The 57,671-nt window shown below is 28.1% G+C and carries 67 protein-coding genes and 1 pseudogene (1 of these 68 running past the window's edge); 57 read left to right on the top strand and 11 right to left on the bottom strand.

Annotated features, from left to right (window positions below):
* The 14 genes from KGF36_RS08830 to KGF36_RS08765 form a co-directional block, all read left to right on the top strand.
* Positions 1 to 543: the 3' portion of a MinD/ParA family protein gene (locus tag KGF36_RS08830; RefSeq protein ID WP_227827758.1), read on the top strand. It extends 336 nt beyond the left edge of the window; only the last 543 of its 879 coding nucleotides appear in the window; its start codon lies off the left edge, out of view; its stop codon occupies positions 541 to 543.
* 13 nt (positions 544 to 556) lie between these two features.
* The gene (locus tag KGF36_RS08825) at positions 557 to 1,258 is read left to right on the top strand and encodes a sigma-70 family RNA polymerase sigma factor (RefSeq protein WP_227827757.1); all 702 of its coding nucleotides are present in this window, start codon (positions 557 to 559) and stop codon (positions 1,256 to 1,258) included.
* Between the two features lie 12 nt (positions 1,259 to 1,270).
* On the top strand, positions 1,271 to 1,696 hold the full coding sequence (locus KGF36_RS08820; protein ID WP_227827756.1) for a DUF6115 domain-containing protein: 426 nt from the start codon (positions 1,271 to 1,273) through the stop codon (positions 1,694 to 1,696).
* A complete protein-coding gene (locus tag KGF36_RS08815) occupies positions 1,681 to 1,866 on the top strand; it encodes a flagellar protein (protein WP_227827755.1) in 186 nt (61 codons plus the stop codon). The genes KGF36_RS08820 and KGF36_RS08815 overlap by 16 nt, the downstream gene beginning before the upstream one ends.
* A gap of 40 nt (positions 1,867 to 1,906) precedes the next feature.
* Positions 1,907 to 2,680 carry a flagellar hook-basal body complex protein gene (locus tag KGF36_RS20465; RefSeq protein ID WP_227827754.1) on the top strand — a complete coding sequence of 258 codons (774 nt, stop codon included), beginning with the start codon at positions 1,907 to 1,909 and terminating at the stop codon, positions 2,678 to 2,680.
* 20 nt (positions 2,681 to 2,700) lie between these two features.
* Entirely contained in the window at positions 2,701 to 3,462 is a 762-nt protein-coding gene (locus KGF36_RS08805) for a flagellar hook-basal body complex protein (protein ID WP_227827753.1), read from the top strand.
* Positions 3,463 to 3,484: 22 nt separating this feature from the next.
* Complete coding sequence (locus KGF36_RS08800; RefSeq protein WP_227842629.1) at positions 3,485 to 4,366, top strand: FliM/FliN family flagellar motor switch protein; 882 nt, start codon at positions 3,485 to 3,487, stop codon at positions 4,364 to 4,366.
* Between the two features lie 2 nt (positions 4,367 to 4,368).
* Positions 4,369 to 4,743: a FliM/FliN family flagellar motor switch protein gene (locus KGF36_RS08795; RefSeq protein ID WP_227827751.1), complete on the top strand. Its 375-nt coding sequence runs from the start codon at positions 4,369 to 4,371 to the stop codon at positions 4,741 to 4,743.
* 31 nt (positions 4,744 to 4,774) lie between these two features.
* Positions 4,775 to 6,145, top strand: coding sequence for a tetratricopeptide repeat protein (locus tag KGF36_RS20460; RefSeq protein WP_227827750.1), 1,371 nt, complete (start codon positions 4,775 to 4,777; stop codon positions 6,143 to 6,145).
* A 112-nt stretch (positions 6,146 to 6,257) separates the two neighbouring features.
* Positions 6,258 to 8,198 (top strand): molecular chaperone HtpG, encoded by a 1,941-nt coding sequence (gene htpG / locus KGF36_RS08785; protein WP_227850269.1) that lies wholly within the window; start codon positions 6,258 to 6,260, stop codon positions 8,196 to 8,198.
* Between the two features lie 307 nt (positions 8,199 to 8,505).
* Entirely contained in the window at positions 8,506 to 9,636 is a 1,131-nt protein-coding gene (locus tag KGF36_RS08780; RefSeq protein WP_227827748.1) for an iron-containing alcohol dehydrogenase, read from the top strand.
* A 198-nt stretch (positions 9,637 to 9,834) separates the two neighbouring features.
* Positions 9,835 to 10,857: a spore photoproduct lyase gene (gene splB / locus KGF36_RS08775; RefSeq protein ID WP_227854680.1), complete on the top strand. Its 1,023-nt coding sequence runs from the start codon at positions 9,835 to 9,837 to the stop codon at positions 10,855 to 10,857.
* A gap of 181 nt (positions 10,858 to 11,038) precedes the next feature.
* Positions 11,039 to 11,947, top strand: coding sequence for an AraC family transcriptional regulator (locus KGF36_RS08770; RefSeq protein WP_227827746.1), 909 nt, complete (start codon positions 11,039 to 11,041; stop codon positions 11,945 to 11,947).
* A gap of 17 nt (positions 11,948 to 11,964) precedes the next feature.
* Positions 11,965 to 12,381, top strand: coding sequence for a DUF3788 domain-containing protein (locus KGF36_RS08765; protein ID WP_227827745.1), 417 nt, complete (start codon positions 11,965 to 11,967; stop codon positions 12,379 to 12,381).
* A gap of 128 nt (positions 12,382 to 12,509) precedes the next feature.
* Here the strand turns inward: KGF36_RS08765 and KGF36_RS08760 are convergent, their stop codons facing one another.
* A complete protein-coding gene (locus KGF36_RS08760) occupies positions 12,510 to 13,118 on the bottom strand; it encodes a TetR/AcrR family transcriptional regulator (protein ID WP_227854679.1) in 609 nt (202 codons plus the stop codon).
* A 285-nt stretch (positions 13,119 to 13,403) separates the two neighbouring features.
* Here KGF36_RS08760 and KGF36_RS08755 point away from each other — a divergent pair, with 285 nt between their 5' ends.
* Complete coding sequence (locus tag KGF36_RS08755) at positions 13,404 to 14,372, top strand: aldo/keto reductase (RefSeq protein ID WP_227827743.1); 969 nt, start codon at positions 13,404 to 13,406, stop codon at positions 14,370 to 14,372.
* Between the two features lie 96 nt (positions 14,373 to 14,468).
* On the opposite strand, the gene KGF36_RS08750 is transcribed toward KGF36_RS08755, so the two are convergent.
* On the bottom strand, positions 14,469 to 14,861 hold the full coding sequence (locus KGF36_RS08750) for a winged helix-turn-helix transcriptional regulator (RefSeq protein WP_227827742.1): 393 nt from the start codon (positions 14,859 to 14,861) through the stop codon (positions 14,469 to 14,471).
* 141 nt (positions 14,862 to 15,002) lie between these two features.
* Here KGF36_RS08750 and KGF36_RS08745 point away from each other — a divergent pair, with 141 nt between their 5' ends.
* Together KGF36_RS08745 and KGF36_RS08740 are read left to right on the top strand one after the other, a co-directional pair.
* Positions 15,003 to 15,398 (top strand): pyridoxamine 5'-phosphate oxidase family protein, encoded by a 396-nt coding sequence (locus KGF36_RS08745; RefSeq protein WP_227827741.1) that lies wholly within the window; start codon positions 15,003 to 15,005, stop codon positions 15,396 to 15,398.
* A gap of 413 nt (positions 15,399 to 15,811) precedes the next feature.
* On the top strand, positions 15,812 to 16,018 hold the full coding sequence (locus KGF36_RS08740) for a hypothetical protein (protein WP_227827740.1): 207 nt from the start codon (positions 15,812 to 15,814) through the stop codon (positions 16,016 to 16,018).
* 408 nt (positions 16,019 to 16,426) lie between these two features.
* On the opposite strand, the gene KGF36_RS08735 is transcribed toward KGF36_RS08740, so the two are convergent.
* Together KGF36_RS08735 and KGF36_RS08730 are read right to left on the bottom strand one after the other, a co-directional pair.
* On the bottom strand, positions 16,427 to 16,636 hold the full coding sequence (locus KGF36_RS08735; RefSeq protein WP_227827739.1) for a helix-turn-helix transcriptional regulator: 210 nt from the start codon (positions 16,634 to 16,636) through the stop codon (positions 16,427 to 16,429).
* A 4-nt stretch (positions 16,637 to 16,640) separates the two neighbouring features.
* The gene (locus KGF36_RS08730; RefSeq protein ID WP_227827738.1) at positions 16,641 to 16,952 is read right to left on the bottom strand and encodes a DUF6442 family protein; all 312 of its coding nucleotides are present in this window, start codon (positions 16,950 to 16,952) and stop codon (positions 16,641 to 16,643) included.
* Positions 16,953 to 17,165: 213 nt separating this feature from the next.
* Between KGF36_RS08730 and KGF36_RS08725 the strand changes: the two genes are divergently transcribed.
* Both KGF36_RS08725 and KGF36_RS08720 read left to right on the top strand, forming a co-directional pair.
* Positions 17,166 to 17,285 (top strand): helix-turn-helix transcriptional regulator, encoded by a 120-nt coding sequence (locus KGF36_RS08725; RefSeq protein ID WP_227827737.1) that lies wholly within the window; start codon positions 17,166 to 17,168, stop codon positions 17,283 to 17,285.
* 21 nt (positions 17,286 to 17,306) lie between these two features.
* Positions 17,307 to 17,525: a hypothetical protein gene (locus KGF36_RS08720; RefSeq protein WP_227827736.1), complete on the top strand. Its 219-nt coding sequence runs from the start codon at positions 17,307 to 17,309 to the stop codon at positions 17,523 to 17,525.
* Positions 17,526 to 18,049: 524 nt separating this feature from the next.
* Here the strand turns inward: KGF36_RS08720 and KGF36_RS08715 are convergent.
* Together KGF36_RS08715 and KGF36_RS08710 are read right to left on the bottom strand one after the other, a co-directional pair.
* Positions 18,050 to 18,349: a hypothetical protein gene (locus tag KGF36_RS08715; protein WP_227827735.1), complete on the bottom strand. Its 300-nt coding sequence runs from the start codon at positions 18,347 to 18,349 to the stop codon at positions 18,050 to 18,052.
* Between the two features lie 75 nt (positions 18,350 to 18,424).
* Positions 18,425 to 19,168: a phosphatase gene (locus KGF36_RS08710; RefSeq protein WP_227827734.1), complete on the bottom strand. Its 744-nt coding sequence runs from the start codon at positions 19,166 to 19,168 to the stop codon at positions 18,425 to 18,427.
* A gap of 165 nt (positions 19,169 to 19,333) precedes the next feature.
* Here KGF36_RS08710 and KGF36_RS08705 point away from each other — a divergent pair, with 165 nt between their 5' ends.
* The 27 genes from KGF36_RS08705 (at position 19,334) to KGF36_RS08575 (ending at position 44,338) form a co-directional block, all read left to right on the top strand.
* Positions 19,334 to 21,901: a sigma 54-interacting transcriptional regulator gene (locus KGF36_RS08705; protein ID WP_227827733.1), complete on the top strand. Its 2,568-nt coding sequence runs from the start codon at positions 19,334 to 19,336 to the stop codon at positions 21,899 to 21,901.
* Between the two features lie 230 nt (positions 21,902 to 22,131).
* A complete protein-coding gene (locus tag KGF36_RS08700; protein ID WP_227827732.1) occupies positions 22,132 to 22,536 on the top strand; it encodes a PTS sugar transporter subunit IIA in 405 nt (134 codons plus the stop codon).
* 23 nt (positions 22,537 to 22,559) lie between these two features.
* Positions 22,560 to 23,057, top strand: a complete 498-nt coding sequence (locus tag KGF36_RS08695; protein ID WP_227827731.1) for a PTS sugar transporter subunit IIB — start codon at positions 22,560 to 22,562, stop codon at positions 23,055 to 23,057.
* A gap of 2 nt (positions 23,058 to 23,059) precedes the next feature.
* Positions 23,060 to 23,461, top strand: a complete 402-nt coding sequence (locus KGF36_RS08690; RefSeq protein ID WP_227827730.1) for a PTS sugar transporter subunit IIA — start codon at positions 23,060 to 23,062, stop codon at positions 23,459 to 23,461.
* A 17-nt stretch (positions 23,462 to 23,478) separates the two neighbouring features.
* Positions 23,479 to 23,967: a PTS system mannose/fructose/N-acetylgalactosamine-transporter subunit IIB gene (locus KGF36_RS08685; protein ID WP_227827729.1), complete on the top strand. Its 489-nt coding sequence runs from the start codon at positions 23,479 to 23,481 to the stop codon at positions 23,965 to 23,967.
* Positions 23,968 to 23,993: 26 nt separating this feature from the next.
* Complete coding sequence (locus KGF36_RS08680) at positions 23,994 to 24,749, top strand: PTS mannose/fructose/sorbose/N-acetylgalactosamine transporter subunit IIC (RefSeq protein ID WP_227827728.1); 756 nt, start codon at positions 23,994 to 23,996, stop codon at positions 24,747 to 24,749.
* Positions 24,749 to 25,612: a PTS system mannose/fructose/sorbose family transporter subunit IID gene (locus KGF36_RS08675; protein WP_227827727.1), complete on the top strand. Its 864-nt coding sequence runs from the start codon at positions 24,749 to 24,751 to the stop codon at positions 25,610 to 25,612. The genes KGF36_RS08680 and KGF36_RS08675 overlap by 1 nt, the downstream gene beginning before the upstream one ends.
* 46 nt (positions 25,613 to 25,658) lie before the next feature.
* Positions 25,659 to 26,138, top strand: a complete 480-nt coding sequence (locus KGF36_RS08670) for an L-2-amino-thiazoline-4-carboxylic acid hydrolase (protein WP_227827726.1) — start codon at positions 25,659 to 25,661, stop codon at positions 26,136 to 26,138.
* Positions 26,139 to 26,202: 64 nt separating this feature from the next.
* Entirely contained in the window at positions 26,203 to 27,510 is a 1,308-nt protein-coding gene (locus KGF36_RS08665; RefSeq protein ID WP_227827725.1) for a M20 family metallopeptidase, read from the top strand.
* 16 nt (positions 27,511 to 27,526) lie between these two features.
* Positions 27,527 to 28,120, top strand: coding sequence for an L-serine ammonia-lyase, iron-sulfur-dependent, subunit alpha (locus tag KGF36_RS08660; protein ID WP_227827724.1), 594 nt, complete (start codon positions 27,527 to 27,529; stop codon positions 28,118 to 28,120).
* Positions 28,121 to 28,331: 211 nt separating this feature from the next.
* Complete coding sequence (locus tag KGF36_RS08655) at positions 28,332 to 28,478, top strand: DUF2185 domain-containing protein (protein ID WP_304521394.1); 147 nt, start codon at positions 28,332 to 28,334, stop codon at positions 28,476 to 28,478.
* Positions 28,479 to 28,621: 143 nt separating this feature from the next.
* A complete protein-coding gene (locus KGF36_RS08650) occupies positions 28,622 to 28,825 on the top strand; it encodes a hypothetical protein (RefSeq protein WP_227827722.1) in 204 nt (67 codons plus the stop codon).
* 240 nt (positions 28,826 to 29,065) lie between these two features.
* The gene (locus KGF36_RS08645; RefSeq protein ID WP_227827721.1) at positions 29,066 to 30,160 is read left to right on the top strand and encodes a helix-turn-helix domain-containing protein; all 1,095 of its coding nucleotides are present in this window, start codon (positions 29,066 to 29,068) and stop codon (positions 30,158 to 30,160) included.
* A 4-nt stretch (positions 30,161 to 30,164) separates the two neighbouring features.
* Positions 30,165 to 30,365: a PLD nuclease N-terminal domain-containing protein gene (locus KGF36_RS08640; RefSeq protein WP_227827720.1), complete on the top strand. Its 201-nt coding sequence runs from the start codon at positions 30,165 to 30,167 to the stop codon at positions 30,363 to 30,365.
* Positions 30,362 to 31,282 carry an ATP-binding cassette domain-containing protein gene (locus tag KGF36_RS08635; protein WP_413894764.1) on the top strand — a complete coding sequence of 307 codons (921 nt, stop codon included), beginning with the start codon at positions 30,362 to 30,364 and terminating at the stop codon, positions 31,280 to 31,282. Before KGF36_RS08640 ends, KGF36_RS08635 begins: the two co-directional genes overlap by 4 nt.
* Positions 31,279 to 32,037, top strand: a complete 759-nt coding sequence (locus tag KGF36_RS08630) for an ABC transporter permease subunit (RefSeq protein WP_227827718.1) — start codon at positions 31,279 to 31,281, stop codon at positions 32,035 to 32,037. Before KGF36_RS08635 ends, KGF36_RS08630 begins: the two co-directional genes overlap by 4 nt.
* Positions 32,038 to 32,441: 404 nt before the next feature.
* Positions 32,442 to 33,515: a DUF362 domain-containing protein gene (locus KGF36_RS08625; RefSeq protein WP_227827717.1), complete on the top strand. Its 1,074-nt coding sequence runs from the start codon at positions 32,442 to 32,444 to the stop codon at positions 33,513 to 33,515.
* A gap of 68 nt (positions 33,516 to 33,583) precedes the next feature.
* Positions 33,584 to 33,847, top strand: coding sequence for a hypothetical protein (locus tag KGF36_RS08620; protein WP_227827716.1), 264 nt, complete (start codon positions 33,584 to 33,586; stop codon positions 33,845 to 33,847).
* Positions 33,848 to 34,043: 196 nt separating this feature from the next.
* Positions 34,044 to 35,021, top strand: coding sequence for a biotin synthase BioB (bioB, locus tag KGF36_RS08615; RefSeq protein ID WP_227854678.1), 978 nt, complete (start codon positions 34,044 to 34,046; stop codon positions 35,019 to 35,021).
* Between the two features lie 219 nt (positions 35,022 to 35,240).
* A complete protein-coding gene (locus KGF36_RS08610; RefSeq protein ID WP_227827714.1) occupies positions 35,241 to 36,263 on the top strand; it encodes a LacI family DNA-binding transcriptional regulator in 1,023 nt (340 codons plus the stop codon).
* A 41-nt stretch (positions 36,264 to 36,304) separates the two neighbouring features.
* Positions 36,305 to 37,198, top strand: a complete 894-nt coding sequence (gene rbsK, locus KGF36_RS08605) for a ribokinase (protein ID WP_227827713.1) — start codon at positions 36,305 to 36,307, stop codon at positions 37,196 to 37,198.
* A gap of 47 nt (positions 37,199 to 37,245) precedes the next feature.
* On the top strand, positions 37,246 to 38,202 hold the full coding sequence (locus KGF36_RS08600; RefSeq protein ID WP_227827712.1) for a substrate-binding domain-containing protein: 957 nt from the start codon (positions 37,246 to 37,248) through the stop codon (positions 38,200 to 38,202).
* 50 nt (positions 38,203 to 38,252) lie between these two features.
* On the top strand, positions 38,253 to 39,764 hold the full coding sequence (locus tag KGF36_RS08595) for a sugar ABC transporter ATP-binding protein (RefSeq protein ID WP_227827711.1): 1,512 nt from the start codon (positions 38,253 to 38,255) through the stop codon (positions 39,762 to 39,764).
* On the top strand, positions 39,748 to 40,746 hold the full coding sequence (locus KGF36_RS08590; protein WP_227827710.1) for an ABC transporter permease: 999 nt from the start codon (positions 39,748 to 39,750) through the stop codon (positions 40,744 to 40,746). The genes KGF36_RS08595 and KGF36_RS08590 overlap by 17 nt, the downstream gene beginning before the upstream one ends.
* An 18-nt stretch (positions 40,747 to 40,764) precedes the next feature.
* Positions 40,765 to 42,027, top strand: coding sequence for a M20 family metallopeptidase (locus KGF36_RS08585; protein WP_227827709.1), 1,263 nt, complete (start codon positions 40,765 to 40,767; stop codon positions 42,025 to 42,027).
* A 19-nt stretch (positions 42,028 to 42,046) separates the two neighbouring features.
* Complete coding sequence (locus KGF36_RS08580) at positions 42,047 to 42,790, top strand: glutamine amidotransferase (protein WP_227827708.1); 744 nt, start codon at positions 42,047 to 42,049, stop codon at positions 42,788 to 42,790.
* A gap of 162 nt (positions 42,791 to 42,952) precedes the next feature.
* Complete coding sequence (locus tag KGF36_RS08575) at positions 42,953 to 44,338, top strand: M20 family metallopeptidase (protein ID WP_227842614.1); 1,386 nt, start codon at positions 42,953 to 42,955, stop codon at positions 44,336 to 44,338.
* A 366-nt stretch (positions 44,339 to 44,704) separates the two neighbouring features.
* On the opposite strand, the gene KGF36_RS08570 is transcribed toward KGF36_RS08575, so the two are convergent.
* Entirely contained in the window at positions 44,705 to 45,349 is a 645-nt protein-coding gene (locus KGF36_RS08570) for a nitroreductase family protein (RefSeq protein WP_227827706.1), read from the bottom strand.
* Positions 45,350 to 45,613: 264 nt separating this feature from the next.
* On the opposite strand from KGF36_RS08570, the gene KGF36_RS08565 reads away from it, so the two are divergent.
* From KGF36_RS08565 to KGF36_RS08555, 3 genes are all read left to right on the top strand, one after another.
* Entirely contained in the window at positions 45,614 to 46,228 is a 615-nt protein-coding gene (locus KGF36_RS08565) for a TetR/AcrR family transcriptional regulator (protein ID WP_227827705.1), read from the top strand.
* A 23-nt stretch (positions 46,229 to 46,251) separates the two neighbouring features.
* Positions 46,252 to 46,404 (top strand): helix-turn-helix domain-containing protein, encoded by a 153-nt coding sequence (locus KGF36_RS20455; protein ID WP_413841441.1) that lies wholly within the window; start codon positions 46,252 to 46,254, stop codon positions 46,402 to 46,404.
* Between the two features lie 162 nt (positions 46,405 to 46,566).
* On the top strand, positions 46,567 to 46,707 hold the full coding sequence (locus tag KGF36_RS08555; protein ID WP_227842612.1) for a hypothetical protein: 141 nt from the start codon (positions 46,567 to 46,569) through the stop codon (positions 46,705 to 46,707).
* Between the two features lie 323 nt (positions 46,708 to 47,030).
* Here KGF36_RS08555 and KGF36_RS08550 read toward each other — a convergent pair whose 3' ends face one another.
* On the bottom strand, positions 47,031 to 47,123 hold the full coding sequence (locus KGF36_RS08550; protein WP_227842692.1) for a helix-turn-helix domain-containing protein: 93 nt from the start codon (positions 47,121 to 47,123) through the stop codon (positions 47,031 to 47,033).
* A 127-nt stretch (positions 47,124 to 47,250) separates the two neighbouring features.
* On the opposite strand from KGF36_RS08550, the gene KGF36_RS20450 reads away from it, so the two are divergent.
* The 4 genes from KGF36_RS20450 to KGF36_RS08530 all read left to right on the top strand — a co-directional run bounded on the left by KGF36_RS20450 (position 47,251) and on the right by KGF36_RS08530 (position 49,492).
* Positions 47,251 to 47,322, top strand: coding sequence for a helix-turn-helix domain-containing protein (locus KGF36_RS20450; protein WP_227842691.1), 72 nt, complete (start codon positions 47,251 to 47,253; stop codon positions 47,320 to 47,322).
* Positions 47,323 to 47,714: 392 nt separating this feature from the next.
* Positions 47,715 to 48,554: a DUF5685 family protein gene (locus KGF36_RS08540; protein WP_227842611.1), complete on the top strand. Its 840-nt coding sequence runs from the start codon at positions 47,715 to 47,717 to the stop codon at positions 48,552 to 48,554.
* Positions 48,544 to 48,984 (top strand): hypothetical protein, encoded by a 441-nt coding sequence (locus KGF36_RS08535; protein WP_227827700.1) that lies wholly within the window; start codon positions 48,544 to 48,546, stop codon positions 48,982 to 48,984. Before KGF36_RS08540 ends, KGF36_RS08535 begins: the two co-directional genes overlap by 11 nt.
* A gap of 10 nt (positions 48,985 to 48,994) precedes the next feature.
* On the top strand, positions 48,995 to 49,492 hold the full coding sequence (locus tag KGF36_RS08530) for a hypothetical protein (protein WP_227854677.1): 498 nt from the start codon (positions 48,995 to 48,997) through the stop codon (positions 49,490 to 49,492).
* Positions 49,493 to 49,775: 283 nt separating this feature from the next.
* Here KGF36_RS08530 and KGF36_RS08525 read toward each other — a convergent pair whose 3' ends face one another.
* Positions 49,776 to 50,504, bottom strand: a complete 729-nt coding sequence (locus tag KGF36_RS08525) for an HAD family hydrolase (protein ID WP_227827698.1) — start codon at positions 50,502 to 50,504, stop codon at positions 49,776 to 49,778.
* 125 nt (positions 50,505 to 50,629) lie between these two features.
* Between KGF36_RS08525 and KGF36_RS08520 the strand changes: the two genes are divergently transcribed.
* Positions 50,630 to 51,718, top strand: coding sequence for a hypothetical protein (locus tag KGF36_RS08520; RefSeq protein ID WP_227854676.1), 1,089 nt, complete (start codon positions 50,630 to 50,632; stop codon positions 51,716 to 51,718).
* A gap of 321 nt (positions 51,719 to 52,039) precedes the next feature.
* On the opposite strand, the gene KGF36_RS08515 is transcribed toward KGF36_RS08520, so the two are convergent.
* Positions 52,040 to 52,825 (bottom strand): EFR1 family ferrodoxin, encoded by a 786-nt coding sequence (locus tag KGF36_RS08515; protein ID WP_227850287.1) that lies wholly within the window; start codon positions 52,823 to 52,825, stop codon positions 52,040 to 52,042.
* 95 nt (positions 52,826 to 52,920) lie between these two features.
* Between KGF36_RS08515 and KGF36_RS20445 the strand changes: the two are divergent.
* A pseudogene (locus tag KGF36_RS20445) lies at positions 52,921 to 52,998 on the top strand (DUF6485 family protein); the annotation flags it as partial.
* 328 nt (positions 52,999 to 53,326) lie between these two features.
* Here the strand turns inward: KGF36_RS20445 and KGF36_RS08505 are convergent.
* Positions 53,327 to 54,175, bottom strand: coding sequence for a hypothetical protein (locus KGF36_RS08505; protein WP_227842608.1), 849 nt, complete (start codon positions 54,173 to 54,175; stop codon positions 53,327 to 53,329).
* Between the two features lie 202 nt (positions 54,176 to 54,377).
* On the opposite strand from KGF36_RS08505, the gene KGF36_RS08500 reads away from it, so the two are divergent.
* Both KGF36_RS08500 and KGF36_RS08495 read left to right on the top strand, forming a co-directional pair.
* A complete protein-coding gene (locus KGF36_RS08500) occupies positions 54,378 to 54,743 on the top strand; it encodes an ArsR/SmtB family transcription factor (RefSeq protein ID WP_227827694.1) in 366 nt (121 codons plus the stop codon).
* A gap of 23 nt (positions 54,744 to 54,766) precedes the next feature.
* Entirely contained in the window at positions 54,767 to 57,157 is a 2,391-nt protein-coding gene (locus KGF36_RS08495; protein WP_227827693.1) for a heavy metal translocating P-type ATPase, read from the top strand.
* Positions 57,158 to 57,671: the final 514 nt, after the last annotated feature.

The raw sequence follows: 57,671 nt of genomic DNA, 5'->3' as shown, positions 1-57,671 counted from the left end.
TCTGCACTTAATCATATAGAAGATTTTACAGAAGCTCAAAGAAATAAGTTTATACATAGCATAGAACAGATTCATGATGTCGATTTTATAATAATTGATACAGGAGCTGGTATGAGTAAAAGTCTATTGTCATTTATATATTGTAGTACTGAATTTTTCTTAATAACAACTCCAGAGCCAACATCATTGACTGATGCATATAGCTTACTAAAGGCTATAAGTAATTTCGGTATAAAGAGAAGTGCAAACATAATAATCAACAGGGTAATAAATTTAGAAGAGGCAAAATCTACATACAACAGAATAAAGATGGTTGTAGACAAATTTTTAAATCTTAATTTAGAGCTATATGGATATATAATAGATGATAAAAAAGTAGGAATATCTGTAAAAAAGCAGATACCATTTATTCTGGAATATCCTACAAGTAGCGCTTCAAAGTGTATTATATCTATAGCAAAGAGAATGGTAAGTCAGTCAAGAGAAGATATTGATGAGAGTAAGGGTCTACTAAGAAAAATGTTTAGTATATTTAAAAGCTAAGGAGGCGTAGTTAATGAATAGAGAAGAATTAATAAAAGAGAATATGCCTCTTGTAAAGAGTATAGCAAGAAAATTTTTTATACCTGGGAAAGGCTTTGAATATCAAGATTTAGTAAATAGTGGAGTTATTGGATTGATTGATGCAATAAATAAATTTGATGTTGAAAAAGGAGCAAAATTTTCTAGTTACTCTTATATAAAAATAAAATCAGCTATATTAGATGAAATTAGAAATCAAAGTCCAATCTCTAAGCACAATTTAACTAAAGTAAATAAATATAATAGAGTAGTAGAAAAATTACAGGCTGAGTTATTAAGAGAGCCAACTTCATATGAAATTGCAAATGAATTAAATATTTCAGAAAAGGAACTTTATGATATTGAAAATAATATAGATATGCTAAATATTGTGTCATTAAACCATGTAATCTTTGAAGATACAAATGAAACTGTACAAGATACAATAAGTGACAGAGAGGAAGATATTCCAGCAAATGTAATAGAGGAAGAAGAAAAACTAGAAATTTTATCTCAAGCAATTTGTAATTTAAGGGAAAAGGAAAAATTGATACTTTCACTGTACTATTATGAAGATTTAAATCTAAAGGAAATAGGGAAAGTGCTGGGTGTTTCAGAATCAAGAGTTTCACAACTCCACAGAAAATCAATAAGAAACCTAAGAAACAAAATAAAAGAACTTAAATATTCTATATAGATGGTGATTGATGTGAGGATACAAATTATATTAATAGTAGTGTCTATTTTGATAATAGTAACTATAATTGCAAATTTACATAAGGAATCAAAAAATAAAGATAACAGATATTTTGACAAAATATTTGAACAGGAATATGAGGCAAATGATAGATTGATAGTTGCAGAAAAAAGAAGATTCTTTTTAGATAAAGTACTTGCTGAAATAAGAAGTAATAATCATATAAAAATTTATGAAAATTATAGCTTAATGAAAACCAATGAAGAAAAAAAAGAAGATATATTTATAGAATCAAAACAGGAAATAAAACAAGAAAATGAGCTATCTCTTAAAGTGAAACATCTTATAAATTCTGGTTATGATGATGTGGAAATATGCAAGATGCTAGATATTGGAAAGGGTGAACTGTCATTAATAAGGAGTTGTTACAAAATATAAGAATGTTATTATTTGATAAAAAAGTACTTTTAGGAATAGGGATTGGTATATTAATATCAACTTTATGTATAATGCTTTTTAGTAATAATGATATGAGTAAAGCAGAGATAGAAAAAAAGGCCAGAACACTAGGTATGAAATATGCAAGTGAGATGAAAGTTTTAGAATAAATAGTCTTGTTGAACAATTTACAAAAAAGGAGGTCATAATGTGATAAGAGGATTATATACAGCAGTTTCTGCTATGATAACAAATCAACAAAAGCAAAATGTTGTTGTCAATAACCTAGCCAACATGGATACTAATGGATATAAAAGTAAACAGCTTTTAACCAAAAGTTTTGATGAATTGAAATTAGAAGGTTACAATAACTATGCAAATGGAACTAAACAAAAGCAAGAGATAGGAAAAATAAGTCCAGGTGTTTCTATGGATGAAACTATTACAGATTTTAACCAAGGTCCTATAAAACAGACTGATAATAAAATGGATGTAGCTATTCAAGGTAAGGGGTTCTTTTTGGTTAGTGATGCAGCTGGGAATCAGTTTTATACTAGAAATGGGAATTTTAGGACAGATAATCAAGGAGACCTTATAACTAGTGAAGGATACTATGTTCTTGGAACAAATACTGTTACTGGTGCTGTGGGTCATATAAATGTAGGAAATAAAAAATTTGAAGTAGCAAAGGATAATACAATATCACTGGACGGAAATGCTATGTACAAATTTAATATGGTAGATTTTAATGACTATAATAAGCTAAAAAAAGAAGGCGATAACCTATATTCTGGAGAAGGAGCTATAAAAGCAAATAATGCATATACAATACAAAATGCTATAGAGTCATCTAATGTGGATATGGTATCTGAAATCAACAATATGATGACAATTTCAAGAGAATATGAAGCAAATCAAAAGATAATTCAAGCTATGGATTCTAAATTAGCAAAAATAGCAAGCGAGATTGGTTCAGTAAGATAAATAATAGGAGGTGAATTTTTATGTACACAATGTTTTATACTAGTAAAACAGCTTTATCAGCAAATCAAAGTAAACTAGATATAATATCTAATAACATAGCAAATAATGATTCCACAGGATATAAAAAGCTAAATATAGAATATTCTGATTTAGTAGATGAAGTATTAAATAGACCATCATATCCCACAAATGGTAAAGATATATCAACTGGAACTGGTTCTAAAGTCTCAGCTCCTATGAGAAATTATGAACAAGGAGCATTAGCTCCAACAAATAGTAAAAGCGACTTGGCAATAGATGGAGAAGGGTTTTTTAGAGTAATAAGAAATGATGGTACATATGCATATACAAGAAATGGTGGATTTAATGTAGATGCTTTAGGTAAGATTGTAGATGATAATGGAAATATATTAGACGTTCAATTTGATGCAGGTTATAACTACAATAATACAAATATAAATAATACAAACTTAACAGTTTCAAGAAATGGAGATTTATCTGTAGATAATAAGAAAATAGGAAAGATAAACTTATATGAACCTATAGGAACTCAAAATTTTATATCTGAAGGAGATAGCCTATTTGTTGCAACTGATGCAGGACAAGTCAAACAAGTTGGAAAAGTGGATATAGTTCAGGGCTACAGAGAAAGGTCAAATGTTTCTTTACAAGACGAATTTGTTGACTTGATAGCTACTCAAAGGGCATTTCAAATGAATTCAAAAGGCATAAAGACAGCAGATGAAATGTGGCAAATAGCTAATAATTTAAGAGCTAAATAATTATGTAAGGTGAGGAATATTCATGTATGATATGAAAGATTATGATTTCGGCAAACCTCAGAGTTATTCAAGAGAAAATTTAACTTGTTTAAATTTTTTATTAGCTGAATTCTGTAAAAAATATAAAAACTATATAGTTTATGAACTTAAGTGTAATTCTAGTATGGTGGTTGAGAATATAGACCAAGTAAATTATCAAACCTTTTTAGATAGGGTAACATCTTCATGTTTAGTAGTACAAAATTCGATGGAACCTATTATGAAAAACTTTTCTTTTAGAATAGATAGAAGTGTAGCTGATATGTGGATTGATATAACATCTGGAGGAAATGGAGTTATAATAGATACTAAAAGAGAACTTACAGAACTTGATAAGAAATTACTTTTACATCTTATGGAGGATTTAGTAAGAAATATGCATTTATTTGAAGGCTTTGAAAACATACAAGTATTAGATACACACACACATATTAATTTACCACAATTGTGTTCACCAACTGCACCTGTATGTGTTGTAGATTTAAAAGTGCTAAATGATAATGAGTATATTGGTACGGTTTCACTTTGTTTCCCATACAATGGTTTAGAGGCCATGTTGGAAAATATTTCTGTAGTAGAATTTTTAGATATGGATGCAGGAGATAATTCAGAAGAATTCACTAAGAAAATCTATGATAGTGTATCTAATATAGAATTATCAGTTATTGCAGAGATAGGTAAAGTATCAATTAATGTTGAGGATTTACTTAAACTAGAAGTTGGAGATGTAATAGTAACAAATAAAAAGATAAATGATTATATAGATGTATATGTAGAAAATTCAAAATCATACACAGCAACACCAGGATTTATATCAAGTAAAAAGGGTGTGAAAATAAATGATGCTGTCAAAAAAGAGGTGTAATTATGGATAATAGCAATCTTATTTCAGATGAAGAAGCAAAAATGTTATTGAATGATAAAAGTGAAAAAGAAATTGGTGGAGATGATGAATTAGCTTTAGAAATTTCTGAAACTAATAGAAATAATATAGAGAGAATACTTGACCTTAAGTTAGAGTTATCTGTAGTTATAGGAAGAACTAAGATGAGTTTGAGAGATATTTTAAATTTAAATAAAGGTTCTCTTATTGAACTTGATACTTTAGCAGACCAAGATGTAGAAATACTAATAGACAATAAAGTACTGGCTTATGGAAAAGTGGTAGTGGTAGACTTAAACTTTGGTGTAAAAGTAACAAGTATAGTAAGTGAAGAGGACATGGTAAAATCTCTTGTTTAGAAACAAAATCAATTAATACTTATGGCATGAGGTGGTATTTATTTTAAACTTAAATGATGTAAAGAAAGATATATTAAAACTCAATAAAAAAGACTCATGTGCTCTATATAATGAATCTATTGATAATATAAATAATAATTGTATATCAAGTGGATTAAAATTTTTAAAAGAAGCAAGAGATTTAAGCCCAAATGATGTAGATATTTTAAATCTTATAGGTCTTATAAACCTACTAAAATGTAATTTTGATGAGGCTGTAGAAAGTTTCTATAAGAGTTCCATTTGTGAAAAAACTGCTCTGTGTGAAAAGTATATAAATATGCTTACATCTGAGGAGTTTTTAATTTTCTTTGAAAAATATAATCAGCTTATAAGATTCATAAACAAAGGAATGTACAAAGAAGCTATACAAGGTTTTAAATTTATAACTGAACAATACAGCGATTTAATAGAGCCTTATGAGTTGCTTGCTTTGATTTATGATAAAGAAGAAGAGTACATAAAATTTGATGAATGTTTAGAAGTGTTAAAAAGGATTGATAAAGAAAATCATTTATTAAACCAAGAGAATAATATATTAGATACATATAATAAACAAATCAAAAGTAATGCAGATGTAGATATTGATGAGAGTGAATTTTTACATAGAAATATTAAACACTCTAAATTTGATGAAACTAAAGATGTAGTTAAGAAAGATAATAGAACTGAAAAACAGAAAAATTTAACTTCTAATAAGAAAAAAAGTATTAAAAAAAATAAATATCTACATTTAGCAATAATATTAGGTATATTATTAATAGGACAAAATATATATAGTTCTTATAAGATGAATAATTTAAAAAAGCAGATGTCTGAAAATACTAGTGTTAAAAATGAAGAAAAACTAAATTCTAGCTTAAATGATAAAGAAAATAAGGATAACACTTCTAATTCAAATAATAATGATAGAAGTGATGATAAAGAAGATGTAAACTCTGAAAAAAGTACTGTAGATAATGAAAATGATAAAAATACTGATTTATTTACAGAAGATGAATTGATGTCTAAAGCGAATAATTTAAAGAAGGAAAAGAAAACAAAGTCTTCTATACAGTTATATAAAAAGGTAGTAGATACTGGTGGAAATAAAGGGAACACATCAGAAGCAACTTATCAAGTAGCTACTCTTAGTGAAAAATTAAAAGACTATAATACTGCTGAAGAATATTATAAAATGTATGTAGAAAATTACTCAGAAGAAGATGCCTATTTTGATGAATCATATTATAATTTAGGTATGATGTATTATAATAAAGGTGATTTAAAAAATTCTAAATTGACATTAAAAAAACTAGTTAATAAGGTTCCTAATAGTATGTATAATAACTCAAAGGTAAAGGAAATTTTAAAAGAAGAATAAAAAATAAATAAGAAAAATAAACTATTTCATTTTAAAATAATTTATTTATAATATATTGACATACTATTTTAAAAAATTTAAAATAATAATTATAAAATGAGGAGGGATAAAAATGGAGTTTGAAAAAGGAAGTATTTCAATTCATACAGAAAATATTTTTCCTATAATTAAAAAATGGTTATATTCTGATAAGGACATATTTATAAGAGAGCTTATCAGTAATGCATGTGATGCAGTAAGTAAATACAAAAGACTTGTATCATTAGGAGAAATATCAGAAAATAATCCATCAGAGTATAAAATTACTGTATCTGTAAACAAGGGTGAGGGTACACTTAAATTTATTGATAATGGAATAGGTATGACTGAGGAAGAAATAAAAAAATACATAAACCAAGTTGCCTTTTCAGGTGCAGAAGATTTCTTTAATAAATATAAGGATAAAATGGAAGAGTCAAATGACATAATAGGTCATTTTGGGTTAGGGTTTTATTCTGCATTTATGGTGTCTAAAAAAGTACAAATAGATACACTTTCATATGTGGAAGGAGCAACTCCTGTAAGATGGATATCTGAAGGTGGTACAGAATATGAAATATCTGAATCAGATAGTAGACATGACAGAGGAACTACTATAACACTATTTATTGATGATGATAGTAAGGAATTTTTAGATGAATTTACTGTAAGAGGAGTAATAAACAAATACTGTTCTTTCCTACCAGTAGAGATATATTTAGAAGATGTTGAAAGATTAGAAAGAGAAGCTAAGGAAGCTGAAGAAAAAGCTAAAAAGCAAAAAGAAGATGGAAAAGAAGAAGAAGTTATAGATTCAAAGGTAATTGAACCCTTGAATGATACTAATCCTTTATGGCTTAAATCTCCAAAGGATTGTACTGATGATGAGTATAAAGAGTTTTATAGAAAAGTATTCAATGTATTTGATGAACCTTTATTTTGGATACATCTAAATGTTGATTATCCTTTCAATTTAAAGGGTATACTTTATTTCCCTAAATTAAAAAATGAATTTGAATTGACAGAAGGAAAAGTAAAATTATATAACAATCAGGTCTTTGTAGCTGACAACATAAAAGAAGTTATACCAGAGTTTTTACTTTTATTAAAAGGTGTAATAGACTGCCCAGATTTACCACTAAATGTATCAAGAAGCTTTTTACAAAATGATAGAGATGTAAGTAAAATTTCTAAACATATAATTAAAAAAGTAGCAGATAAGTTAAAATCTCTTTGTAAAAATCAAAGGGAAGAATATAACAAGTTCTGGGATGATATACAAATATTTATTAAATATGGTTGTTTAAAAGATGAGAGCTTCTATGAAAAGGTGAAAGAATGTATATTATTTAAAACTATTGATGACGAGTATATAACACTTCAAGATTACTTAGAAAAATGTAAAGAAAAACATGAAAATAAAGTATTCTATGTAAGTGATAAAGAGCAACAATCACAATATATTAAACTATTTAAGGAATATGACCTAAATGCTGTGGTATTAAATTCATCAATAGACACTCATTTTATTTCATTTATGGAATACAAAGAAAATGGTGTTAAATTTAACAGGATAGATGCAGACCTTTCTGATGTATTAAAAGACAAAAATGAAAATAAAGATAGTGAAGAAAATAAAGAAGAGATAGCCAAGATAGAAGGATTATTTAAAGAAGCTGTTGGAGAAAGAGTAAAAAATTATTCTGTAGAAGGATTAAAAAACGAAGAAACTCCAGCTATGATTTTAGTATCTGAACAATCTATTAGAATGGCAGAAATACAGTCAAGATTTGCTGGAATGGATTTAGGAATGAGTTTTGAGGAAGAAAAGACTCTTGTAATAAATGAAAACAGCCCGATTATCAAAAAATTAGTTTCTCTTAAAGATGATGAAGAAAAGAAAGATAAAGTAGCACTTATATGTAATCAAATAGCTGATTTAGCTTTACTTTCTAATAAAGAATTAAAGCCAGGAGAATTAGATTCATTTGTACAAAGAAGTAATAAACTTATGAATATGTTAATAGAACTATAGACTTAAAATATAGAAAAATAAAGTTTTAAAAATTTGTAAAATAGAACAATGAGAAGAGTTATCTTAAGATGATTGAAATTATCTTTAGGTAACTCTTTTTTGTTTTTATAATTTTTAGTTAAGTTTTAAACAGTTAACTGTACTTTAACAAGAAATATATTTGATTAAATAGAGTTAACTTGATATGAAAGAAGATAATACATATAATTAAGTAAAAGATTATTTTATAAATTATGTTTCAATACATAATTACACTTTTATTAAAAAATAAAGTTATTACTAAAGTAGAAAAATAGGAGGTTTTAGCATGAATTTTAATTATAATTTGCCAGTAAATATTTTATTTGGAAGAGGGAGAATTAATGATGTAGGTATAGAAGTATCCAAATATGGTAAAAAAGTATTAATTGTAACTGGGAAAAACAGTACAAAAAAAACAGGGTTACTTGATAAGACAATAGATTTGCTAAAAGGTGCTAAAGTAGAATATGAAGTTTTTGATAGAGTAGAGCAAAATCCTCTTATAACTACTATATATGCAGGAGTAGAAGCTATAAAAGAAACTGGTTGTGATTGTGTTTTAGGCCTTGGTGGTGGAAGTATAATGGATGCAGCTAAAAGTATAGCTTTTTCTTATAAAAATCCAGGAGATTTGAATGATTACATATTTGGAATTAAACAAGGTGAAGAAGCCCTACCTATAGTTTTAGTCCCAACAACATCAGGCACAGGTAGTGAAGGGAATTGTTTTGCAGTGCTTACAAATTCAGATACTAAAGATAAAAAATCTATAAAAAAGAATAGCATGTATGCAAAAGCCTCAATAATTGACCCAGAGCTTATGGTAACAATGCCAAAACATATAATTGCATCAGTTGGATTTGATGCACTTGCTCACAACATAGAAGCATATCTTTCTAATGGAAGAAACCCTCTTGCAGATGTACAAGCTATCTATGGGATTGAACTTATATCAGAAAGCTTAGTAAATGTATACAATAATTCTGATGATTTAGAAGCTTGGGAGAGAATAACACTTGCAAGTACTATTGGTGGGATGACAATTGGTACAGCTGGAACAACTCTTCAACATGGCATGGAGCACCCTGTAAGTGGTCTTAGAGATGTAATGCATGGAAAAGGACTTGCAGCTTTAACTCCAACTATTATAGAAAGTTCATGGGATAGTGATATTGAAAGGTTTGAAAATATATCAAAAATATTGGGCGGAACTTGTGCAGAAGACTGTTCAGATGCAATCAAAAATTTCCTTAAAAAGATAGATTTAGATATAAAACTAAGTGACCTAGGTATTGTAAAATCAGATATTGATTGGTTAACTGATAATTGTATGAAAATATCTGCTGCAAATATTAAGAGACATCCAAAGACTTTTAATAAGGAACAAATAAGAGAAATATACTATAAATCTTTATAGATTAAATTTTAGATAAAAATTGGTTGTGTTGGTTGTTATAAGTAAATAAACTTATAATTAGTTAATGCAAAAAAATAAATTTATCTCAAATGTTTATTTTACTTTCTGATAAATAAAGGAACTTAAAAAAGGGAAGATTAACTAAGTAATATTTTATAAAAATCTTCATTTTAAAAACTTTAAGTAGAGGTGAAATAAATGTTTAATCCTAAAAGAATAATATTTGAAAAAGGCACCCTAGATACAAATATTGGGAAAAACATATATGATAAATTTAAGGATAAAAAAGATGTAGAAATAATTAATATATCATCAAATAGGATTAAGGAACATATTCCAGGTGAAAATCTATATGAACAATATAGGAGTGGAAAACAAACTATGGTAGTTGGGATTAGAAAAAGTCTAAAGTTTCAAACATGTAAACCTTCTGCTAACTATCAATTGCCACTTGTCAGTGGATGTATGGGAAGATGTGAATATTGTTATCTAAATACACAGTTAGGTGATAAGCCATTTATAAGAGTGTTTGTAAATTTAGATGAAATACTTGAACAAACAAAGAAATATATTGAAGATAGAAAACCACAGGTAACTATATTTGAAGGAGCAGCTACATCAGACCCTGTTCCAGTAGAACCATATACTAATTCACTGAAAAAGACAATAGAGTTTTTTGGAAAAGAAGAAAAGGGAAGATTTAGATTTGTTACTAAATACAGTGATATAGATAGCTTGTTGGATGCTGAGCATAATAATCATACAGAGATAAGATTTAGTATAAATACACCTAGAATTATAGATGGGCATGAACATTATACGGCTTCTGCAAATAAAAGAATAGAATCAGCCATAAAACTTGCAAAAGCTGGATATCAGATTGGATTTATAATAGCTCCTGTGTTTTTATATGAAGGTTGGAAAGAGGAATATAGAAGTCTGATTAGAAGCATAAAAGAAGCTCTTCCAAAAGATTTTGATAGAAAAATTATATTTGAAGTTATATCACATAGATATACAACTAAAGCAAAGAATAGAATATTAGAAATTTATCCAGACACATTATTGCCAATGGAAAATGATAATAGAAAGTTTAAATATGGTCAATTTGGATATGGAAAATATGTATATACTAAAGAGCAATTAGATGATATGAAAGAGTTCTTTCATAAGGAAATCAATGAAGTATTTAAAAATAGCTTAATAAAATATATAATATAGCAAATCTTATCTAAAGATTTGCTATATTTTATTTTTATATATTCTATGTTTATAATAAAGTGATAGGATTTAGTACTGTCATATGAGAAAATAAAAAAGGCACTGTCTATCAAGACTATTTTTTTAAGTTTTGATAATATAAAAATATAGGATTAATAAAAATATCAGGAGGAGTTATGATATGCATGCATGGGAATCTATTCAAATTACATTAGATTTAATAGAAGCAAACTTATCAGAAGAAATATCAATCAATGAATTAGCAAATAAAGCAAATTTATCACCATTTTACTATCAAAGACTATTTAAAAGATTAGTAAATAAGACTGTAATGGAGTATATAAAACTTCGTCGTCTTGCAAAAGCTTCTGAATACTTAGCAGAACATAAGAATCGTATACTTGATGTAGCTTTAAATTTTGGATTTGATAGCCATGAAACATTTACACGTTCCTTTAAAAAAGCATATGGATTAACTCCAGAAAAATATAGAGAAAATCCAGTAAAACTCAATCAATTTGTTAAGCCAGAGTTAATTTTAAATTATGTCATGGTGGATGAAGGTGTACCATTGATTACAGATGGTATAGTAATTGAAGTAAATCGTAAAAAATTAAGTAAACCAAGAACTTTTGTTGGTCTTGAAGGAGAAATACCTATTTGCCAACTAATGGGTGGCGAAACAACAGGTATTGCAATAGCAAAGGAATTATGGATGAAATTTGGTAGCCAAAAACATAATATACCAAATCAAATTCCAGGTGGAAATGATTTTGGTGCTCTTTATATGGGTAATGCAAAAGAAGGAAATTGTATTTATATGGCAGGAGTAGAGGTAGAGCCAGGTACATCAGTAGAAGGATATAGTTCTTTTGAGTTACCTGCTAGAGAGTATTTAGTATGTGGGTTTGAAGCAGAAAATTTTGATGAGTTAGTTGACTCAGCTGTTTTTAAAGCTGACAAGTTTATGGAGAGATGGATGAAGAAACATAATCTAACAACAACTGATTTTGCAATTGAAATGTATTATCCATCTACATCTGAAGTAGCATATCTGGAACATTGGATTGTTCCAGTTCCTATTAAATAGGGGAAAGGGTGGTAAATATGGATTGGCAAGATACATTTTTCCAAGATAATAAACCAACACTTGAACAAATTAAAGAATTTATTAATAGCCCATTATGGGACAAGTTAAATAGTGTATTAAGTTCAACATATAATGTGGAACCAAAACTTGAGTATAGTAAATGTTCAATGCAAAGAGGTTGGAATGTAAAATACAAAAAAAGAGGAAAGTCATTATGTACTTTATATCCTCAAGAAGGTTCTTTCAAAGCTTTAGTCATTGTAAATGAAAGTAATAGAGTAGAAGTTGACTTATTTATTAATACTTGTTGTGATTATATAAAACAATTGTACAATGAGATAAAATTTTTTAATGGAAGTAAGTGGTTAATGATTCAAATAGATAGTATGTCGACATTAAATGACACACTTGAGCTTATTAAATTTAGAGTTTAATATATAAAACAGGGTGACTTATATACTCATCCTGTTTTTATATATTAACTTTTAATAGCTTGTATGAATTTGAGAAGCTTTTGTATTTCAATTTTTAATGATATTATATAACTTATGTTTATCAATTATTATTGAAATTGATTTGAGATAGAGTTTAAATATATACTTTTTCCTTTATCAGTAAGAAACATAAAAATAATGCTCCATAAACAGTTTAGAGTGTTTTTTATACTATCATGTTCATCAAGTTCTTTAGTGCCAACTGGTTTATATATAAGTATTGTTAAAATACATTCAATAATATTTTCTATCTGATTAGGAATTGTACATTCTTGAATTAAATTAGAATTTTGTAAATTAAGAAAACTTTCTTTCAAGAATTCTTTAAGTTCTTTTATGAAGTCAAGTTGAAATTTATATATTTTAGGGCTTATTTGAGATAGTTGGTCATAGTGCTTAAAATAATATGCATTTTCATTTTGAATACTCAATGAATTTAAAAATAGCTCATTTAAATCCTGTAATGACTCAGGGATATCTATTTTATTATAATTTTTATGTTTGTATGCAACTACTTCCTCAATTAAATCTTCCTTTTTTTTAAAATAATATGTTAAGTTCCCAACACTCATTCCTAAAGCATCAGCAACATTTCTCATAGATACATTATTATAGCCATATTCATTAAATAAATCACGAGCTTTAATTAAAATATCCACTTTTGTTTGTTTTGCCATATTGAATCCTCCAATAAAAATTTATAATAACTTTTATTTGACATTTTAGTACATTAGTACTACAATGTCAAATATAGTACAAATGTACTAAAAAATATTTAAGTCATTCTGGGATAGATAAATTAAAGATTTTGGTTTTATATTATAAATCTAAAATCTATAAAGACTAAGATATTATTTACATAAAAGTTGATGAAGAGGAAAAGTATTTTATATTATCCTATGTTTTGATTAATCTTGTATTACTTTAAAAGTACATTAAATTTAATATTGGGAGGTTATAAAATGAAATATAAAAATAATAATTTGGAACTTTATAAACTTGGACTAGGTTGTGGAGGAATGATAAAGCTTGATAATAAATCTGAAAATATAGCTACAATTCATGAAGCTTTAGATAGTGGTATAAATATGTTAAATACAGCTGACTTTTATGGTGCAGGGCAAAGTGAAATGATAATAGGTGAAGCTCTTAAAGGCAGAAAAAGAGATGATGCTTTTGTATCTGTAAAAACTGGAGCTCTTGTTGCACCTAATGGTCAAATGTATGGTCTTGATGTTAATCCTTTTAACATAAAAAGTCATGTAGCTCAAACTCTTAAGAGATTAAATTTAGATTACATAGACCTTTATCAACCAGCTAGAATAGATTTAGCTATACCTGTAGAGGAAACTATTGGAGCTATTTCTGACCTAGTAAAAGAAGGGTATATAAAGTATATAGGTATCACTCAAGTTGATGCTGAAACTTTAAGAAGAGCTAATAAAGTTCATCCGATAAGCCTTATAGAAGCTGAATATTCTCTTTTCAATAGAGAAATAGAAAAAAATATATTACCAACTGCTAGAGAATTAGAGATAGGGGTTGTTGCTTTTGGTGCTCTTGCTCATGGACTTTTAAGTGGAGTTTGGTCAAAAGCTAATGGTCAAAGATATAACTCTATGATACCTTTGTTTTTTGATGAAAATATAGACAAAAACCTTGGACTCGTAGAAAATCTAAGAGAAATAGCAAATGAAAAAAAAGCTACTATTCCACAAATAGCTCTTGCATGGGTATTATCAAAAGGAGATGATATCATAACTTTAGTTGGGGCATCAAGAAGAGTGACGCTAAGGGATTCCTTAAAAGCCAAAAATATTAAACTAAGTGATGAAGATATTAGAAGAATAGAAAATGCTATAAATGAGAATGAAATTTTAGGTGCAAGTTTTCCTAACATGAAATTTAAGAATGGTAAAGTAGTTAAATAAGTTCTCATAAGCCACCCTTTAAAAGAGTGGCTTTTTACATTCCATTAAATAATCTAATAAACAAACTATAGTATAAGTTATTCAACAAATATCAATTTAAGTTATTTTTCTGCATTCCCTACAGTTAAGTCCACATGTGTTTTTTTCCTGCATATTGATAGCACCCCAATTAGCAAATTGTCGCAAAATAGGTACGATACTTTTACCCTTATCCGTTAATGTATATTCAACTTTTGGAGGAATTTCATTGTATTGTTTGCGATGAACAATACCATCAGACTCTAAATCTTTTAATGATTGAGCTAGCATAGTATTTGTAATTCCATCTAGTTTTCTTTTTATACTACTATACCTAATTGGATTATCAACTGCTAACATACATATAATAGGTAATTTCCATTTTCCACCAACAATATCTAATGCATAACGTATTGGACAAGTTAATTCTTCATCATTTTCAGTTATATTATTTTTATTATCTAAACTCATTTTAATTCACTCCTCAATTCCAATAGTATCTTTTTTATACTTTATCAGAAAAAACTGCATACTTGTTTTTTTCTTATTTTATATTAAAATTATATCAAAGGATAATCCTTAATACAACTATTTAAAAGGGGTGTAATAATTATGAAAGCATTAGATTTTTTAAACAAAGCAGGAGTTTATTATTTAGCAACAACTGATGAAAGTAATCAAGCACATGTACGTCCTCTTGGATTCGTTATGGAGTACGATGGAAAACTGACATTTTGTACATCTAACCAAAAAAATATGTTTAAGCAACTTATTTTTAATCCAAAGGTTGAAATTTGCTGTATCGACCAAAAATTTAATACCTTACGTATTTTAGGTGAAGCAGTATTTGTTACATCAAAAGAAACACAAGCTAAAGCACTTGAAATAATGCCAAGCCTAAGTAAAATGTACTCTGTAGGAGATGGCAAATTTGAAATGTTCTCTATTGATAATGCAAAAATTAGTTGCTGTTCAATGAGTGGTAAAAAAGTTGATATAGAACTTTAATTATAGCTGAATCAACATTTATGACGAAAGTTAAGAAAACGTTACTACTAAGATATTAGAAATTTAAACCTAAAGACAATAAAAAGATTTTTAAGCAGTAAATGTGTAAAAATTTTTAGTTATTAGATTTATATTCCAACAATTACATATTGTTTTGAATAATTTCATAACAAAAATAAGAATAATTAAAGTTTATTTTATGATGGAGTGTAATTCCTTTTAAAAATATTTTAACTGTAAATGATTGCAAGTAATTTTTATTTAATATGAAGAAAATATTATGATTATAAAAAATTACTACTTATTATTTATATATTTTTGTATATAAATAATAAGTAGCATGACTTTATAAATTAATAGTGATAGAATATAAATTAATAGATAAGATATAATTTTAAAAGGAGTGATATAAAGTGAGTAAATATAGTTCTTTGTGGGAATATGTTGAGAAAAATGGTACTTCACCATTTAAATTAACTTTTGAAGAAATAAAAAATATTGCTGGAATAGAGATAGATCATTCTTTTTTGAAATATAAAAAAGAATTAAATGAATATGGATATCAAGTTGGAAAAATTTCTTTAAAAGAGAAGACGGTTATTTTTAATAAAATTGATTAAGGTGTTAATAATTACATAGAATAAGATAGTTTGTATTGACTATCATATATAACTAAAAATAAAGTAAGTCTTATAATAAGACTTACTTTATTTTTAGTTGATGCTTTTTTAGTTTTATACCATAAGGTATAAAATTGTAACTATTAAAAAAGTTATAATTTCTATTACTATCGTTCTAAGTATGTTATATATTTCAATTTGGCTATTTATTTTGATTTTATATAATGCAAAAATCCTCTAAGGTTTTCACTTTTAACATTTAAATAATAAATATATAAACACTGGATGCAATATTAAGTGTAATTAAAGAATAGTTTGTTTTATTTATTGAAATCTTTTTATTTTAAGTTATATAAATAAAATATAGAGTTCTATACATTCTCTAATATTTTATGATTACATGAAGATTTACTCAAAGTAAAATAAATCTTCAAATTTTTTATCTAGAGCAATACATAAAATAAGTGCTAACTTTGCTGTTGGATTAAACTGACCTGTTTCTATTGAACTAATTGTATTTCTTGATACTCCAACCATTTCTGCCAGTTGGCTTTGGGATAATTTTTTCTCTGTTCTTGCTATTTTTAAGCGATTTTTTAATATCAATTCTTCATTCATATGCTTACCTCAATGATGATAAAATAAAATTAGTCAATGAGAAGATTGTCAGAATTAAGAAACCAAAAGCAAAAACTAAATTCTTTTTCTCATGTGTAAATTGGTATTTTGCTATATTTTCAGCAAATCCGAATGTCCAAAATAAAGCAGATACTGCATCACTTTTTTGTCCAATAAAGGCGTTAAATATTACAATAAAGCAGAATACACATATGAAAATTGAATATCCTACTTTTATACCCTTATTTTCAATATACTCTAATCCTTCATCTTTATTAGATTGACGACTTTTACTTAAAATTTCTTCTTTATTCATATAAGACACCTCCTATTTGTATGACAAGTTTACTTGGTATTTTCATTATATCATACCAAGTTTACTTGTCAATAGATTTGACAATAAAACTTGGCATAAATTCACCAGATTTATCTCTTTAAAATATATTTCAAACTCCGCTTTATAGAACAGCTGAGTTTAATACTTTATAATTGAAATACAATTATTTTTAACTTGAAAGGAGTTTAATATATGAATTTAGGAGACAAGATTATAAAACTAAGAAAGAAATATAATTATTATCAAGAATTGTTGGCTGAAAGACTAAATGTATCTAGGCAAACTATTAGTAAATGGGAATTAGGAGTATAACCTAGTTAAAGATAAAAAACAATGTATGCATACCTGCTTGCTAAACCAATAATGAAATTAAACAAACAAGTAGAAGAACTTTATAAGAAGTACATATGGTTAAGAAATCAATATGATGAATTTCAGTATGAGCACCAACAGCAAAGTAATGTACTTGAATCTAAATTTAAAAATGTAAGATTCTCTAAAAAACTATCAAAGAATATTAATTATGAATTGCGCATTCTAATGTATCAATAGTGAGGTAAAATAGTAGTGGGACTAATAAATTATGATTTAATCTTATCTAATGAAGATATTGAAATATCAGATAGAGATATGGAAAAAGTTATTAAACAAATGAGTATATGAAATATAATATTAATCTTTTATTTGAGGGAAATGAATCATTTGATGCTATAAAAGATAATCCAAGATTTAAAGAACTTATAAAGAGAATAAAAGAATTCAAATTAATTTAGAGTAAAGTCTATACAATAGATTTGTAATAGTAAATAATTACTTGTGATATAGATGAAGAATTTTAATTTACACTATAAACATTCACTTAAGGTACTATACTAAAACATTGATAATATAGTACCTTTTTTGTAAATACATAAAAAGTAGACAAATACGTAAATTATAGTCTATTTGTAGTTAATATGAGATTGGCATTTTCAATAGGATAATATTCCAAGGTATATTTTTCTTCAGCGGGGAAGTACCTATTTTTCTATTTACATTTTATATCTTCTAAATTACCTATATATCTATCATTTTCTTTATAATATTTTATCTCCATTTTTTATAGGAACTAAAATTTCATTTAGTAAATAATCATATCTCCATTGGATATTGTAATAACAATCCCACTCTTCTTTAGAATTATTATACCTAATAAACTTAGGATGTATAAAATAATAAATGTGTAAGATGTAAGAAGGATAATTCAAATTTTGCAATTGTAATTTTAGTGAATTAGCAAGTGTACTTTTACCTGACCCTCCTAAACCGTCAATACCAATAATATATATTTTATTAGAAATATCCTCATTTATTAGTTTATTAAATAGCCTCTTCATTATAATATCCTCATTTCATATAATATAAATAGTATTAAGATTTTTATAAGAGTTAAAGCAAGCATGTATTATTACTCAAATATTTGTATAATCAACATCTAGTAATTTACCTTTTTGGTGAAAATGATTAATAAGTTTTTTAGGATAATTCATTATTAATTCATCTGGAAAATTAATTTCTTTTAAGATATTCTCAGAATACTCATAGTTACCTATATCAAAACAAATGTGAGCATCTGAAGTTAGTATGATTTTAGCACCATATTTTTTGCAAAGTGTAGCAATATACTTACAATTATCCGAGCTACCATTTCTTGACACGCCTTTGATAGAACAATTATTTATTTCTATTAAGATATTCTTTTCCATGGCTAATTTAATGATTAATTCATAGTCGATTGGGTAGTTTGGGTTTCCAAGGTGGCCTAATATTTCAATATTATCATGCTTATTTATTGCATTTATTAAGGCTTTAGTATTATTCTCTAATGTATTTGGTGAAAAAACGGCTTCGTGAAATGACAAGATAAGATAATCTAATCGAGGAATGACAAAAGGGTCTAGATCTATGTTTCCTTCAGTGTCTAGTATATTTGCTTCACATCCTCTTAAGATTATAATGTTATTTATGATTCTTGGGATATTTTGAATGTTGTGAAAGTACCATTTGTGGGGAGAACCAGGCATCTTAGGACCATGTTCAGATGTACCTAGTATCTTAATTCCATTTTCTTTACAATAATTAATATTTTCTAACAAAGTACTATAGCCATGACCACTGACTATAGAGTGGGTGTGTAAATCTGATAAAAAATTCATATAAATTCCTCCTCTATAAAAGATGAGGGTAACGTAATTTATATTATAAAACGAACAGGAAAGAAAATCAATAGTTACACAATTAGACAAAAATATTAAAATATTGTAGAATTAAGCTTAATAATAAATATTTAACAGTATTACTGCTTATATGGGAGGTTAACTATGATACAAAAGAAGCTATCAAGGAAAGAAAAAGTTTTAATTTGCTTGAAAAGGTTAACAGAAGAACACTTGAATCTTAATAACGGCATTAGATTTGGATTTGATGCAGAGTATATTGCTACTGAAGTAGGTATAAATAGAAGTAATGCTAGTAAGGAATTAAATCAATTAATAAAGGAAAGTATTATTATAAAGATAAAGGGAAAACCTGTTCAGTACTTATATAAAGAAAGTGTTGAGAGTATTTTAGGAAAGAAACTAAATAAAGGGATATTTGATAATATTAACTCTGTAAACGAATATAGTGAAAATGATGCTATCAAAGATGAGTATATTGTAGAGGGTATAAAAAAAGAGAACAATATTTTTAATTTAGTAGGATGTGATGGAAGTTTAAAGTCTCAAATAGAGCAAGCTAAAGCAGCAGTAATATATCCACCTAAGGGGTTGAGTACATTAATAATAGGACCTACAGGAGTTGGTAAATCTATATTTGCAGAATATATGTATAAGTATAGTTTAACTATAAAAGAAGATAGTGATAATGCACCATTTATCATATTTAACTGTGCTGATTATTCTGATAATCAGCAATTATTATTAGCACAGCTTTTTGGATATGTAAAAGGAGCATTTACTGGAGCTGATAAAGATAAGTATGGTATTGTACATGAAGCTAATAATGGAATATTGTTTTTAGATGAAGTTCATAGGTTATCTGCAGAGGGACAAGAAATGCTATTTCTACTTATGGATAAAGGTATATATAGAAGGTTAGGAGAGGCTAATAAGGTACATGAGTGTAGGATTATGATAATTGCAGCTACTACAGAAGATCCAGAGGTAGCAATGTTGGAAACGTTTTTAAGAAGAATACCTGTAACTATAAAGATTCCGTCTTTAGAGGAAAGAGGCTTTCAAGAGAGAATGAAGCTTATATGTTATTTTTTTAAAGAAGAAAGTATTAGGATTGGTGTTAAGTTAAAGGTTTCAAAAGAAGTTATTAAGGCATTTATTTTATATAAGTGTAAGGGAAATATAGGACAATTAAAAAGCGACATACAATTAATTTGTGCAAGAGCTTTTTTAGATTATATGACCTATAAAAGGGAATGTGTATATGTAAGACTCTCTCTTCTACCAAACAATATTAGAGAATCATTATATGGAAATAATAGAAAAGAGGAGTTTGTACAAAACTTCAGTTTTATTGGGAAAGATGATATTATTTTTTTACCAGAAGGAAAGAATTTTGAAAGTGAAAATTTATTAATAGAAAATAAAAAATATGATTTAGATTTCTATGGAATGATAAAAGAAACTTGGAATAAACTTCAACAAGAAGGTATTAAAGAGTCACAAATTAGAAGCGTTATAGATGAAGATATACAGAAGTATTCCTATAATTTAATGAATACTTTTATATATAATAGTAGTAATCAAACAGCTTATAACAATATTGTTAATGATTCAATTGCAACTACTGTGAAGTATATTTTACAAAAGCATGATAAATGGAGCAAAAGAGAAGGATTAGATAAATTAATAAAAGCTATAGCCTTACATATTCAGAATTTAATTGAAAGAATAAAGATTGGGAACATAGTAAAGCATCCTAATAAAGATGAAATTATGAAGGAAAGAGCATATGAATATAACATAGCAAAAGAAATATTATCTAACATGTCATTAATGTATGGAGTTGAGTTTCCAGAAGATGAAGCAATTTTTTTAGCAACGTTTCTTTATTTATCTTATGTGGGATTAAATGAGGAGAGTATAGCAATATTAGTTATAATGCATGGTGAATCTACGGCATCTAGCATGGTGAATGTAGCTAATACTTTACTGGATTGTAACCATGCAGTGGCAATCAATATGGGATTAGAGGATAGAGTTCAGGATATTTTAGTCCAAGCTGTAGAAATAGCCAATGAAATTGACAAAGGAAAGGGAATTTTAATTCTAACTGATATGGGATCTATTTTAACATTTGCTAAAGTTATTCATGATGCTACTGGAAAAGAAGTAAAAGCAATAGATATGGTAAGTACACCTATTGTAATAGAAGCAACTAGAAAGGCCCTAACTCCGGAAATGACATTAGAGAAATTATATTTTAATATTATAGAATCTATAAAGAAACATTATGGAGATATGGAAATTACATATGCTGAAAAAGATAATGGTGGTAGATATTTTGATAGATTACTAATTGATAATATTAGTAAAACTTTGACTTTTTTAAATGGGGAAAAGGCTTATTTTATATTAAAAGAAGTAATTAATAGAATTAGCGAACATTATTCTTTAGTAATTCAAGATGAGCTTTTAGTAAAGTTTATATTTCATTGTTCATGTATGATTGAAAGAGTAATAATAAAAGAGTCTTTAGTTTATAAATCATATGAAGAAAGAATTAGTAGAAGTAAAGCATTATATTTAGTTATAAAAGAAAGTTTTAAGCTTGTAGAAGAGACATTCGATATAATCATTTCAGATATGGAATATGCAAATATATTAGATATATTTGAATCACAGTATGATACAGATAAATTCAAAAGTTGATACAAAACTTAAATATAGCCAAAAGGCTATCTTTTTTTTACTTCTTTTTGATACAGATTTGATACAGGTTTGAAAAAGATTTTGATACATATTGAAAGAGTAAGCTTTTTTTATAAATTAAGTAAAAAGATTTGATTAAATCCTGTAAAATAGCCATTTGTTATTGATACACATAAGTTGGCATGGCAATTGCTTATATAAAAAGTGACAAGAAAAGTGAGGTGAGATTGGTGATTGGGATAATAGTTATGACTCATGGGAGTTTTAGTGAAGAAATTATAAAAAGCTGTGAACTTATTGCAGGACCAGCAGAAAGAACAGCAGCAATTAAACTAAATAGGAATGATAATATTGAAGACTTAAATAGAAATTTTGTAGAAAAGTTAAATGAATTAGATGAAGGTGACGGAGTTTTAGTATTAGCTGACCTATTAGGAGGTTCACCAAGTAATGTAGCAAGTTTAAACCTTAAAAAAGGTGGAAAGTTTCATGCACTTACTGGAGTAAATCTTCCAATGCTACTTGAAGCTTTAATTAATAGAGAGGGAAAAAGTTTAGAAGAGTTAGCAGAGACATGCATTGAAGCGGGGAAAACTGGTATAAACCATATTAATAAAGTTCTTAGCTCAATGTAATAGAAAAAGGAGTTCGATTAAAAATGTCTTTAGTAAAATATTGCAGATGTGATGATAGATTAATACATGGTCAAGTGATATATAAATGGGTTAAGCATCTAGGTGTTAAAAAAATAGTAGTAGTAGATGATGAAACAACCAATGATGTTATTGCTAAAGGTTTGATAAAAATGGCAGCACCAAAGAATATTGATTTATCAATATTAACTGTAAGTGAATCAAGGAGGTATTTTTATAATAACCAAGCTGATGATAACGTTTTTGTATTAATTAAAAACTTAGATACTGCAAATAGAATGAGAGAAGAAGGAATTGATATTAAAAAACTTATTATTGGAAGAATACCTACAGGGATAGGAAAAAAGAAAATATCTCAAAATGTATACATTAATAAAAAAGAGTTTCTTTTAATATATGAATTTATTAAAAAAAATATTAATGTATCAATTCAAATGGTACCTGATGAGGAAGAAGTAGAATTAAATCAAAGTATTAATCGCTATAAAGGAGAGTTTGTTTAGCAATGAATAAATATAAGGTAATCATACTCTGCCATGGAACGTGGGGAAAGGTATTAGTAGAAGAAGCAAATAAAAATTTTGGATTGTCAAATCAATACGAAGTTTTATCACTAAGCTCTGAAAAAGATATTTCTGTATTCATGAAAGAGGTTGAAGAAGTAGTAGATAAAGAGGATGTGAAAATTATAATATCAGATCTGTATGGGGGATCTACGTCAAGTGTTGCAATAGCTGTTGCTATAAGAAGAGGGATAGATGCAATAAATGGACTTAGCTTACAGACAATTTTAATCGTAGATGAAGAATTAAGCAAAGAAGATAAAGTACATACATTACCAGAAAGAATCGTCAAAAAAAATAATAACCTTTGTGTGGATTTAATTAAAGAATTTAAAAAAATATAAATTATGAGGTGGATATAATGGCAAAAATAACATTAGTAAGAGTAGATCACAGATTAATTCATGGACAAGTTATAACAAAATGGGTGAAAATCGCTCAAGCTCAAAAAATAGTAATAGTTGATGACTTCTTAGGTCAAGATGAATTTATGGCTGATGTATATAGAATGGCAGCGCCATCAGGAGTAGAAGTAGCTATTTTAACAGCAGAAGATGCAGGACAAGCATTCCAAAACAATATTTTAGGAGATAAAAATATATTTATTCTATTTAAGAACGTTGATATGGCAAATAAGGCGTATAAGGCTGGACTTAAATATGAAAAGATTCAATTAGGAGGTATTCCAAATGAAGCAGGAAAGAAGATGGTATTTACAGCTGTTTCATTAGGAAATGAAGATGTAGAACAACTAAATGAACTTAATGAAGATGGGGTTGAAATAGTTCTACAAGTTATACCAGAGGAATCATCTATGACATATGAAAATGCCTTAAAGAAGTTTAAATAAAAATTATAAATTAGGAGGAATTATAAATGGAATCTGTTTTGATGTTGGCAATTGTAACAGGATTATGGTATTGGTTTGCAGCAGGTCTTGCAGGGTATACCCTTTTCTCAACACTAAAGTCCCCTTTATTTATAGGTTTTAGCCTTGGATTACTTTGGGGCGATGTAACAACTGGTATGATTGTTGGTGCAAGTATAGAAATGGTTTATCTAGGAATGGTAGCAGCAGGAGGAAATATTCCATCAGATAAATGTTTAGCTGCTCTTATTGCAATACCAGTAGCACTTCAAACTGGTGTTAATGCAGAAGTTGCAGTATCTATTGCGGTACCTTTAGGTGTCATAGGAGTATTAGTTAATAACTTAAGAAGAACTGGTAATGCTGTATTAGTTCATAAGGCAGATAAGTATGCCGAAGAAGGTAATACAAAAGGTATCTGGAGATGTGCAACACTTTATTCTTTAATATTTGGGTTTGTTTTAAGATTTCCAATAGTTTTTGTATGTAACTTTTTTGGAGCAGATTTAGTTCAATCATTATTAGATGTTATACCACAATGGTTAATGAATGGATTAACAGTAATGGGTGGTATATTACCTGCATTAGGTTTTGCAACAACAATATTTACTATAGGTAAAAATAAATTCTTACCAATGTTTATTATAGGATTTTTTATGGTTCAATATTTTGAAATATCAATTACTGCAGCTGCAATATTTGGTGTTTGTATAGCTCTTTTAGTTACATTTATGAAAGAAGATAAAAGGGTGGGTGAAGTATAATGCAAGAAATAAAAAATAAAGAAGCTAAAGATGAGCAAGGTACAACTGAAGTTAATAAGATAAGAGTACTTACGAAGAAAGATGTAACAAAAACATATCTAAGATGGTGGTGGACAGCAGAATTATCTAACTCTTTTGAAAGAATGCAAGCATTAGCAGTTTGTGCAAGTTTCACTCCGGCTTTAGAAAAGTTATATAAGAAAAAAGAAGATTTAATAGATGCGTTAAAGAGGCACTTACAATTTTTTAATACTCAAGCTATATGGGGAGGGTTAATTCATGGTACAGTTTTAGCTATGGAAGAAGAGAAAGCTACTGAAGGAAAAATCCCAGGAGAAGTTATTTCAGGTGTTAAGAATGGGCTTATGGGACCTTTGGCTGGAATTGGAGATACTTTAGATTTTGGTACATTTCAAACAATATTCTTAGCTTTAGGTGCTTCGTTTGGAGCAGAAGGAAGTGTTATAGGTGCATTTTTCCCAATAATGTTTAGTATATTACTATTTTGCGAAGGTTATTACTTATTCCATTTAGGATATTCTTTAGGTAGAGATTCAATTAAGAAAATTCTATCAGGTGGTATTGTCAATAAGATAATTGATGGTGCTTCAATTCTAGGAATGTTTATGATGGGAGCATTATCTGCAACTACAGTTAAGCTTTCAACTCCATTATCATTTGATATTGGTGGTAAAGCAATTGTTGTTCAAGATACATTAAACATGATTGCTCCAGGTTTATTACCACTTGGTGTTGTATTCTTCGTGTATTGGGGAATGAAATACAAGAAGTGGACAATAACTAAGCTATTAGTAATTTTAGTTGTAGTAGCATTAGTAGGATCATTCATTGGAATATTCTAATTTACAATGGTTAAAATATAGAATTTAATTTTAGGAGGAGAAAGAAATGTCAGAAAAAATGTATACAGAAAAGGAATATTTAGAAGGAATTAGAGGAGCAACAGGAGAAAGAGCAGTATGGTTCTATCTTCTTATGAAAGAAGCTGAAAAATTAGGAGTTAATCGAGATGATATATGTAAAGAAGCAATATATGGATTTGGTAAAATGAGAGGTCAAAAATATAGCGTAGCAGATACTCCAGGAAAAATGGCAGAAATGTTATATAACAGTAAAGGACAAAAAGTGTTTGAAATGGAATTAGTAGAAAATACAGATGAGAATGGAGTTTTAAAATTCCATCACTGTCCATTAGATGCTGCTTGGAAAGAATATGGATTAACTAAAGAAGAAAGAAAAGAAATTTGTAGATTAGCTTGCTACGGTGATTATGGAAGAGTTGATTGTGCACAGGGTGTTAGATTAGAGTTTGCTCAAAAATGTGCTCATGATGATGAAGTTTGCGAATTAGTATTCACAAGAAAATAGTTTTTAATGCTAAAAGCCTGTTCTTTAAGGACAGGCTTTAAAAAAACAGAAGGTAGGTTGATTTATGGATATAAGCAGAAGCATAGATAATAGTTTAAATAGAACAGTAGAATTCCTAAAAGAATTAATAAAAATTGATACACAACAAGGTGAACCTATTTCACAATGTCCTTTTGGTATAGGACCTAAAAAATCTTTAGAGAAAACTTTAGATTACTGCACTAGTTTGGGTTTTAGCGTTAAAAATATTGATAATTATATTGGATATGCAGAAATTGGGGAAGGAGAAGAATTAATAGGAATTCCAATGCATTTAGATGTAGTTCCACCAGGAGATGGGTGGAGTGTAGAACCATTTTCGGGAGCAGTAATTGACAATATTATTTATGGAAGAGGTGCCATAGATAATAAGGGGGCTGTATCTATGCTTATACATGTATTGAAAAACATAGAGGATACGTACCCTACAATTAATAAAAGAATAAGATTAATTTTTGGGACAAATGAGGAAACAGGTATGGAGTGTATCAAATATTATTTAGATAAAGATGAAGAAATTCCAAGTATGGGCTTTACTCCAGATGCGATGTATCCAGTGGTTAATGGAGAAAAAGGAAGAGTTCATATAAGGATAGAAAAAGAGATTAAAATTGATAAAAGCAAACCTTACATAATAGTAAGGGGAGGAACTAAAGAAAATGTTGTTCCGTCTCATTGTACTGCAAAAATTATTAATGGAATTATTTCAGAGTTAACTACTAAAGGAGTAGCTGCGCATGCAAGTAATCCTGAAAAGGGAGAAAATGCTATATCTAAAATGATAATAAAGATAGTTGAAGATAATATGGATTTTCAGTATAGAGAAGATATAGAATTAGTTTCAAAATACCTTTGTAGTGACTATTATGGAGATGCATTGGGAATTAATCAATATGATGAGGTATTCAAAAGCACTACTTTAAATTTAGGAATATTAAAAATGAATGAGGAAAAAATCATATGTGAACTAGATATAAGGCATGGTAAAAATATAGTTTTAAACAATATAATAGATAGATTCAAAAAGTTTTTTTGTAATGGTTGGAAAGTAAAAGTTATTGCTCATAAAGACTTACATTATGTGGATGAGAGTAATTTAGTACTTAAAAAGTTATTAGAAGCCTATGAAGAAGTAACAGATGAAAATGGATATACAATTGCTATGGGTGGTGGCACATATGCAAGTTGGTTTAAAGATATGGTGGCGTTTGGACCTAAGTTCTTAGCGTATAAAACTGGCGGTCATGGAGCAGATGAAAGAGTACCAATAGAGCATATACGAAAGAATATGGAGATATATACCTTGGCTTTAATAAAACTATTAGAATTGTAAAAGGAGAAGAGATCTTATGTGCAAATATATAGATATCTTAAAAAGAGAGATAAAACAAATTCAACTTTATTTAAGTGCAAACATAATTAAGAATGCATTAGGGATAGGTATACCTGGAACTGGGAAAATAGGAATAGAAATAACAGCTGCACTTGGGGGAGTTATTAAAAAATCAGAAAAAAAGTTAGAGATATTATATAATTTTACTAAAGATGAATTAGAAAAGGCTAATGAAATAGTTGATTTTAATGAAATAAAATTACATTTAAAAGAATATATGGGAAGATTATCACCACTTTGTGGAGCAGGTATTGCAGGGGCTACAGGAGTTTGTTGTGGAATGACATATCTACAAGGGGAGACGTTAGAAAATATAAAGAGAGCAATTAATAACATGTTAGCTGATTTATCAGGATTAATTTGTGATGGAGCAAAAACAAGCTGTGTATTAAAGATAGCTACTGCAACTAATCCAGCTATACAATGTTCAACATCATCAAATACTATTCCATCATCTAAAGATGGAATAGTATTTGATGATGTTGAAGAGACAATAAAGAGTATAGCAAAGTTAGTAAAAGAAGGACTTGCAAATACTGATAACAAGTAGGCAAAAGGTACATAGAAAATTGTTAATAAAGTACGAAATCTCTTGTATTTATACAGGGTACAGCGATTTTTATAGGTGTGACATGACATTTCACATAAATTAGAAGTTATAGAGGAAATAAGTATGAAATTATTAAAAAAAGATGATTTTATAAAAGTTAAGGTCGAAAAGTTAATTGAGTGGAATGAGCCAAATGGAGAAGGTTGTATATGTGTTCGCAATCAATACAATTTTTAACTATGATAAAGATATTATTCCATACTTACATGCAGATGTTGGAAGTGCATATATAAGAATAGATAGCAATAACTTTGAAATTGATGATGGTTTAAAAGAAATCTTTATCCATGAACAATAATAAAAATTATAGTTTATACAATTTAATATGATGTATGTACAAGCAGTTAGTTTAAATGATTGACTGCTTTTCTTTTATAGATTTTTATATAACAGGTAATTATCAATACATGATAGTTGCCTGTTATGATTGGAGGAATAAATATGAATAATAACTTTATAAAAGAATTAAATGAAAAAATTGAAAAGTATTGTGTTTCACAGACAAGGCTTGCTGTTGCTGTTGGCATAAAAGATATTTTACACATCAATCCTAAATATATGTTGCAATGTGAATATGGAAAATATGGATATGAAAACAAATATATTATTGGTTATATTAAAAGATATTTTATACAAGACGTTTAAAAAACATGATAAATAAAAACTATATTTGGATATATTCATCTGTGATTTTGTATAATGATGCGGATAAAATTGGAATAATAAACAAATTATGTAAATTATGTTTAAAAATATATTTAAGCAGGTATCTAAGATACCTGCTTATTTGTTTCTCTATGGTTGATTTTTTCATCAAAAGTCAACTTTAAATCGCTTGTTAGGTTTATGGATTTAAGGATATAATTATACAAAGGAGGCGTTGATATGAATGAATTAAACATTGCAAAAACACTGATTTTAAAGCGTAAAGAAAAAGGAATTACACAAGATGAACTTGCAAATTATATAGGTATCTCTAAAGCTTCTGTGTCTAAATGGGAAACTGGGCAAAGCTATCCTGATATCACTTTTTTGCCACAACTCGCGACATATTTCAACATTACAGTTGATGAATTAATTTGCTACGAACCACAAATGATTAAGGAAGATATTAATAAACTATATCAGCGATTGTGTAAAGATTTTACTGTTAAATCATTTGACGAAGTTATGGATGAAATAAGAGAAACCATAAAAAAATATTATTCATGCTTTCCTTTGATTTATCAGATGGGTATTTTGATAATTAATCATTATGACATTGTAGATGAAGAAAAACGTGAACTATTAATTAGTGAAGCATTAGAAATTTTTATTCGAATACGAGAAACAAGTGATGATATAGAAATTTGTCGTCAGTCAAAAGGTATGGAGGCAACTTGTTATATATTGTTAAATCAACCTATAGAAGTTATTGATTTATTTCAAGATAGCAATTTTCCCATGGTAAATGAAAGCATACTTCTTGCACAGGGACAAATGATGAATGGTCAAACTAATGAAGCTAATGAAACGTTACAGATTGGAGCATATCAGAATCTTACGTTATTAGTTCAAGATTTAGTGGGACTTCTGCAAAACTCAGATAAATCACAAATTAAAGAAATAGAAAGACGTATTTTAATAATTTCAGATACTTTTGACCTTAATGCATTATCTCCTGGTGTTATGTTTTCTGTATATTTGACCCAGATACAAATGAATTTAATACATGGAAATACTAAAGGAGCTATTAAGTCGTTACAAAGATATGTAGATTTGGCAATAAGTGATATATATCCAATTATGTTACATAGTGATGACTTTTTTAATCATATCGATGGCTGGATTTCTGAGATTGGAGCAGGTATTACACGTGATGATACAATTGTAAAGGCAGGTATTGTTGCGGCTATTAAGAATAATCCTATGTTCTCTGTATTAAATGAGAACAAAGAATACAGATTTCTTATAGAAAAATTATCTTTATTGGAGGAATAAAATTATGGAAAATTTAATGGAATATCTACCGCTTTTGCTTCCTGTTATTATTTTAAATTTAATACTTGTAATTACTGCACTTATTCATATAATAAAACATCCAAATTATAAAATTGGTAATAAGGCAATATGGATTCTTTTAGTATTATTTATAAGTATAATAGGCCCAATTTTATATTTCACTATAGGAAGAGGTGATGAATGATGAATATTGTTTCAATAAATGGGTTATCAAAAAGTTTTGGTAATCGAAAGATAATAGATAATCTAAATCTTACTGTACCAGAAGGGTCAGTTTTTGGATTTGTAGGTAAGAATGGTGCAGGCAAGACTACAACAATGAAAATGGTGCTTGGGTTACTTGAAACAGATAGTGGAACTATAAATGTTTGTGGTGAGAAAGTGATCTATGGAAGAATAAGTTCTAACCGCCATGTAGGTTATCTACCCGATGTTCCAGAGTTTTATAACTATATGAGACCACTTGAATATCTTTCTCTTTGTGGAGAAATTACAGGGCTTTCAAAACAAGAAATAAAGTTAAGAAGTGAAGAGTTGTTGTCACTTGTAGGACTTGGAAATGAAAAGAAACGAATAGGTGGATTTTCTCGTGGAATGAAGCAACGTCTTGGGATAGCTCAAGCATTACTTTCACGCCCTAAATTACTTATTTGTGATGAACCAACAAGCGCACTTGACCCTGTTGGTAGAAAAGAAATATTAGATATTATGCTTAAAATCAAAGACTCAACAACCGTAATATTTTCAACACATATACTGTCTGATGTTGAAAGAATTTGTGACCATGTTGCCATATTAAATAAAGGAAGCATTGCTCTTAGTGGTACACTTTCAGAAATAAAAAGTATGCACGGAAAAGATAGACTTTTATTGGAGTTTTCAAGTAATGATGAAATCCAAGCATTTAAATCTAGTAGTAGTATTAGATCCTTACTTAAAGATTCAGAAGAGACTAATATGGAAATTATTTTCCATGGTAAAGATATAAAATCAATACAACAAACAGTCATATCTACACTTGCAGAAATGAATCTTTGTCCAATAAAGATGGAATTAATAGAATTGTCACTTGAAAATTTATTTTTGGAGGTAGTAAAGTGAGAGAATACATAGCATTTACAAAAAAAGAATTTGTAGAGAACATAAGAAATTATAAATTATTTAGTCTGATTACTTTATTTTTAATATTAGGTATAAGTAGCCCTCTTTCTGCAAAATTTATGCCAGACTTGATTGCCCATTTTGCGCCAACTTTAAAAGTTACTGCTGCACCAACTGCTTTAGATTCTTGGACACAATTTTCTAGCAATATCTCTGGTCTTGGCATGAGTTTAACTCTAATTATTTTTTGTAATATTTTATCGAACGAATATTCCAAAGGAACACTTGTTATTATGCTGACTAAAGGATTGTCACGTTCGTCTGTAGTATTGTCTAAATTTTCTATTGCAATAATTATTATGACCATTGGTTTCTGGCTGAGCTTTTTATGTACTTATGGTTATACAATGTATTTTTGGCCAACTGCAAATCTTAATCATGTTGTATTTTCAGCATTTAACTTATGGATAATTGGTATTATGTATATTACTATATTAATTCTTGGATGTGTACTATTTAGACCAGCATTTGCAAGTGTATTACTTGTATTAGTAGCAACTATTGTTTTGAGTTTAATTTCTATTCCTAAACAGGTTGCACCTTATACGCCTAATTTTATATTATCAAAAAATATAGATTTGATTTCAGGTAAAGTGACAGCTCCAGAATTTATTATTCCAATCATTGTAACAATCATTATTTCAATAGTGTGTCTGTTATCAGCTGTTATTTTATTTAATAAAAAACCAGTTTAATGATATCTTTATTATAAATATAAATAGCACTGTATTGTGTGAAAATATACTTAGTAATGTATAAGAATATATCTAAGTAAAAAAGATTTGAACTTAAGTTTCAAGTCTTTTTTTGTTTTAGTCGTACTCATTATGTTTTATAATAATTAAATTATTACCTTAAGGAACTGTTTAAAAATAAAAAAGGAGATAGATTATAATCTAGTGATTATCAGTTATTTAAGATATGCTATAAGTATATAGAGCCTAAACTAGTAAAGAGTTAAAACAATGTAGTAAGGAGTTAAAATAATATTGTTTTTATTAAATAAAGATAAGAATCTTTAATTGTGGTAAAATATACTAAAAAATTACTTTAAAAGTGATAAAATTAATTCAAGTAAATATTTTAAAGGGGTGTAGATATGGAAAAGTCAAAAGTATATTTTTGTGACTTATACTCAAATTCGCAAAATAAAAATGTGCCAAACAATGTAAGAAGATTATTTGATACAGCAGGATTCAAAGATTTAATAGAAAAGAATGACCAAGTAGCAATCAAACTTCACTTTGGAGAAAAAGGAAATACTACATATATGAGTCCTGTAGCAGTTAGACAAGTGGTTGATAAGATTAAAGATTGCGAAGGAAAGCCATTTTTAACAGATACAAATACATTATATACAGGGAGTAGAACAAATTCTGTAGACCATCTTACAACAGCTATAGAAAATGGTTTTGCCTATGCAGTGGTAAATGCGCCAGTAATAATTGCAGATGGATTGTACAGTAGAAATTATGAAAATGTACAAATAGATAAAAAACATTTTGAAAGTGTAAAAATAGGTGGCGAAATTTATAATTCTTCTGCAATGATAGTAATGAGCCATTTTAAAGGTCATGAAGCAGCAGGTTTTGGAGGAGCATTAAAAAATTTAGCTATGGGGTGCGCAAGTGCAGCAGGAAAGCAAATGCAACATTCTGATGTTACTCCTGGAGTAAATGAAAAGAAGTGTATAGGATGTGGAAAATGTGTTAATTCTTGCCCAACAAAAGCTATAAGTATAGTAGATAAGAAGGCAGTAATAGACTCTGATGTATGCTATGGTTGTGGGGAATGTCCGACTGTCTGTCCAACTAGGGCAGTAACTATACAGTGGGAAAGTGACTCAGATGTATTTGTTGAAAAAATGGCAGAATACGCTTATGGAGCAGTATCAAATAAAAAAGATAAGGTTGGGTATATAACTTTTGTTATGAATGTGACTCCACTTTGTGATTGTGTACCTTGGTCAGGTAGACCGATTGCACATGATATAGGAATATTAGCATCAACAGACCCTGTAGCCATTGAGCAAGCATGCTATGATTTGGTTTGTAAGGAAATGGGTCATGATGTGTTCAAACATGAGCATCCTCATGTAAATGGAACTAGAATAATAGACTATGCATGTGAAATGGGAATGGGAAGTAAAGAATATGAATTAATAAAATTATAAGAATAGATAGACTTAAATGCATATAATGATGTAAGAGGAATTTAAAAGTATCAAAGGAGTATGCATTTATGAAAATTTACTATGAAAAGGAAAATAGCAAGAAAGCAAATGTAAACAATATTCCAAGTGTATTTGCATTTAATTTTCTAAGAAATTTTTTAACAAGTAAAGAATATGAAGAAACTAGAAAAGAATATTTTATAAATAATCTAACAAAGAGTCAAGTTAATCAAGCTATGAAAGATTTAAAGTGGCTTTTTAGAGAGTATGAAGGCTTAGAGATTATTACAATGGAAAGCTTGGATGGAGTAAAAACAAGGATAGTTTTGTAAATTATTAAAAATACTGCTTTAATAATGATATGTATAATATAATTTGTTATACTAATGTCATTTTAAAGCAGTATTTTTTATTTTTAAATAGTAAACCTATATCTAAAATAAAGTTGACCATTAAATAGGAAATATGTAATACTATATATAATAAGTAAACTATGAAAGTTAAAAAGGTTGACTAATAGGAGGGCATATGAAAGAATACATAATCAAATTAAAAAATAAAGTTTTAAATGGAAAAGAAATAAGTTATAAAGAAGCTTTTAGTTTAATAAATATTGATACAAATAATAAACATGATTTTGATATTTTATTAGAAGCAGCAAATGAAATAAGAGAATTTTTTATGGGTAACAAGGCAGATTTATGTACAATAGTAAATGCAAAATCTGGGAAATGCAGTGAAGATTGTAAGTTTTGTGCTCAGTCATCTCATTATAAAACTGGTATTGATGAATATTCATTACTCAATTATGACATGATTTTAAATAGGGCTAAAGAAATGGAAAGTAAAGGAGTCCATAGATTTTCTTTAGTTACAAGTGGGAAAGGAATGACAGGGGATGAGTTTAATAATATTTTACATATTTATGAAGGTTTAAGAGAGAATACCAGTCTAAAATTGTGTGCATCTTTGGGGATTATAGATTATAATCAAGCTGAAAAATTAAAAGAAGTAGGAGTATCTACATATCATCATAATGTTGAGACATCTAAGGATAATTTTGAAAGCATATGTACAACACATACATATGAAGAAAGAATAAAAACCATCAAAGAAGCTAAAAGAGCAGGTCTAGATGTATGTGTTGGTGGAATAATTGGAATGAATGAGAGTAAAGAACAAAGACTGAAGATGGCATTTGAAATAAAAGAGTTAAATGTGAAGTCATTTCCAATAAATATTTTAAATCCAATTGAGAATACTCCAATGGAAAATTATGATGTATTAGAACCAATGGAAATATTGAAAACAACAGCAGTATTTAGATTTATAATTCCTAATATATATATAAGATATGCTGGTGGAAGATTGTCCTTAAAAGGATATGATAAGGTAGGATTTAATGGGGGCGTAAATTCTGCAATTGTCGGTGATTATTTAACAACTGTAGGAAATAGTATTGAAAATGATAAAAAAATGATTGAAGAACAAGGCTTTAAAATTTAATAGAAATTGCTTAAATTAATTAATCTACTTTTTAAAAATTAAAAAAGTAGATTAATTTTTTTTGGAAATCAGCTAATGTGCTAAATTTAAATTAATAGTTAGAAATATTTTGAAAAATAAGAAAAATATCAAAATTTGTATAAAGTAGTTGCAAAGCGAAAAAAGATGTGATAGTATCTAGGTAACCGGTTAAGTAAAACGGTTTCCTAAATTGTGGGGGTGAACTTCTTGAGTATAACTATAAAAGAGATTGGCGAATTGGCTGGTGTTTCCAAAACAACTGTGTCAAAAGTCATTAACAATAAAGATGAAAATATAAGTCAAGCAACAAGAGAAAAGATTTTAAAAATAATGAAGGAAAAAAATTATGTTCCAAATAAATTGGCACAAAGTTTAGTGACTAAAAGAACAAATACAATAGGACTTCTTATACCAGATATACGAAATCCATTTTTCACAGACGTATCAAGAGGTGTTGAAGATAAAGCTAATGAGGAAGGCTATAATATAATTTTATGTAATACAGATGAAGATGCCAAAAAGGAATATGAAGGGATAAGAACATTATCAGAAAGAATGATAGATGGAATTATCTTTGCAGCATCGTCAAATACAAACTGGAAAGAGGCAAATTACAAAGATATAAAAATACCAACAGTATTAATCGATAAGAAAATAAGTATGAATAAAGAAACCTTAAAAGGTATAGTCAAAATAAATAACTTTGAGGGTGCATATATAGCTACAAAACATTTATTGGATATTGGACATAAGAAAATAATATACTTAAGTGGTCCACTTCAAAATGAAATAGCAATAGATAGATTAGAAGGATATAAAAAAGCTTTAACTGAGTATAATTTAGATTACAATTCTAATTATGTATTTGAAGGAAAATATAAGATTGAATGGGGGCAAGAATTTATAAAAACTTTAGAAGAGATAGCTTTTAATGCGATATTTTGTGCAAATGATTTGATTGCAATAGGTGTTATCAGAGGTCTTCAAGAAAGAGGATTAAATATACCAAACGATGTAAGTGTTGTGGGATTTGATGATATTCAAACTTCTAGTTTAATAAGTCCTCCACTTACAACAGTACGACAACCATCTTATGATATAGGATATAAAGCCAGTGAAATATTAATAAATTGTCTAAGAGGAGATAAGAAAGAATCCTTTGATGAATTAATTTTCAAACCAGAACTAGTGATAAGAGCTTCAACGAAAGAAAGTAATTAACAGTAAGAAAGGCATAAATAGATATGTAAAGGAGTAATGTAATGGGAAACATAGTTGTCATAGGAAGTGTAAATATGGACATGGTATGTTCTGTAGATAAAAGACCAGAAAAAGGAGAAACAATACTAGGTAATAGTTTTTTTACATCACCTGGGGGAAAAGGTGCTAACCAAGCAGTTTCAGCATCTAAGTTAGGTGCAAATGTAAAAATGATATCTTGTATAGGGGAAGATAGCTTAGGCGAAGAATTGATACGAAATTTTAAAGAGAATAAAGTTGATTATAATTTGATAGCTAGAAATAATCAAAAAAGTTCTGGTGTTGCTGTTATAACACTATGTGAAAATGATAATAGTATTGTTGTTGTGCCAGGAACAAATGAGCTAGTAGATATAAATTTAATTAAAAAGAATGAAGAAGAGATAAAGAATGCAGATATAGTATTACTACAGTTAGAGATTCCAATAGAAACAATAAATTATGTGGTAAATTTCTGTTTTGAAAATAAGATAAAGATTTTATTAAATCCAGCACCAGCAATAAGATTAGATGAAGATATAATAGAAAAAGTAACTTATTTAACACCAAATGAACATGAATATAAGATAGTTTTTGACACAGAGGAAAGTATAGAAGAAGTATTAAAAAAACATCCAAATAAACTTGTAATAACAGAAGGAAAAAATGGAGCTAGATTTTATGATGGCAAAGAAGTAAAACATGTGTCTTGTATAAATGTTGATGTTCAAGATACTACAGGGGCAGGAGATACTTTTAATGGAGCATTGTCAGTAGCTATAACAGAAGGCAAAGACTTATATACAGCGGTAGGGTATGCTGTAGTAGTGTCAGGACTCTCTGTAACAAAATTAGGTGCTCAATCTGGAATGCCTTATAGGGAAGATGTTGAAAAATATTTAGATATTAATAAATAAAAATTAAAATTGTTCAAATCTAAAACTATTAAAAATGGAGGGTAATTATGAGAAAAATTTTATCTTTAGGAATTGTTGCAACACTAGCAGTAGGAATGTTAACAGGATGTTCAATGGATGGACCAAGTAAATCAGAAAAGAAGGATAGTTCAGCTAAGAAAGATTTAACTATAGGAGTATCTACAATAACTCTTCAACATCAATTTTTTATAGACATTGACGAAGGGATAAAAGAAAAAGCTAAAGAACTAGGTGTAAAAGTCATAGTAAATGACCCAGACCAAGATGTAGCTAAACAAACATCAGCTATAGAAGATTTTATACAACAAGATGTAGATGGAATGATAGTACTTGGAACAGACAACTCAGCTATAGTACCAGCTGTAGAAGGAGCATTTGAAAAAATGCCTGTAGTTACAGTAGATGCTGTATTAAATACTGAAAATATTACAAGTTATGTTGGAACAGTTAGTTATGATGCTGGTAAAAAATTAGGCGAATACACTAAAAAGTACATAGATGAAAACTTAGGTGGGAAATCAGAAATTGCAATAGTAACAGATTTAAAATCTCAAATACAAATGCAAAGAATAGATGGATTTAAAGAAGCATTAAAAGGTTCAGCTAATGTTAAAATATTAAACTCACAACCAGGATATGATAGAGAAGAATCTCTTAATACTGTAGAAAACTTAGTTCAATCTAATCCAAATGTAGATATAATATATGCAACAGCTGAAAATAGTGTGTTAGGAGCTAAAGCTGCACTTGAATCTGCAAAAAATAAGGATGTTAAGATTGTAGGATTTGATTTAACTGATGAAGCAGCAACTGGAATAACAGATGGAACTGTTCTTGCTATGATTCAGCAACAACCTAAAGAAATGGGACGTTTGGCAGTAGAAGCAGTAGTAAAGGCTATAAAAGGTGAAAAAGTAGAGAAAAATATACCAGTACCAGCTTTACTTTATGATAAAGAAAATATAAAAGACTTTAAGAATTAATAAAAAATAAGATTATTTAAAAGAAATCCTATCTAAAAAGGAGTGTCATTATGAGTAATATAATTCTAAAGTTAAGTAATATTGCTAAGGAATTTCCTGGAGTTAGGGCGTTAGATAATGTTAATTTTGAGTTATTTCATGGCGAAATTCATGCACTACTGGGTGAAAATGGTGCTGGTAAATCAACAATGATAAAGATTTTAACTGGTGCACATGCAAAGACTTCTGGTAAATTTATTTTTGAGGGAAAAGAAATAGAAAATATATCACCGGATATTTCTAAAAAAATAGGTATAAATGCCATATATCAAGAATTAACAGTATTTGATGAATTGACAGTAGCACAAAATATTTTTATGGGAAAAGAAATAAGTGGCAAGGTCTTAACTAATGATAAAAAAATGAATGAAGAATCTAAAAAGATTTTTGACAATATGGGAATAGATATAAATCCAAGTAGCTTAGTAAAAGAACTTAGTATAGCTCAAAAGCAAATGGTTGAAATCGCAAGAGTTTTATCATCAGAAACTAAGGTCTTAATAATGGATGAGCCAACATCTTCAATAAGTAAAAAAGAAACTGAGATACTTTTTAGACTTATAAATGATTTAAAGAGTAGTGGAGTTAGTATAATATATATTTCTCATAGAATGGAAGAACTTTTTGAGATTTGTGACAGAATAACTATAATGCGAGATGGGAAAACGATTTCGACTTTGAATACCAAAGAAGTATCATCTGAGGAAGAATTAGTTAATTTAATGATAGATAGAAAATTAGACCAATTTTTCCCTAAAAGAAAAGTAGAAATCAAAGAAGAAATTATGAGGGTAGAAAATCTAACTAAAAACAATGTTTTTAATAATGTCAGTTTTAACATAAGAAAAGGCGAAATCTTAGGAATAGGTGGACTAGTTGGAAGCAAGAGAAGTGAAATCGTAGAAGCTATATTTGGACTTAGAACATATAACTCTGGGAAAATATATTTAAATAATAAAGAAATTAAATTCAAAACACCATCAGATGCAATTGAAAATGGTTTAGGGTTGATAACAGAAGATAGAAAAGGTACTGGATTATTTTTACAGATGAGTGTCAAAGAAAATACAACTATGGCGGGATTAAAGAAAGTATCTAAATTTAAATCAGTTATAGACAGAAAAAAAGAAAAAGAAGTTTTAGAAAAATACATAGAAGCTTTAAAAATAAAGACTCCACATATGAATCAGGTTATACAGAGTTTAAGTGGTGGTAACCAACAAAAAGCTATAATAGCCAGATGGCTTTTATTACAACCAGACATATTAATTATGGATGAACCAACTAGAGGTATAGATGTAAATGCTAAAGCAGAGATATACAATCTAATGGGTGACTTGGTAGAGGATGGTGTAAGTATCATAATGATATCTTCAGAGATACCAGAATTGATATCAATGAGTGACAGAATAATGGTTATGAGAGAGGGTAATATAAGTGGCTTTTTAGAAGGTGAAGAAATGGTTGAAAATAATGTATTAAAATTGGCTTTTGGAGGTAAAATTAATGAGTTCAATAACTAAGCATAAAGAGAATACTTCATCTCCATTATTATCAAAATTAACAAGTGTATTTAAAGACCAGGGGAGTGCAGCTATAGGACTTGTAATAATTTTTATAATAATGAGTGTAGCTTCATCTAATTTTTTAACTTTAGATAATTTAATTAATGTTGGAAGACAAATATCAATAAATGCAATTCTTGCAGTAGGGATGACTTTTGTAATAATTACAGGAGGAATAGACTTAAGTGTAGGAGCAGTAATTGCTTTAGTAGGTACATTCTGGGCTACAACAGTAGTAAATTATAATGCACCCATATGGGTAGGCATGCTACTTGCATTAGCAATTGGAACAATACTAGGTGTCATAAAAGGTGCAATTATTTCAACACAAAAACTACCACCATTTATCGTAACTTTAGCTATGTTGACGATAATAAGTGGAGCAAGTTTTGTGTTTACAGGAGGGAGACCTATATCAGTAAACACAGATGCATTTAAGATGCTGGGTAGAGGATATGTTGGACCAATACCAATACCAGTTATAATTATGATTATAGTTGTAATAGCAGGACATTTTCTCTTAAAAAGAACTGATTTTGGACGCCATGTACATGCTGTAGGTGGGAATGAAGAAGCAGCTAGACTATGTGGAGTAAAGGTAAATAAAGTTATAGTTAAAGTGTATGCCTTAGCTGGACTATTAACAGCCTTAGCTGGAATAATATTATCTTCACGTTTAGCGTCAGGTTCACCAACTGTTGGAGATGGAGCAGAATTGGATGCTATAGCAGCAGTTGTGCTTGGAGGTACTAATATGATGGGTGGTTCTGGTTCTATAGTAGGTACATGTATAGGTGTTGGAATAATAGGAATATTGGGAAATGGATTAAACCTATTGAGTGTATCTTCATATAATCAGATGATTATAAAAGGTTTGGTAATGTTATTTGCTATATGGATAAATAACATAAAATTAAAAAAGTCAGCTAAAGCAAAATAATAAATCTTGGGAGGAAATATGAAAAAAATTCTCTTAGATACATTAAATAGCAACAAACAAGAATATATAGATTATTTAAAAGAACTTGTAAGTATCAAAACCGAAGATGTAGGTCATGGAATACTAGGTGGATTTGAAAAGGAAGGTCAAGAATATATTGAAAAACTTGCAAATTCCATAGGGTTTAGTGTAAATAGACAAGAAATGAGCGAAGATTTAATTAAAAAGGCAAAAGACATATATAAAGAAGGCAATCTAGGTCACAATTATGATGATAGATATAATTTAATATGTAAGTACAGTGATAATTTGCCTGGTAAGACAATAGTTTTTAATGGTCATGTAGATACTATGCCACCTGGTGATATAAAAAAGTGGAGATATAATCCATATTGTGCTACAGAAGATAAAGGCAAGCTTTATGGACTTGGAACTGCAGATATGAAATCTGGCCTAATAGCCTCAATATTAGCTGTAAAACTTATAAAAGATAGTGGATTAAATATACCTGGCAATATAAAGGTAATGTCAGTGGTAGATGAAGAAGGCGGAGGAAATGGAACTATAAATGCAGTTATGAATGGCATTGATGGAGACTATTGTGTAATTTGTGAACCATCAGAGAAGGACATAATAATTGCACATATGGGATTTGTATTCTTTGAGGTTGAAGTTAAAGGTGTATCTCTCCACTGTGGAAGCAAGTGGGAAGGTGTAAACGCTATAGAAAAAGCGATGTTATTACTTCAAGATATAAAAGAGTTAGAACATAATTGGCTTATGAAATATAAACATGCTTTATTACCTCCACCTACAATAAATCTAGGTTTAATAAATGGTGGAACAGCAGGTTCTACTGTACCAGATAAGTGTGTATTTAATTTATGTGTACATTTCTTGCCAAATACAATGAGTTATGAGCAAGTTGTAGACGATATAACTAAGGTTATAATGACAAGAGCTGATGGAGATTTATGGCTTAAAGATAATAAACCAGAGATAAACATATATCAATCAGGATTAGGTTTTGAGATGGACAAGCAATCTGAATTTATAGTTAATACTCAAAAGATATTAGAAGAAACCTTAGAAAGAAAGTTAAATATAAAAGGGTCAACAGCTGGAAATGATGCGAGACTGATGAAAAACTTAGCTAAAATTCCAACATTAATATTAGGTCCAGGTTCAATAGAACAATGTCATGCGATAGATGAGTATGTTGAAATTCAAGAGTATTTAGACAGTATACTTATGTATGCCAGTCTAATATTAAACTTATAAAAGTAGGAGGAATATATAGATGAAAAAAGTATTAATAGTAGGGGAATCATGGGTAAAAAATATAACTCATATAAAGGGATTTGACACATTTGTTACAACACATTATGAAGAAGCAGTAAAATGGTTAAAAGAAGCAGTGGAGTCTGGAGGCTATGAAGTAGTTTATATGCCTGCACATGTAGCAGCAGACAGCTTCCCATATAAATTGGAAGAGTTAAATGAGTATGATTGTATAATATTATCTGATATAGGTTCTAATACATTCTTATTATCTAATAGTACATTTATAGATTGTAATAGTAATCCAGATAGACTTGAATTAATTAAAGAGTATGTAAATAGTGGTGGAGCATTAATCATGGTAGGTGGATATATGTCATTTACAGGTATAGATGCAAAAGCTAGATTTGGAGAAACTGCTATCAAAGATGTATTGCCAATAACAATGATAGATAAAGATGATAGAGTTGAAAAACCAGCAGGAATAACTCCAGTTGTTGTTGATTCTGAACATCCAGTTTTAAAAGATATACCAAAGGAATGGCCACAGTTCTTAGGATATAATAAGACAATAGCTAAAGATAATTGTCCTGTACTAGCGACTATTGGAGGAGACCCATTTGTAGCTATTGGTGAATTTGGAAAAGGAAAATCTGCTATCTTTAGTTCTGATTGTGCACCTCATTGGGGTCCAAGAGAATTTACTGATTGGAAATATTATAATAAATTATGGGTTAATATGCTTGATTGGTTAACATGCTAAAAATTTTATAAATTTAAAAGACCTCTTACTTGATAAAATGAAACTTACAAGTCAAGAGGTTTTATTGTATAAAGTAGCTGTACAATAGAAAATATTTTTAAATCAGTTATTTTGGTTAGTAATTGATAAGTTATTAGAAATAAGGAGGTTTATACGATTAATATGAGTGATTTAAATAAAAAGTTTTTAGTTGAATATATAGATGAGATACAGGAAGAGTTAAGAGATATATCAGATAAAATATGGAAAAATCCAGAACTTCAATATAAAGAATATTATGCTTCAAACTTACAAAAAGAATATTTAAAAAAACATGATTTTAGTGTAGATGAATTAGAGGATATAGATACAGCATTTGTAGCTAGCTATGGAGAAGGTAAACCAGTTATAGCAGTTTTGGGAGAATATGATGCCTTAGGTGGTTTGTCTCAAAAAGTATCCATTACAAAAGAATCTATTTCAGATGGTGGTGCAGGTCATGGTTGTGGACATAATTTACTTGGTACAGGTTCAATAGGAGCTGCAATTGCAATAAAGGAATTAATCAAACTAAAAAAATTGAAAGGAACTATAAAATACTATGGATGTCCAGCAGAAGAAGATTTGTCAGGAAAAGTATTAATGATAAAAAAAGGCTTCTTTAATGGAATCGATTGTGCATTTAGTTGGCATCCATTTGATATAAACACTCCAATAAGAATTCCAACACTTGCTAATTATTCTGTAAAATTTAGATATAATGGGATTAGCGCTCATGCAGCACAAGCTCCTTATAACGGAAGAAGTGCACTTGATGCAGTGGAACTTATGAACATAGGTTGTAACTATTTAAGAGAGCATATATTTGATAGCTGTAGAGTTCATTATGTAACTACTAATGGTGGAGAAATGCCAAATATAGTTCCAGACTTTGCAGAAGTATGGTATTACATAAGAGGAGTTAAAATGGAGCATGTAAGAGATGTATTTGACAGAATTGTTGATATAGCAAAAGGAGCAGCATTGATGAGTGGTACTAGTATGGAATATAATATTATAAGTGGAGTATATGACTATATTCCAAATACAATATTAACAGATGTTTTATCACAAAACATGAAATTGATAGGGGTACAAAAGTATGATGAAGATGACTACTATTTTGCAAAAAAATTAGCTGAAACAGTGTCTATAGACAAAAGAATTAGTGTTTCTAGTGTATTGAGTGGAAACAAGGAGATTACTAAGATGAATCTACATGATGAAGTTACAGATGATACCTTTACTCATAATAACTGTATATCACTGTCATTAGATATTGGAGATGTTAGTTACATAACTCCCACAGCACAATGTTCTTGTTCAGTTTGGCCTATTGGTATTTCTGCTCATACATGGCAATCTTGTGCTAGTGCAGGTTCTGACATGGGATTTAAAGCGATGTTGTTAGCATCTAAATCTATAGCATGTTCAATAAATGATGTAATGCTTGATGAATCTATTGTAAATAAAGCAAAAAAGGAATTAAAAGATACTTTAGGCAGTTTTGAATATACTCCAATTATTTAAAAACTAATTTAATGTAAGTAAGATTGAATTGTATAAAATAGTATAAATATATATTGCGAGCCACAGGAATAATTAAATTCTAAGACACAAACAGAAGTAAAAATAATTGATTATGATGGATATACATATACTTTAAAAGAAATACAGGAAAATTATTTACCAGAGTTGAAGGAAAAGAATTTAATTTCATGCTCAATAAAAGGACTTATAATTTATAAGTCCTTTTATTATATTTATTCTTTGTTTGTAATTAATTGATTATCTTGGGTTCAGTTAAATTATAGATTCCTCTGAGAAACAACATGTCACCTATTATTAAAAATATGTAAGAATAGTTTATAAATATTTGATTTTCAATATTATTTATTATATCCATTTTATGGATGGATGAGGAACGTCTCTGCCTTCCTTAGTTACAGATGCTGTAGGGAAACCAATTGTACAGGCATCAAATCCATATTCACCTGTTGGTATTCCTAAAATATCGCAAAAATCTTTATTATTACTTAATCTTCCTATTATACTAACAAGTTCAAAACCTAATCCTAAAGCAGTTGCTTTAAGCCACATATTCTGCATAACATGAGATAATGACTTTTGTTCTATGGCTGGTATTCCACGACGTTCTGCCACAATAATAAGATAAGGTGCTGTCCCTACACCAAGAACCCCTTTTTTAACTTGCATCTTTAAAGAAGTAATGAAGGATTGTAGAGTGATGTCGTTCTCCGCCTCCTTCTCATGGGTTGATATTTGAGTTTTAATAACATCAACAAGAATAGTTTTAATTTTATCCATTTGTAAACTGTTATTTGAGATAACAAAAAAATGTCTAAAATCTGTTTGCTTTGCTACTGCAAGTATTGCATAAGGTGCAAGTCTTCCAGTTTCAATTATTTTTTCAACTAGTTCTTTTGAAGGTATTTCTTTTGTAAAACTTCTTATGGATCTTCGAGTTCTTAACAGCATATCCAAAACTTCATTAGCATTGTTTTTATCTAAATTGTTCATTTTTATCCTCCATTAATACTATTCTTAAGATATCCTATAATGCATCCATATAAAGGCGAAATTTTCGGTCATATTAAACATTTACTTCAAATTAATTCGCTATTTTTTATGAACACGTTGTTGATTAATAACCTATATGTATATTATAATATTTATATTGATTTATGCAATGAACAATAATATTTAAATTGTTAAGTAATAAACATTTACTATAAAATTGTTAATTAAAATTAAAAAAATTTATATAGAATGAGGGAATAATTCATGAAAAAAGTATCTATTGATAGAAGAACAATACGTACTAAAAAAATGATTAGGTCTGCATTAGCAGAGTTAATAGACGAGAAAGGATTTAACAATATATCAGTTACTGACTTAACTCAAAGGGCGGATATAAATAGAGGAACCTTCTATCTGCATTATGTTGATAAGTATGACTTGTTAGAGAAGATTGAAAATGAAATAATACAGGAAATTGAAGAAGAGACTAAGCACCTTGATTCAGTCAATATGATGAATATAGATGCCTCAAATGAACCCCTTCCATTTATGGTAAAGCTTTTTGAATATTTTAGAAAAAATTCGGTAATTATTAAATCTATTTTAGGTCCCAAAGGTGACCCTACTTTTGAAAGAAAAATAAAAAGATTTATTGAAATCAATTTGTTTGAGAAACAAAAGTTAAAAAATTTTAACATAGATGAGGCAGTAATTTCAGAAGAATATTTTATACAATATATACTTTCAGCGGACTTAGGTGTAATTCAATATTGGCTTGAAAAAAACATGAAAGAATCTCCTGATGAAATGGCACTGATACTTGCTAGAATGTCGTTACTCGGTCCATTAAGGGCAGTAGGTATTCGTAAAGATTCATAAAAACAATTTTAATAGATATTATTTTGAAAAGTTTAACACAAGACACTGTTTCAGAAATGATAAAAATTACGCCTCAACACATGTCGAATTTTGAGACTGGCAATTCTAGTGTTAGCCTACCTACTTTGGTTGCGATTGATAATATTTTAGGCATATCAATCGACGAATTACAGTGAGAGACAATACTAGACTCTAAAGTTGTCCTTGAAAAAGAATTAAAATAAGTGATAAGTGATTGTAATGACTATGAGATAAGAATTTTAGCTGATATAGTCAAAGCTTCAAAAGAATCAATTAGAAAAGTTAAAATATTTCAATCAAATTTAAGGGAGTAATATATGAAAAATGAAAATATAAGTTATTTGGGATTAGGATTATGCTTTGGTGTTATTTGGGGTTCAGTATTTAAAAATTTAGCTATTGGTTTATCCCTTGGGTTACTTATTGGAGTAGCATTAGATAGGAAGAAAAATAAATAAAATTTCTGTAGTAGAGTATATCCAAAAATAAGAATTTATTTTTTTATAGTAAAATTAAAGTTCTTAGAATTCATTCAAATGTAGAAAAAACAGATGTCTGCTATTATCTAAGTATAAACTATATGTAAAATAGATTTGATAAAACGTATGTGATGATTATACTATCGTTTCCTGACCTCTTATGAGGTTTTTAAATGGTATATCAGTAAGAATTATATTGTATAAAAATATAAAACTTATTGATGTACCATATGTAAATCTATAAAATAACTACTAAAGTAGCCTTCCGATAGTTATAAATAAACCCTTTAGAATTAATATTTTTATTTATCTTGCTTCCAACCTAATAACTCATTAGGAGAACACTTGAGAGCCATGCAAATTTTTTCTAATGAATCAAATTTAATAGATATCACAAGATATGTATTGTACACAATTTAATTATTGACAACCATTGTTGCATATAATTAATATAGTAAGTGTAAAATATTGGTAGCAATTAAAAATAGAAAACATATTAAAAATATTTCATACAAATAAAAAATAACCCAAAATCAACTTAGTAAAATAACTAATATAAGTCAAAGTTATATATCAAAATTAGAGAGAGAATGATTTTATCATAGTCCAACAGCAACACTGATACTTAAATTGACAAAAGCACTCGAAGTTGATGCCTTAAAGTTAACAAGATATTTTAGTGAAAAAGATATATTAAAACCATCAGAAAAATAGTTCTAAACAATGAATTATAATTTTATTAATGATATAATAATAATTAACAAAAAATAGAAAAAGAATGAGTTCATGTTTGATGGCATACACTCATTTTTTCACTAATAAAACAATAGAGCCAATTAAGTATACATTTATGTAAGTCACAATACTTTTTATAAACCACAAAGAAGTGTTGAGAATATAAAAGAGTTAAATGTGATATTTATAGATATAGATTGTTACAATACAAATTATAATTTATATAAAAAGTAGTACAAAAAGGAGTATTTATGTTTGGATATGTTAAAATAAACAAAATGGATTTAACATTTAGAGAATATGACCATTACAAAGCTTATTATTGTGGGCTATGTAAATATTTAAAAAGAAATCATGGAGAAATTTCTAGATTTTCTCTGAATTATGATATAACCTTTTTAATTATTTTATTAACAGCAGTATATAAGCCAGAGTCTACAAATACAGAAGAAGTGTGTGTAGTTAGCCCATTTAAGAAGAAAAAGATAATTACAAATGATATTACAGAATATGCAGCAAGTATGAATGTTCTTTTAACGTATTATAAATTGGAAGATAATTTAATGGATGATAAACGCATAAAAGATAAATTAGCATATTATATATATAAAAACAAATTAAACTTAGCCTATGAGAAATATCCTGAAAAAGCTGAGTATATAAAGCAACAATTAAATGAATTAAATAAGTTGGAAAAGGACAAAAATATAAATATAGATGAAGTGTCTAATGTCTTTGGAAATATAATGGGAGAAGTATTTGCGTATAAAAAAGATGAAAATGAGAGAAATCTAAGAATGATAGGTTTTAATATAGGTAAATATATATATTTATTAGATGCATACGAAGATTTAGACGAAGATTTTAAGAAAGGAAGATATAATCCTTTTATAGAATATATAGATAAAAATGATGAGTTAAAAGAAAAAGTTAAAAAAATAATTGTAACATCATTAGGTTTTTTAGCTAGGGGAATTGATAATTTAAATCTAAATAAAAACGTTGGAATAATAGAAAATATAATTTATTCTGGGGTTTATTTAAGATACATGAATATATTAGAAAGTAGAGGTGAAAATAATGTACAGTAATACTTATAATAATGAAAATTTTATGAGAGCAAGAGCTTTTATGGAAAATAGTGAATTTAAAAAAGCCTATGATTTTTTAAAAACATTAACTGACAAATGTGCAGAGTGGTATTATCTAACTGGTTTTTCTGCGATGAATATTGGATATTATGAAGAAGGAGAAGACTTCTTAAAGAGAGCAAAATTCATGGAGCCTGAAAATCAGGAATACAATGATGCACTTAGAAGTTATACACAATATAGAAATGAATATAACAATAGAGCTGATAATTATAATAGAAGAAGACGTAATGATTTAGATGGATGTTGTTGCTGTTGTTGTGATGACTGCTGTTGTTTAGGTGATGATTGTTGTGAAAACTGCGCTAAACTTTGGTGTCTAGATTCATGTTGTGAATGTTTTGGTGGAGATTTAATATCTTGTTGTTAGGATGATAAATATGAGTATAAAAGTTGCTTATGGAGGAGTTTTATTAGCATTAAATGTAATACTGTTAACTCTTACAAATATTATTTCTGTAAATACATTGTTTATCATGGGGTTAGCATCACTTTTAGTATCAATTGTAATAATGGAATGGGGATTTAAAAGTGGCATTGCTTTTTATATAGGTTCTGTAGTATTAGGATTTATAGTAATGGCAAGTAAATCTCAATGGATTGTATATTCCCTTACTTTTGGGATATATGGTATTGTTAAATATTTTATAGAAAAAGATAGGTCAATATATATTGAGTATCTTATGAAATTAGTATTTGCAAACATAATGATATTTATATTGTATTTTATATTAAGGACAATAGTTTATATTCCAATAAATATTATTATAGTAGCCTCATTTGAGGTAGCCTTTATAATATACGATTATGTATATAGTTCCTTTATCGATTATTACAATAATAGACTAAGAAAGATGTTATTTAAAAATAACAACTGACCTAATGTTTTACTTTAGAATGATTTTAATTTGTATATGAGTAATACATTTGTGAAGGTACATTGAAATATAAAAATAGAATTAACATATGTATGAGTTTGTTTAATAAAAAAGGCTTTGATTTTTATGTCAGAGTCTTTTTGTGTTCTCATCTAGTATTTAAAAATTTTGATAATAGCAATTTTTTTATTTAAAATAAAACTAAAGGATATCATTCTAATGATGACATCCTTTATTATAATAAGACTTTTGTTATATAAGTCTTTAAAATAACTAATATAAATTAAATATCCACTATATTCACATCTGTAGATAAAGAATATATAATGTCTTTTCTTTCTACTATTATTTCAACATTTTTAGAAATTTCCTTGTTAAGTGATATTTGAGCCAAAAGTTCTTTTGTAGGATTTATTGCGATTGGATTTCCAACTCTTTTTAGCATATTTATATCGCCATTAGTATCTCCATAAGCGTACGAATTTGATAGGTCTAAATCATATTTTACAACAAAGTCATTTATAGCGTTATTTTTACTTATAGAATCCCACATCGGTATGACTGTTCCTGTAAATATATTATCTTCAAACACATAATCACTTCCTAAGAAGTCAGTTACATTGTACTTCTGAGCCATTTTTTCAACTAAAAATCCAGGACTACCAGATATAAAGATAACTATATGACCCTGATTTAAATGCCAATCTATTCTTGAACGTGTATATTTATAAACTCTATCTGCCTTTAATTTAATTACCTGGTCACTTGTAAAATTAATGCAAGTTTTATCTAAGCCTTTTAAGGAGTCAACATAAAGATTACATATCTCTAATAGGTAATCATCATAGTTGCCTTGCCTTTTATCCCAATCCATAAACGTATCTCTAGCGTGTTTATACCAATTTTTTTGGTCAATTATATCATATTTAATTAATTTCTTAAAATGTTCAACCATAAGAGAGTCCCTATAAAGAGTACCATCTATATCAAAAAAAGCTGCTATATTTTTCATAAAAACCACCTCAATTAATCATTTCCTTATATTATATTATAAATTGTACCTAAGTTGTTAAAATATATGTATAATAATTTATATATTAAAAAATAAAGATTTTAAATTTTAAAGGACGTGATTGTATGAATTTTAATTTTGCAAAGGTTACAAATTCTAGACTTATGGGGAGCTTAGGTCTTATAATAAATTGGATAGACAATAAAAAAAATCACTTTTGTCAATATTTTTTATTGGATGCAGAAGGGTTAGGTTTGGCGGATTATGTGAGTTTGAAAAATCCAACACAAGAAGAAGCTTATAGAGAAGAAGAAAGATTAATGGGTGGATTTGGCTCAGATAGAATTGGATTAACAGAGGAGGAATCTCTGTTTTTAGTATCTTATTTTGGAAATAAGAATATTTGTTATAACAAGATATTACCAGGAGATAAATGTGAATACATTGACATTATAAAAAATTATAAAACAGATTTAACTATAGAAAAATTATATAATAAAATATGTAAAAGAGTTGATGAGGAAGTTGAATTCATAAACTATATGACTATGAGGTTTATAGCATGGGACAGAGAAAGTTTAAGATACTTTTCTGGAAGTGACGAGATTGCAAATATGCATATTACAAATATCAATGGTACTTTGCTTAAAAATACAGTAAGCAATAAAGGACAAGGTAGGTATATTAGCGAGGCTTTATATGAAGATAATGATGGGTATTATACATGTAAAATAGCCTTTTGTATAAGTAAATGTAATGAGACTGGCTTTAAAATTAATTCTATGCTAGTAACAGATAAAGAGCCTATGTACGACTTTGAAGTTTTTGATGAAATTTCTAAGAGTGAATTTGTAAGTGTATATAGTGTAAGTTCACCCGAGGAGTTTGCAAAAGTATTTTATGAAGAAAATCCGTTCTTATTAAAAAGTAATATGAATGAAGGGATATTTTTTACTAGATTTAATTTTAATAATGACCATGTTAAAGAAAATGTATATATAATAAATAATGATATGAAAGCTATATATTACTTAATGGGAAACAAGTTTTTTATAGGGACTTATAGTGATAATGATTGTAATTGCATTAATGAAATAAGTCAGTCTAATTATAGCAAATATATTAAATTTGAGGAGAAATTTTTCTTTGAGCAAAATGCTTTATACGATTTTGCAGAGTCAGGTTCAATAGACTTTGATGACTTTTTGGAATAATATATGATTTTGGACATTATTTAAGCGAGATTAACTGAATTTAATCTCGCTTAAATTTATTTCTATAATATTGGGGGAATATTATGAGGAATACATTTATTATTGTGGTCAATTATTAAAATTTTATACAATCTATATAAAAATATTTTATTTCTTTTTTTAATAATATTTGTCAATATTGGTTTTTAGCATACCATATCTAAACATATTACTATATATAGGGAGTAAGATATATTTTATGATGAAGCTATGAAGATTTATAATGAAAATAAAATAATATTAAAGAGTTATGAATGATAGTTATAATAAAATTACTAGCTTTTATTTATTTGTAAATATATTAGAATCATACCAACTATCAAGACGAATGAACTTAAATGGTTGATGTATATAGACTGATTGTACAGGACAATTATAAATACATCTCATGCACAAACAACAACTCCAATTAAATTTGACTTTATCCCTGGTAATACTTATATTATGTTTAGGACAATTATTGGCACATTTACCACAGTGAGTACAAGTATCTTTAACATAGAAAAACTTACTTAAAATACGAGCACCATACCACTCTAATCTACCAAAAAAAGCTAAAAATTTTACTGAAGTTCTACTAGTTGGTAGATGTGAGATTCGATTTATTAAATTATGTACAGTAATAGGTATTTTTTTATCTGCTTCATTAATAAGCTCTTTTGTTTTTTGGTCATCATATTTAACCATAAAATTTGAGGGCATAGCAAACAATTTATTATAAAATACTTTGAAACCTTTAGCATTCAATCTTTTGATTAGCAAATTGGATGAAGCATAATTTATATAATGTTCTTCTCCAGCTGTATGAATTATGAATGTATCCATAGAGTCTATTTTTGGTAAGTGTTTTACAAAGTCTAATACAATTTGAGGTGCGTTAAAGGAATGTACTGGATAAGCTATTCCTACTGAATCATATGATGTTAAATGAATATTAGACATCTTGATATTTTCAATTCTTCTGCAATCAACATAAGTCTGTTGATTTTCAAATTCTTGTTTTATTCTATTTACAATATATCTTGTCATACCAGTTCCAGAGAAGTAAAATACACATATTTTATTCAAAACAATACCTCCTATAAATAAGATAATAACTTGTTAGAGTCATTATAACATAGAGCTAGTAAACTTAAGTTGAGAAATATCTAAGAAATCCAAAAAACCATGAGAAAGGGTGTAGTCCATGTATCCTTGACAATCTAAACAAGAAGAAAATGCCAGCATGTTTTTTTGTATAGTTAATGAAGATATGCATGATGTAACTGACTATTCGATTGAAGGATTTGTGAGCTACTTACATAAACATCAAACAAATAGTGATATACAGTGATATTTTTTAAGTATTAAGTTAAATGTAAATAAAAAATCAGATAAAATTTTATTTTATCTGATTTTTTATTTACATTTATTTTATTAGATTATGTTAATATTTTTTGACTAAATAAAAGGATATTCAATCAAAATTTTATACCTATAATAATATTGGGGGAATATTATGAGGAATACATTTACTATTATGTTCAATTATTAAGGTCTTATACAATTTATTTAAAAAATAAAAATATTTTACATTTCTTCCTCATCAAACTCCTCAATATTAGTTTGTGGCATACCTTGTATAGACATATTACTAGAACCATAAGGAGTCGGATACATGTTAGAAGGCATATTACTAGGCATAACTACAGGCATACCATTCATTGTATTATGACATATAACACCTGGTATCATCATAAGTACATTAGGAGGCATATTTTGATTACATGATAAGTTAGGAATACCCATGTTATTCATATTATACCCCATATTATTCATGTTGCCAGACATGTTGTTAGGCATACCCATATTATTCATGTTACCAGACATATTGTTAGGCATACCCATATTGTTATTCATGTTACCAGACATGTTATTAGGCATACCCATATTATTATTCATATTACCAGACATATTATTAGGCATACCCATATTATTATTCATATTACTAGACATGTTATTAGGCATACCCATATTGTTATTCATGTTACCAGACATGTTGTTAGGCATACCCATATTGTTATTCATGTTACCAGACATATTAGTAGGTACACCCATATTATTAGATGTATTATAGTTCATGTTGTTAGGCATATTGTTTGGATTAGATGTGTTGTAGTTCATATTTCCAGATGTATTATTTGTGTTAGGCAAGTTGTTTGGAGAATTACTACTTTTAGGATAATTATTTACGCTATTAGGATAAATGTTACTTATGTTCTGATTATTAGGTATTTTTGTATAACCACTAGGGATTTGTGGGTCATTTCTCAACTCATCTTGGGGAATTTCTTCGTTAGTAATATAATCTGCATAATTAGCAGGGTCTAAGTAAGGCATGTAACTAGTATCTAAGTTCTTTTTTTTCTTATTACTCATATTAAACTTGCACCTCCTAGAAAAACTATAAAAAAGTTTACAAAAACTTATTCTAATAATATATATATTAAAAAAGTCCATAATATGTGCATTCTAATTATTATTAAATAAATAAAAAAATATTGTTGCGAAATCAGATATAATAGCATATAATGAACATATGAACAGTTATTCATATATTAAAATAACGGAGGATTATACAATGAGAGAAGAGATAAATGATTGTAGTTGTAATATAATACATGAGGAAATAGTAACAGAAGCTAAGTCAACTATGCCAGATGAAGAAATGTTATATGATTTAGCAGAATTATTTAAAGTATTTGGAGATACTACTAGAGTAAAGATATTATATGCATTATTTGCAAATGAAATGTGTGTATGTGATATAGCAAGTTTATTAAATATGACTCACTCTGCAATATCTCACCAACTTAGAGTATTAAAACAGGCTAGGTTAGTAAAATTTAGAAGAGATGGAAAGACAGTATATTACTCATTAGATGATAGCCATATAAGTCAAATATTTGACTGTGGATTAAATCATATTAGAGAGACTTATAAATGATAAATGAGAGGAGTGAATATATTATGGAAGCAAATAATATAATTAAAAAGGAATTTATATTAGGAGGATTGAATTGTGCACATTGTGCAGAAGAGATTAACAACAAAGTTTCTAAGCTACAAGAGGTTAAGTCTTCTAATCTAAATTTTATAAATAAAAAACTTACAGTAAATATAGAAAATAGTTTTGATGAAGAAAATACTATAGAAAAGATAATAGAGATAATAGATTCAACAGAACCAGGACTTAATATACAAATAAGCTCTAAAGACAATACAATAGCCAACAAAACATCAACTAAAAAGGAGCTTATATTAGGAGGATTAAATTGTGCACATTGTGCAGAAGAGATTAACAACAAAGTTTCTAAACTAAAAGAGGTTGAATCTTCTAATTTGAATTTTGTAAATAAAAAACTTACAGTAAACATAATAAGTACTTTTGAAGAAGATTCTGTTATAAATAAAATAAAAGAAATAATAGACTCAACAGAACCAGGACTTGATATACAAGTAGAGTCTTCTGATAAAACAAAATCTAGAACGATTGAAAAGTCAGAAACTGTGAGCGATACAAATAAAAAAGAATTAATTCCACTTATAATAGGAGCTCTTGTATATATTTTTGGTATATATCAAACAGCAACAGGATTTGAAAGTCAATTTAGCAATATAGTATTTATAGTTGCTTATGTGATAGTAGGTGGAGATGTACTTTTAAGAGCAATAAGAAATATATCAAAAGGAAGAGTATTTGATGAAAACTTCTTAATGGCTCTAGCAACAGTAGGGGCATTATTAATAGGAGAACTATCAGAAGCAGTAGGAGTTATGCTTTTCTATAAGGTAGGAGAGTATTTACAAGGTGTTGCGGTTGGAAAGTCTAGAAAGTCTATAACTTCACTTATGCAAATAAGACCAGATTATGCAAACCTAAAAGTTAACTCTGAAGTTAAAGTAGTATCTCCAGAAGAAGTAAATATAGGTGATATAATAGTAGTAAAACCTGGTGAAAAAGTGCCATTGGATGGTGTAGTAGTAGATGGAGTATCTATGTTAGACACTTCTGCACTTACAGGTGAGTCTGTATTAAGGGAAGTTGAAAAAGGAGACGAAATTTTATCAGGTGTTATAAATAAGAATGCTTTACTTACTATTGAAGTTACAAAGAGCTTTGGAGAGTCAACAGTTTCAAAAATACTTGACCTTGTTGAAAATTCTAGCATTAAAAAATCAAAAACAGAAAATTTTATATCTAAATTTTCAAGATACTATACTCCAGTAGTAGTTATAGCTGCTTTATTGATAGCATTTGTACCACCACTTGTTATTTCAGGTGAAGTATTTAGTGATTGGCTATACAGAGGGTTGATATTCTTAGTTGTTTCTTGTCCTTGTGCATTAGTTTTATCAATACCACTTAGTTTCTTTAGTGGGATTGGATTTGCATCTAAAAATGGAATACTTATAAAGGGAAGTAATTACTTAGAGGCTTTAAGAAGTGTAGATACAGTAGTGTTTGACAAAACAGGAACCCTTACTAAAGGTGTGTTTAATGTAACTAAGTTAAATCCTGTGGGAATATCAGAAGAAGAATTATTGCAATATGCAGCTCTTGCAGAAGTAAATTCAAATCATCCAATAGCAAAATCTATATTAAGCTACTATAGTAAGAAAATTGATTTAAATACAATAGATAGTTATGAGGAAATAGCAGCCTATGGAATTAGAGTAAAATACAATGGTGAACTTATATTGGCAGGTAACGAGAAGCTTATGAAAAAGGAAAATATATTCTATTCACCAGCTAAAGAAGTTGGAACAGTAGTGTATATTGCTGTTGATAAAATGTATAGAGGTTATATAGTTATATCTGATGAGATAAAAGAAGATAGTAAAAATGCCATAAGAAGTTTAAAATCAATAGGAGTAAAAGAAGTTGTAATGTTAACTGGAGATAATGAAAAAGTAGCAAAAAATATCGCTCAAGAGTTAGGATTAGATACAGTTTACTCTAATTTACTTCCTAATGAAAAGGTAGATAGACTAGAAGAGTTGTATGAAGGTAGAACAGAAAAAGAAAAAATAGCTTTTGTAGGTGATGGAATAAATGATGCACCAGTTTTAGCTAGAGCAGATGTTGGTATAGCAATGGGAGGTCTAGGTTCAGATGCAGCTATTGAAGCAGCAGATGTAGTACTTATGACAGATGAACCAAGTAAAATATCTAAAGCCATTGAAATAGCAAATAAGACTAATAAGATAGTATGGCAAAATATAATATTTGCTCTAGGTGTAAAAGTTATAGTTATGGCACTAGGAGCTGGAGGAGTAGCTACTATGTGGGAGGCTATATTTGCTGATGTAGGGGTAGCACTTATTGCAGTACTAAATGCTATGAGAGCTATGAGATAATATGTAAGTTAAAAATAAATAGATTTTATTAAAAGATTGATTATAAAAGAAGAAGTATTGATAAGTTTATTCTAACTGTATTAATACTTCTTCTTTTATGATTGTATTTATTTACATCTATTTCTATATTCTTATTTATTGTCTGTATTTTCTACTGTATTTTTTCAATTTATATAGGGATAATTCTATTATAACTGTTGAATTTGTATATAGAAATATTTAAAATATTAATAATTAAGATAAACAATTGTGATTTTTTATAAAAAAATATAAATATATTAAAATTGATTGAAGCTATGGTATTACTACATTATAATGGAATATGTGATAATGAAAATTAAAAAAATTAAAAAAATAATTTGAAAAGTATTGACGAATTATTTTTAAGGTGATATAGTATTACTTGTCCTTAAGAAAAGGGCAAACATGGAAAATGAAAAATGAACTTTGAAAATTAAACAGTAGGTTAATTTATAAAACAAGAAACAAACCATAAAGCCAGATATTTTGATAA

Origin of the sequence: Clostridioides sp. ZZV14-6009 (genome assembly GCF_020658095.1) — a bacterium.
Lineage (GTDB): Bacteria > Bacillota > Clostridia > Peptostreptococcales > Peptostreptococcaceae > Clostridioides.
The sequence above is the reverse complement of the archived record's forward strand: the minus strand, read 5'-3'. Positions and strand labels throughout refer to the sequence as shown.

Bases quoted from the DNA above. Each gene is read 5' to 3' on its own strand.
- KGF36_RS08635 (WP_413894764.1), top strand. From the start codon at position 30,362: ATGATGAATATTGTTTCAATAAATGGGTTATCAAAAAGTTTTGGTAAT.
- KGF36_RS08760 (WP_227854679.1), bottom strand. From the start codon at position 13,118: ATGGCAAAACAAACAAAAGTGGATATTTTAATTAAAGCTCGTGATTTA.
- KGF36_RS08755 (WP_227827743.1), top strand. From the start codon at position 13,404: ATGAAATATAAAAATAATAATTTGGAACTTTATAAACTTGGACTAGGT.
- KGF36_RS08500 (WP_227827694.1), top strand. From the start codon at position 54,378: ATGAGAGAAGAGATAAATGATTGTAGTTGTAATATAATACATGAGGAA.
- KGF36_RS08710 (WP_227827734.1), bottom strand. From the start codon at position 19,168: ATGAATTTTTTATCAGATTTACACACCCACTCTATAGTCAGTGGTCAT.
- KGF36_RS08565 (WP_227827705.1), top strand. From the start codon at position 45,614: ATGAAAAAAGTATCTATTGATAGAAGAACAATACGTACTAAAAAAATG.
- KGF36_RS08765 (WP_227827745.1), top strand. From the start codon at position 11,965: ATGGATTGGCAAGATACATTTTTCCAAGATAATAAACCAACACTTGAA.
- KGF36_RS08800 (WP_227842629.1), top strand. From the start codon at position 3,485: ATGTATGATATGAAAGATTATGATTTCGGCAAACCTCAGAGTTATTCA.
- KGF36_RS08695 (WP_227827731.1), top strand. From the start codon at position 22,560: ATGTCTTTAGTAAAATATTGCAGATGTGATGATAGATTAATACATGGT.
- KGF36_RS08690 (WP_227827730.1), top strand. From the start codon at position 23,060: ATGAATAAATATAAGGTAATCATACTCTGCCATGGAACGTGGGGAAAG.
- KGF36_RS08620 (WP_227827716.1), top strand. From the start codon at position 33,584: ATGAAAATTTACTATGAAAAGGAAAATAGCAAGAAAGCAAATGTAAAC.
- KGF36_RS08770 (WP_227827746.1), top strand. From the start codon at position 11,039: ATGCATGCATGGGAATCTATTCAAATTACATTAGATTTAATAGAAGCA.
- KGF36_RS08585 (WP_227827709.1), top strand. From the start codon at position 40,765: ATGAAAAAAATTCTCTTAGATACATTAAATAGCAACAAACAAGAATAT.
- htpG (WP_227850269.1), top strand. From the start codon at position 6,258: ATGGAGTTTGAAAAAGGAAGTATTTCAATTCATACAGAAAATATTTTT.
- KGF36_RS08570 (WP_227827706.1), bottom strand. From the start codon at position 45,349: ATGAACAATTTAGATAAAAACAATGCTAATGAAGTTTTGGATATGCTG.
- KGF36_RS08640 (WP_227827720.1), top strand. From the start codon at position 30,165: ATGGAAAATTTAATGGAATATCTACCGCTTTTGCTTCCTGTTATTATT.
- KGF36_RS08525 (WP_227827698.1), bottom strand. From the start codon at position 50,504: ATGAAAAATATAGCAGCTTTTTTTGATATAGATGGTACTCTTTATAGG.
- KGF36_RS08725 (WP_227827737.1), top strand. From the start codon at position 17,166: ATGAATTTAGGAGACAAGATTATAAAACTAAGAAAGAAATATAATTAT.
- KGF36_RS08595 (WP_227827711.1), top strand. From the start codon at position 38,253: ATGAGTAATATAATTCTAAAGTTAAGTAATATTGCTAAGGAATTTCCT.
- KGF36_RS08520 (WP_227854676.1), top strand. From the start codon at position 50,630: ATGAATTTTAATTTTGCAAAGGTTACAAATTCTAGACTTATGGGGAGC.
- KGF36_RS08795 (WP_227827751.1), top strand. From the start codon at position 4,369: ATGGATAATAGCAATCTTATTTCAGATGAAGAAGCAAAAATGTTATTG.
- KGF36_RS08580 (WP_227827708.1), top strand. From the start codon at position 42,047: ATGAAAAAAGTATTAATAGTAGGGGAATCATGGGTAAAAAATATAACT.
- KGF36_RS08670 (WP_227827726.1), top strand. From the start codon at position 25,659: ATGTCAGAAAAAATGTATACAGAAAAGGAATATTTAGAAGGAATTAGA.
- KGF36_RS08825 (WP_227827757.1), top strand. From the start codon at position 557: ATGAATAGAGAAGAATTAATAAAAGAGAATATGCCTCTTGTAAAGAGT.
- KGF36_RS08720 (WP_227827736.1), top strand. From the start codon at position 17,307: ATGTATGCATACCTGCTTGCTAAACCAATAATGAAATTAAACAAACAA.
- KGF36_RS08555 (WP_227842612.1), top strand. From the start codon at position 46,567: ATGAAAAATGAAAATATAAGTTATTTGGGATTAGGATTATGCTTTGGT.
- KGF36_RS08675 (WP_227827727.1), top strand. From the start codon at position 24,749: ATGCAAGAAATAAAAAATAAAGAAGCTAAAGATGAGCAAGGTACAACT.
- KGF36_RS08735 (WP_227827739.1), bottom strand. From the start codon at position 16,636: ATGAATGAAGAATTGATATTAAAAAATCGCTTAAAAATAGCAAGAACA.
- KGF36_RS08665 (WP_227827725.1), top strand. From the start codon at position 26,203: ATGGATATAAGCAGAAGCATAGATAATAGTTTAAATAGAACAGTAGAA.
- KGF36_RS08535 (WP_227827700.1), top strand. From the start codon at position 48,544: ATGTACAGTAATACTTATAATAATGAAAATTTTATGAGAGCAAGAGCT.
- KGF36_RS08745 (WP_227827741.1), top strand. From the start codon at position 15,003: ATGAAAGCATTAGATTTTTTAAACAAAGCAGGAGTTTATTATTTAGCA.
- KGF36_RS08575 (WP_227842614.1), top strand. From the start codon at position 42,953: ATGAGTGATTTAAATAAAAAGTTTTTAGTTGAATATATAGATGAGATA.
- KGF36_RS08530 (WP_227854677.1), top strand. From the start codon at position 48,995: ATGAGTATAAAAGTTGCTTATGGAGGAGTTTTATTAGCATTAAATGTA.
- KGF36_RS08540 (WP_227842611.1), top strand. From the start codon at position 47,715: ATGTTTGGATATGTTAAAATAAACAAAATGGATTTAACATTTAGAGAA.
- rbsK (WP_227827713.1), top strand. From the start codon at position 36,305: ATGGGAAACATAGTTGTCATAGGAAGTGTAAATATGGACATGGTATGT.
- KGF36_RS08625 (WP_227827717.1), top strand. From the start codon at position 32,442: ATGGAAAAGTCAAAAGTATATTTTTGTGACTTATACTCAAATTCGCAA.
- KGF36_RS08780 (WP_227827748.1), top strand. From the start codon at position 8,506: ATGAATTTTAATTATAATTTGCCAGTAAATATTTTATTTGGAAGAGGG.
- KGF36_RS08505 (WP_227842608.1), bottom strand. From the start codon at position 54,175: ATGAGTAATAAGAAAAAAAAGAACTTAGATACTAGTTACATGCCTTAC.
- KGF36_RS08750 (WP_227827742.1), bottom strand. From the start codon at position 14,861: ATGAGTTTAGATAATAAAAATAATATAACTGAAAATGATGAAGAATTA.
- KGF36_RS08715 (WP_227827735.1), bottom strand. From the start codon at position 18,349: ATGAAGAGGCTATTTAATAAACTAATAAATGAGGATATTTCTAATAAA.
- KGF36_RS08730 (WP_227827738.1), bottom strand. From the start codon at position 16,952: ATGAATAAAGAAGAAATTTTAAGTAAAAGTCGTCAATCTAATAAAGAT.
- KGF36_RS08705 (WP_227827733.1), top strand. From the start codon at position 19,334: ATGATACAAAAGAAGCTATCAAGGAAAGAAAAAGTTTTAATTTGCTTG.
- KGF36_RS08590 (WP_227827710.1), top strand. From the start codon at position 39,748: ATGAGTTCAATAACTAAGCATAAAGAGAATACTTCATCTCCATTATTA.
- KGF36_RS08600 (WP_227827712.1), top strand. From the start codon at position 37,246: ATGAGAAAAATTTTATCTTTAGGAATTGTTGCAACACTAGCAGTAGGA.
- KGF36_RS08660 (WP_227827724.1), top strand. From the start codon at position 27,527: ATGTGCAAATATATAGATATCTTAAAAAGAGAGATAAAACAAATTCAA.
- KGF36_RS08495 (WP_227827693.1), top strand. From the start codon at position 54,767: ATGGAAGCAAATAATATAATTAAAAAGGAATTTATATTAGGAGGATTG.
- bioB (WP_227854678.1), top strand. From the start codon at position 34,044: ATGAAAGAATACATAATCAAATTAAAAAATAAAGTTTTAAATGGAAAA.
- splB (WP_227854680.1), top strand. From the start codon at position 9,835: ATGTTTAATCCTAAAAGAATAATATTTGAAAAAGGCACCCTAGATACA.
- KGF36_RS08645 (WP_227827721.1), top strand. From the start codon at position 29,066: ATGAATGAATTAAACATTGCAAAAACACTGATTTTAAAGCGTAAAGAA.
- KGF36_RS08805 (WP_227827753.1), top strand. From the start codon at position 2,701: ATGTACACAATGTTTTATACTAGTAAAACAGCTTTATCAGCAAATCAA.
- KGF36_RS08650 (WP_227827722.1), top strand. From the start codon at position 28,622: ATGAATAATAACTTTATAAAAGAATTAAATGAAAAAATTGAAAAGTAT.
- KGF36_RS08680 (WP_227827728.1), top strand. From the start codon at position 23,994: ATGGAATCTGTTTTGATGTTGGCAATTGTAACAGGATTATGGTATTGG.
- KGF36_RS08685 (WP_227827729.1), top strand. From the start codon at position 23,479: ATGGCAAAAATAACATTAGTAAGAGTAGATCACAGATTAATTCATGGA.